At 40.4% G+C, this 46,076-nt stretch carries 40 protein-coding genes (1 of these 40 cut by a window edge); 18 read left to right on the plus strand and 22 right to left on the minus strand.

Going from position 1 to position 46,076, the window contains the following annotated elements; translation table 11 throughout:
* The 4 genes from ACXIUD_RS04870 to ACXIUD_RS04885 all read right to left on the minus strand — a co-directional run.
* A protein-coding gene (locus ACXIUD_RS04870; protein ID WP_458051492.1) for a DUF4249 domain-containing protein crosses the window boundary here: on the minus strand, positions 1 to 53 show its beginning. It extends 1,024 nt beyond the left edge of the window; 53 of the gene's 1,077 nt are visible here — the first part of the coding sequence; it begins with the start codon at positions 51 to 53; the stop codon falls past the left edge of the window.
* Between the two features lie 6 nt (positions 54 to 59).
* The gene (locus ACXIUD_RS04875; protein WP_458051493.1) at positions 60 to 2,456 is read right to left on the minus strand and encodes a TonB-dependent receptor; all 2,397 of its coding nucleotides are present in this window, start codon (positions 2,454 to 2,456) and stop codon (positions 60 to 62) included.
* 186 nt (positions 2,457 to 2,642) lie between these two features.
* Positions 2,643 to 2,951, minus strand: coding sequence for a type II toxin-antitoxin system RelE/ParE family toxin (locus tag ACXIUD_RS04880; RefSeq protein ID WP_458051494.1), 309 nt, complete (start codon positions 2,949 to 2,951; stop codon positions 2,643 to 2,645).
* Positions 2,941 to 3,180 carry an addiction module protein gene (locus ACXIUD_RS04885; RefSeq protein ID WP_458051495.1) on the minus strand — a complete coding sequence of 80 codons (240 nt, stop codon included), beginning with the start codon at positions 3,178 to 3,180 and terminating at the stop codon, positions 2,941 to 2,943. Before ACXIUD_RS04885 ends, ACXIUD_RS04880 begins: the two co-directional genes overlap by 11 nt.
* A 295-nt stretch (positions 3,181 to 3,475) precedes the next feature.
* Between ACXIUD_RS04885 and ACXIUD_RS04890 the strand changes: the two genes are divergently transcribed.
* Together ACXIUD_RS04890 and ACXIUD_RS04895 are read left to right on the plus strand one after the other, a co-directional pair.
* On the plus strand, positions 3,476 to 6,109 hold the full coding sequence (locus ACXIUD_RS04890; RefSeq protein ID WP_458051496.1) for a DUF5686 and carboxypeptidase regulatory-like domain-containing protein: 2,634 nt from the start codon (positions 3,476 to 3,478) through the stop codon (positions 6,107 to 6,109).
* Between the two features lie 98 nt (positions 6,110 to 6,207).
* Positions 6,208 to 7,548 carry a GntP family permease gene (locus ACXIUD_RS04895; RefSeq protein WP_458051497.1) on the plus strand — a complete coding sequence of 447 codons (1,341 nt, stop codon included), beginning with the start codon at positions 6,208 to 6,210 and terminating at the stop codon, positions 7,546 to 7,548.
* Between the two features lie 49 nt (positions 7,549 to 7,597).
* On the opposite strand, the gene ACXIUD_RS04900 is transcribed toward ACXIUD_RS04895, so the two are convergent.
* Positions 7,598 to 8,239: a hypothetical protein gene (locus ACXIUD_RS04900; RefSeq protein ID WP_458051498.1), complete on the minus strand. Its 642-nt coding sequence runs from the start codon at positions 8,237 to 8,239 to the stop codon at positions 7,598 to 7,600.
* Between the two features lie 42 nt (positions 8,240 to 8,281).
* Between ACXIUD_RS04900 and ACXIUD_RS04905 the strand changes: the two genes are divergently transcribed.
* Positions 8,282 to 9,298: a cyanophycinase gene (locus tag ACXIUD_RS04905; RefSeq protein ID WP_458051499.1), complete on the plus strand. Its 1,017-nt coding sequence runs from the start codon at positions 8,282 to 8,284 to the stop codon at positions 9,296 to 9,298.
* A 141-nt stretch (positions 9,299 to 9,439) separates the two neighbouring features.
* Here ACXIUD_RS04905 and ACXIUD_RS04910 read toward each other — a convergent pair whose 3' ends face one another.
* Positions 9,440 to 10,507, minus strand: a complete 1,068-nt coding sequence (locus ACXIUD_RS04910; RefSeq protein WP_458051500.1) for an App1 family protein — start codon at positions 10,505 to 10,507, stop codon at positions 9,440 to 9,442.
* Positions 10,508 to 10,684: 177 nt separating this feature from the next.
* Between ACXIUD_RS04910 and rlmN the strand changes: the two genes are divergently transcribed.
* Positions 10,685 to 11,767 carry a 23S rRNA (adenine(2503)-C(2))-methyltransferase RlmN gene (gene rlmN / locus ACXIUD_RS04915; protein WP_458051501.1) on the plus strand — a complete coding sequence of 361 codons (1,083 nt, stop codon included), beginning with the start codon at positions 10,685 to 10,687 and terminating at the stop codon, positions 11,765 to 11,767.
* Here the strand turns inward: rlmN and ACXIUD_RS04920 are convergent.
* The gene (locus ACXIUD_RS04920) at positions 11,764 to 14,280 is read right to left on the minus strand and encodes a M1 family aminopeptidase (protein WP_458051502.1); all 2,517 of its coding nucleotides are present in this window, start codon (positions 14,278 to 14,280) and stop codon (positions 11,764 to 11,766) included. The genes rlmN and ACXIUD_RS04920 overlap by 4 nt on opposite strands.
* Positions 14,281 to 14,396: 116 nt before the next feature.
* Here ACXIUD_RS04920 and ACXIUD_RS04925 point away from each other — a divergent pair, with 116 nt between their 5' ends.
* From ACXIUD_RS04925 to ACXIUD_RS04945, 5 genes are all read left to right on the plus strand, one after another.
* Positions 14,397 to 14,891 carry a biotin/lipoyl-containing protein gene (locus ACXIUD_RS04925; protein ID WP_458051503.1) on the plus strand — a complete coding sequence of 165 codons (495 nt, stop codon included), beginning with the start codon at positions 14,397 to 14,399 and terminating at the stop codon, positions 14,889 to 14,891.
* A 96-nt stretch (positions 14,892 to 14,987) separates the two neighbouring features.
* Complete coding sequence (pyrH, locus tag ACXIUD_RS04930; protein ID WP_189581232.1) at positions 14,988 to 15,698, plus strand: UMP kinase; 711 nt, start codon at positions 14,988 to 14,990, stop codon at positions 15,696 to 15,698.
* Between the two features lie 11 nt (positions 15,699 to 15,709).
* Positions 15,710 to 16,270, plus strand: coding sequence for a ribosome recycling factor (gene frr, locus ACXIUD_RS04935; RefSeq protein ID WP_458051504.1), 561 nt, complete (start codon positions 15,710 to 15,712; stop codon positions 16,268 to 16,270).
* A gap of 146 nt (positions 16,271 to 16,416) precedes the next feature.
* A complete protein-coding gene (locus tag ACXIUD_RS04940) occupies positions 16,417 to 17,148 on the plus strand; it encodes an SIMPL domain-containing protein (RefSeq protein WP_458051505.1) in 732 nt (243 codons plus the stop codon).
* Positions 17,149 to 17,154: 6 nt separating this feature from the next.
* Positions 17,155 to 18,093 (plus strand): metallophosphoesterase family protein, encoded by a 939-nt coding sequence (locus ACXIUD_RS04945; protein WP_458051506.1) that lies wholly within the window; start codon positions 17,155 to 17,157, stop codon positions 18,091 to 18,093.
* A gap of 203 nt (positions 18,094 to 18,296) precedes the next feature.
* Here the strand turns inward: ACXIUD_RS04945 and ACXIUD_RS04950 are convergent, their stop codons facing one another.
* The 6 genes from ACXIUD_RS04950 to ACXIUD_RS04975 all read right to left on the minus strand — a co-directional run bounded on the left by ACXIUD_RS04950 (position 18,297) and on the right by ACXIUD_RS04975 (position 23,744).
* The gene (locus ACXIUD_RS04950; RefSeq protein WP_458051507.1) at positions 18,297 to 19,364 is read right to left on the minus strand and encodes a hypothetical protein; all 1,068 of its coding nucleotides are present in this window, start codon (positions 19,362 to 19,364) and stop codon (positions 18,297 to 18,299) included.
* 397 nt (positions 19,365 to 19,761) lie between these two features.
* Positions 19,762 to 20,562: an anti-sigma factor gene (locus ACXIUD_RS04955; protein ID WP_458051508.1), complete on the minus strand. Its 801-nt coding sequence runs from the start codon at positions 20,560 to 20,562 to the stop codon at positions 19,762 to 19,764.
* Positions 20,562 to 21,095, minus strand: a complete 534-nt coding sequence (locus ACXIUD_RS04960; protein WP_458051509.1) for an RNA polymerase sigma factor — start codon at positions 21,093 to 21,095, stop codon at positions 20,562 to 20,564. Before ACXIUD_RS04960 ends, ACXIUD_RS04955 begins: the two co-directional genes overlap by 1 nt.
* Positions 21,096 to 21,189: 94 nt before the next feature.
* Positions 21,190 to 22,590 carry a dihydrolipoyl dehydrogenase gene (gene lpdA / locus ACXIUD_RS04965; protein ID WP_458051510.1) on the minus strand — a complete coding sequence of 467 codons (1,401 nt, stop codon included), beginning with the start codon at positions 22,588 to 22,590 and terminating at the stop codon, positions 21,190 to 21,192.
* A gap of 63 nt (positions 22,591 to 22,653) precedes the next feature.
* Positions 22,654 to 23,349: a YjjG family noncanonical pyrimidine nucleotidase gene (locus tag ACXIUD_RS04970; RefSeq protein ID WP_458051511.1), complete on the minus strand. Its 696-nt coding sequence runs from the start codon at positions 23,347 to 23,349 to the stop codon at positions 22,654 to 22,656.
* An 11-nt stretch (positions 23,350 to 23,360) separates the two neighbouring features.
* Positions 23,361 to 23,744, minus strand: a complete 384-nt coding sequence (locus ACXIUD_RS04975; protein WP_458051512.1) for an ArsR/SmtB family transcription factor — start codon at positions 23,742 to 23,744, stop codon at positions 23,361 to 23,363.
* 166 nt (positions 23,745 to 23,910) lie between these two features.
* Between ACXIUD_RS04975 and ACXIUD_RS04980 the strand changes: the two genes are divergently transcribed.
* Positions 23,911 to 24,519: a carboxypeptidase-like regulatory domain-containing protein gene (locus tag ACXIUD_RS04980; RefSeq protein WP_458051534.1), complete on the plus strand. Its 609-nt coding sequence runs from the start codon at positions 23,911 to 23,913 to the stop codon at positions 24,517 to 24,519.
* Between the two features lie 749 nt (positions 24,520 to 25,268).
* On the opposite strand, the gene ACXIUD_RS04985 is transcribed toward ACXIUD_RS04980, so the two are convergent.
* On the minus strand, positions 25,269 to 26,675 hold the full coding sequence (locus ACXIUD_RS04985) for an aminopeptidase P N-terminal domain-containing protein (RefSeq protein WP_458051513.1): 1,407 nt from the start codon (positions 26,673 to 26,675) through the stop codon (positions 25,269 to 25,271).
* Positions 26,676 to 26,779: 104 nt separating this feature from the next.
* On the opposite strand from ACXIUD_RS04985, the gene pafA reads away from it, so the two are divergent.
* Positions 26,780 to 28,405, plus strand: a complete 1,626-nt coding sequence (pafA, locus tag ACXIUD_RS04990; RefSeq protein ID WP_458051514.1) for an alkaline phosphatase PafA — start codon at positions 26,780 to 26,782, stop codon at positions 28,403 to 28,405.
* A 209-nt stretch (positions 28,406 to 28,614) separates the two neighbouring features.
* Here the strand turns inward: pafA and ACXIUD_RS04995 are convergent, their stop codons facing one another.
* The 3 genes from ACXIUD_RS04995 to ACXIUD_RS05005 all read right to left on the minus strand — a co-directional run bounded on the left by ACXIUD_RS04995 (position 28,615) and on the right by ACXIUD_RS05005 (position 33,521).
* On the minus strand, positions 28,615 to 29,100 hold the full coding sequence (locus ACXIUD_RS04995) for a methylated-DNA--[protein]-cysteine S-methyltransferase (protein WP_458051515.1): 486 nt from the start codon (positions 29,098 to 29,100) through the stop codon (positions 28,615 to 28,617).
* Between the two features lie 1,472 nt (positions 29,101 to 30,572).
* Positions 30,573 to 31,727 (minus strand): DUF4221 family protein, encoded by a 1,155-nt coding sequence (locus ACXIUD_RS05000; protein WP_458051516.1) that lies wholly within the window; start codon positions 31,725 to 31,727, stop codon positions 30,573 to 30,575.
* Between the two features lie 1,098 nt (positions 31,728 to 32,825).
* Positions 32,826 to 33,521, minus strand: a complete 696-nt coding sequence (locus tag ACXIUD_RS05005; protein WP_458051517.1) for an XRE family transcriptional regulator — start codon at positions 33,519 to 33,521, stop codon at positions 32,826 to 32,828.
* A gap of 97 nt (positions 33,522 to 33,618) precedes the next feature.
* On the opposite strand from ACXIUD_RS05005, the gene dinB reads away from it, so the two are divergent.
* Positions 33,619 to 34,848 (plus strand): DNA polymerase IV, encoded by a 1,230-nt coding sequence (gene dinB, locus ACXIUD_RS05010; protein ID WP_458051518.1) that lies wholly within the window; start codon positions 33,619 to 33,621, stop codon positions 34,846 to 34,848.
* A 303-nt stretch (positions 34,849 to 35,151) separates the two neighbouring features.
* Here the strand turns inward: dinB and ACXIUD_RS05015 are convergent, their stop codons facing one another.
* From ACXIUD_RS05015 to ACXIUD_RS05025, 3 genes are read right to left on the minus strand one after another with little or no spacing between them, the layout of a single operon-like run.
* Entirely contained in the window at positions 35,152 to 36,279 is a 1,128-nt protein-coding gene (locus ACXIUD_RS05015) for a carboxypeptidase-like regulatory domain-containing protein (RefSeq protein WP_458051519.1), read from the minus strand.
* Positions 36,276 to 37,367, minus strand: a complete 1,092-nt coding sequence (locus ACXIUD_RS05020; protein WP_458051520.1) for a 6-bladed beta-propeller — start codon at positions 37,365 to 37,367, stop codon at positions 36,276 to 36,278. Before ACXIUD_RS05020 ends, ACXIUD_RS05015 begins: the two co-directional genes overlap by 4 nt.
* Before the next feature lie 59 nt (positions 37,368 to 37,426).
* Complete coding sequence (locus ACXIUD_RS05025; protein WP_458051521.1) at positions 37,427 to 37,675, minus strand: hypothetical protein; 249 nt, start codon at positions 37,673 to 37,675, stop codon at positions 37,427 to 37,429.
* Positions 37,676 to 38,092: 417 nt separating this feature from the next.
* Here ACXIUD_RS05025 and ACXIUD_RS05030 point away from each other — a divergent pair, with 417 nt between their 5' ends.
* The 5 genes from ACXIUD_RS05030 to ACXIUD_RS05050 are packed head-to-tail and all read left to right on the plus strand — an operon-like array spanning position 38,093 to position 43,175.
* Positions 38,093 to 38,359, plus strand: a complete 267-nt coding sequence (locus ACXIUD_RS05030; RefSeq protein ID WP_458051522.1) for a DUF493 family protein — start codon at positions 38,093 to 38,095, stop codon at positions 38,357 to 38,359.
* A gap of 11 nt (positions 38,360 to 38,370) precedes the next feature.
* Positions 38,371 to 38,610 (plus strand): 4a-hydroxytetrahydrobiopterin dehydratase, encoded by a 240-nt coding sequence (locus ACXIUD_RS05035; RefSeq protein ID WP_458051523.1) that lies wholly within the window; start codon positions 38,371 to 38,373, stop codon positions 38,608 to 38,610.
* A complete protein-coding gene (rsmI, locus tag ACXIUD_RS05040) occupies positions 38,600 to 39,346 on the plus strand; it encodes a 16S rRNA (cytidine(1402)-2'-O)-methyltransferase (protein WP_458051524.1) in 747 nt (248 codons plus the stop codon). Before ACXIUD_RS05035 ends, rsmI begins: the two co-directional genes overlap by 11 nt.
* Positions 39,347 to 39,349: 3 nt before the next feature.
* On the plus strand, positions 39,350 to 40,147 hold the full coding sequence (locus ACXIUD_RS05045) for an inositol monophosphatase family protein (protein WP_458051525.1): 798 nt from the start codon (positions 39,350 to 39,352) through the stop codon (positions 40,145 to 40,147).
* Between the two features lie 49 nt (positions 40,148 to 40,196).
* On the plus strand, positions 40,197 to 43,175 hold the full coding sequence (locus ACXIUD_RS05050) for an AsmA-like C-terminal region-containing protein (RefSeq protein ID WP_458051526.1): 2,979 nt from the start codon (positions 40,197 to 40,199) through the stop codon (positions 43,173 to 43,175).
* 820 nt (positions 43,176 to 43,995) lie between these two features.
* Here the strand turns inward: ACXIUD_RS05050 and ACXIUD_RS05055 are convergent.
* On the minus strand, positions 43,996 to 44,910 hold the full coding sequence (locus ACXIUD_RS05055) for an AEC family transporter (RefSeq protein WP_458051527.1): 915 nt from the start codon (positions 44,908 to 44,910) through the stop codon (positions 43,996 to 43,998).
* Between the two features lie 92 nt (positions 44,911 to 45,002).
* Between ACXIUD_RS05055 and ACXIUD_RS05060 the strand changes: the two genes are divergently transcribed.
* On the plus strand, positions 45,003 to 45,233 hold the full coding sequence (locus ACXIUD_RS05060; RefSeq protein ID WP_458051528.1) for a hypothetical protein: 231 nt from the start codon (positions 45,003 to 45,005) through the stop codon (positions 45,231 to 45,233).
* Here ACXIUD_RS05060 and ACXIUD_RS05065 read toward each other — a convergent pair.
* The gene (locus ACXIUD_RS05065) at positions 45,230 to 45,604 is read right to left on the minus strand and encodes a UDP-glucuronosyltransferase (protein WP_458051529.1); all 375 of its coding nucleotides are present in this window, start codon (positions 45,602 to 45,604) and stop codon (positions 45,230 to 45,232) included. The two genes, ACXIUD_RS05060 and ACXIUD_RS05065, sit on opposite strands and share 4 nt — an antisense overlap.
* Positions 45,605 to 46,076: the final 472 nt, after the last annotated feature.

The following is a 46,076-nucleotide window of genomic DNA, read 5'->3' on the forward strand; positions in this document are numbered from 1 at the left end:
AGGCAATAAACCCAAATCCACCTGCTCAATAAATGTTGTTTAAAGGTTTTCATAGGCTTTTAGAAATTAACCGTGTAAGACATGGTTGGGAAAATAGACCCCAAAATAGATAACTGAAAAGGGCGAAGTCGTCGTGATTGATTTTCCCGCTCGAAAAATACCGAGTACGCATTTCTCCTACTCAGTAAATTATAGATGGAGAAGTTAAATGAATCTTCCCAACCCCGAACAATCCCATTGGTCAGGTAAGAAAAATCCAAGCGGATGTAATCTGGAATGCGGAACTGATTGCGATCTCCAAAATCTGGCACAAATATTCCTGCAATGATGTAATTGGTTGCTGGAGCTGTTACAGGCCTTCCGGTAGAATAGTTGAAAGAGGCATTGAAAAACCGCTTTTTACCCAAATGCACATTTCCAACAAGTGACAGTATGTGGGGTCTATCAAAGTTGGTTGGGAACCATTCTCCTCTATTGACTTGAATTTCTGAAAAAGGTGACGTTGTACGGATCAAGGAACGGCTATAGGTATAGGAAAGCCAACCGGTCACCCCTCCTCTATTGCGCTGAATCATCAATTCAGCACCATAAGCCTTCCCTTCTCCCTGAATCAACTCGGTTTCGATATGCGGATTTAAGAACAATTGGGCAAAATCACGGTACTCCAGCTGATTGTCTGTAGTTCGGTAAAATCCTTCCACCGAAGTAGACCAATCATTTTCTTTGAAATTACGGAAGTAGCCCAAGGATAGATTGACTGACCGCTGTGGCAAAATATAGGAGGTACTAACTTGCCATAAATCTATAGGTGTAGGACCTGTGGCATTGGAGATGGTCTGCAGGTATTGATTCATCACAGAGGCTCCCGCCTTGATGGACTGTGTTTCATCCAAGGCCCAACGGAAGGAAAACCGTGGTTCAAATCCCGAAAACTGTGCAATAGGACCTGCATCAAAAGCAACCCTATCCACAATAGTGAACCTAGATATCGGTAGGTTTTCTTGGTAAAGAAATACGGAGTCAGGGCCATTTTGCTGGTAAAAAGAATATCGGGCACCCACAGAAATGGAAAACTTTTCCGATACTGTCCAATCCAAGCCTACAAATGGAGCCCATTCCAATCCTTGCTGCTTACTTACAGCCGCAGGAGTTATGCCGGAGCGCTCATTGAAAGGAGCTCGCTCCTCAGGCTTCATTTGATAATTCACCGCCTCTATCCCAAAACTCAATTCCATAGACTCAGAAGTCCAAAGACCGGTGAGTTTGGCTTGCTGATACTCCAAACCATTGCTGATTTGAAAGGCATCGTTGACAGAAGGTTCAAAAAAGCGATTGGTAAAATTCCCATAAGCCAACATTCCCGTGATTGAAAAATTGTCTGTAATCAAGTTTCTACTCGTAAGTGAACTCACTAAATTGTTCCATCGGAAACCAAATTGATCAGAAAACTGAAAGCGGTCCCCTGTATTAAGCAGGTTCCATTCCAATGTATGGTTTTGGGAAAATTTATGATTGATGGCCGTGTAGATATCGTGGAAGTTAAGGCGGCTATTGCTCACATCCAATTGATCCACCGTCCCAAGCTTCCAATTGAGATTCGAGCGCCTCAAACCTGCAATTATGCTGGTCTTATCTGTTTTCAGTGGTCCTTCCAACATCAATTTGGTCACTGCCGTCCCAAGAGACACAGAGCCTCCCCAAGTTTCAAAATCTCCTTTACGCATTCCGATATTCAGGGCAGAAGCACTTCGACCTCCAAATTGTGCAGGTACATTTCCTTTGTATAGTGCAAAATTCTGTACCACATCCCCATTGAATGCTGACAAAAATCCCAAGGCGTGATTGTTGGAAAGTACGATTGCTTCATTCATCAAAATCAGGTTTTGATCCGCTTGCCCTCCACGGATATTCAAACCAGCAGATCCTTCCCCTACAGAAGTCACGCCCGGCATACTTTGCAAGACATTGAAGACATCCGGCTCTCCCATCAATGCGGGCACGAGCTTGATTTCCTCCATGGTCATTTTGGTCACGCCTGTGATGGGGCTCTTGACGTTTCGGTCCCGTTCTTCCGCCAAAACAGTAAACACATCCAATTGAAAGTCCAAATTACTCAAACTCACATCGAGGACAGCATCTCTAAATATCTGAATCAGGTAATAATCCGCTTGCTTCCCAAATCTCCGAAACACAATTCGATGTCTCCCAGAGTCCAACGGGAAAATGTACAACCCATTTTTATCCGTATTGACACCCGTAAAAAATCCATCAATATGCACTGAAACATTTTCCAAGGGGAGTCCTGTTTCTTGGTTGGTCACTTTTCCTGTTAAAAAATATTGCGCTTTTTTATCTCCCCCCTCGTGGTTGAAACGAATTTCTTTGAATTCATTTTGGGCGATGCCATCTGTTATGAAACAGAACATCAAGGTACAAGAGAGCAAGAGTCTCCTCATAGTAGTTGATTAAGAAAGTTTTCAACGAAATCTTTTCACAAAACTAACTTTTTATGGGAGGATTGCAAATTTTCAACGGAATTGGCATATTATTATAAAAACCAGCCGTCTTTTTTATTAAGGCGAACAGATTTAATATTACAATCGAAAAAATGAAGTGGCACTTGTCTATCAAAAAATTATAAATCAACTTCTACTTACTCGCTTTTTCCATTTTTTGGGGTTTTGACTTGTGTTGAAGACGGAAATGATATCCAAATCATTACCATTAATTATGTATAGAATCAGATAAGGAAATCTATCGACAACAAAAGCCCTAACTTTCTTTTTATAACGAATTTGAAAAATCATCGGATTGTCACTAATTGTTTGTAATCCAGCATCAATCACAACTAAAAAATCCTCACCTAAACCTTCCTTTTGCTCTTCATACCAACGATAAGAGTGTAACAAATCCGATTCAGCTTCATCAGAAATTCGGATATTATAGGCCATCTTTTGATTGAGTTCTAACGCGACTTTTCACCTCATCCCAAGAGGAAAACTGCATTTCTCCGTTTTCGTATTTTTGAAGCCTGAGTTCCAATTCTATTTGGTTCTCTTCACCTAATTCAAAGGAACTTTCCTGCTGCTCTTTTAGACTTTGGATTTTTTCAAGAACATATGTGTCCTCAAGAAGCGTAAGCCAGTGAATAAGGTCAATTTTAACTGATTGTATGTCCATATCCATTAAAATTTTAATCGCTAAAGATAACAATTATTTCTTCTTTTTTATTGAATTAAGACCCGTATTAAACCAATCATCCTAATAAACTAAAATCACTGGATAAAATTTGATGCATTTGAGATTTCTCCAAACAGGGATTCTTAGGGAAAGTATCCCTATCATTTAAGGCAATCACATTTATCCCTTCTAAATCTCAGATTTACCTCTAACCTTTTTTAACAACAAAGGTCAATAGCAATTGCTCAAAACTATGTAGTTTCGAACACGTTAATAACTCCAACGTCGTCTTCCAATGAAACACCTGTACCTCCTTACTTTTTTCCTGTTTGCGGTTCCTTTTTTTGGAGCTTCTCAAGGCATCCGTGGTAAAATCAGCAATAATCGAGGAGAAGAACTCCCCTTTGCATCAGTTTTTATCCGAAATCTAGGAGATGGAGTGCCCAGCAATCAAAATGGACTGTATGAGTTCAAGTTGAAACCTGGGTTCTACGATGTAGTCGCACAATACCTCGGCTATGCATCGGTCATCAAAACTGTAGAAATCAGGGATGCTTGGGTGCAACTGGATTTTGTACTGGAGGAACAAGTATATGCCCTGCAAGAAGTAACCGTCAAAACAGGTCAAGAAGACCCAGCTTTGACGATTATGCGAAAAGCAATCACCAAAGCCAAATACCACCGCTTACAACTTGATGAATACAGCATGATGGTGTATCTGAAGGGAACAGGTAAACTCACCAATGCGCCATTTTTTCTTAAAAAAGAGTTGGAAAAAGATGGCCTCAAACTCAATGAGGCCTACACCACAGAGTCTGTTTCCCAAATCACCTTCCGACAACCCAATACAGTTACAGAAAAAGTGATTAGCATTCGCTCTAGTGGTGACAACAATCAAACCTCTCCTGCCCCATACATCGCTACCAGCTTTTATAACCCCAAGATTAATGAGGCAGTCTCACCATTAGCACCCAATGCATTTGCCTATTATCGATTTAAGTACGAGGGCTCTTTTATAGACCAAGGCGTCATGGTCAACCGCATCAAAGTTACCCCACGCTCCAAAGGCGAAAGGGTATTTGAAGGAACAATTTACATCATCGAAAACTTATGGGCTATCCATAGTTTGGACTTGACAACCTCGCTACTAGGATTCCAAATTGGAGTCAAGCAATTGTATGCACCTGTGGCTGAAAATGTCTGGATGCCAGCTACCCATACCTACACCTTTGGCGGGAAATTTTTCGGCTTTGCAGGGGAATACACCTATCTAGCCTCCACCCGCGATTACAAAATCACCCTCAATCCCGACCTAATCGTAGAAACCAAAATCATCGATGAAAAAGTAGATGAAATCCCCAAGGAAATCACCACTTTCAATCGAAAAGAGTCTGCTTTGGAACAAATGGCGAATGCCGACCAGATGACCAAAAAAGATTTCCGAAAACTCATCAACCAATACGAAAAAGAGGCCGCTCAAGAGATGGAAGATTTGGCGGTGGTATCCGAACGGAATTACAGCATCGATTCCTTGGCAAGTAAGCGAGGGCTCAGCTATTGGGATAGTATTCGTCCCGTTAAATTGACCGAAGAAGAAATCAAAGGCTACATTCGGGACGATAGTTTGGCACTCATCGAAGCTGCAAAAGTATCTGATGTTGACAGCATTGCCCGTAAAGCCCGAAGGAAATTCAGCCCAGGAGATATCCTAACAGGAGGAAGATACAATTTTGGCAAAGGACGTACACTAGCTTTTGACCAAAACTTCACAAAATTCTCCTTCAACACCGTTGAAGGTTTTAAATTAGGAGTTTCGGGATATTACCGGATCCAAAAAATCGAACCCCAAGCCGACTCTGTCAACCGACTGATTAAGTCATGGAATTTCAGTCCTGAACTTCGCTACGGATTTGCCAGTCAGCGCTTCTACGGAACGATGGGTGTACGAAGGTCCATCACCTTGGGTAGGAATAGCACTACAATTGGCATCCAAGGTGGTCGCTACATCTACCAATTCAATACCGAAAATCCCATCCAAGAGCAGGTAAACATGCTGTATTCCTTGCTTTTCCGACTGAATTACATGAAGCTTTTCGAACAGGATTTCATCCGAGCCTACTATTACCGCAGGTTTACGGATGCTTTCACCTTTCGAACACAAGTTTCTTGGGCTGAACGCAGGATGCTGGAGAACAACTCAGACTTCAGCTTCTACAGAAGACCCGAACGTGCCTACACCTCTAATACCCCAGAAAACATCGAAGCGGGTGCAGATGCGTTTGAATCCCATCAAGCCTTTATTTGGTCCAGTAGTATCGAATGGAGACCGGGGATGAAGTATCGCATTCGAAATGGTCGCAAATCACCGATTTATGAATCTGCTCCACTTGTACAAATGAAGTATAGAAAAGCCCTGCCAGGATTGACTGGTTCTGGCATGAATGCTGCGGACTTTGACTGGGCGGAAGTCGGCATTGAGCATTTTTTCAATTTTGGCGTGAGTGGAAAACTGGACTATAACCTGACTGCCGGTACTTTCCTCAACAATAACCGAGTAGGATTTATGGACTTCAAACACTTTGGAGGCAATAGAACCATCTTTGCCAATATGGGCGTGGCCACTAACTATCGCTTTTTGGATTATTATCAATACAGCACGAGTTCCAATTATGTCAGTGCCATAGTCCACTACCAATTCCGGAAATTTCTATTCACCCAACTCCCTGTGCTGAGATTCTCAGGTATTCGGGAAAACTTATTTTTCAACTACCTCAAAACAGACAATAGCCCGCACTATTGGGAGGCAGGATATTCGGTAGACAATTTATTTAGATTATTCCGCTTAGAAATGGGGGTAGGTTTTGAAAACAGCAGCTATCAGCGAAGTGGAGTACGATTTGGGATCGCGAGTTTTATTAATATCAACTAGCTTTCAGGATTATTCTTAGCACCCAGTTTTGCTTAATTATTTGTGAAATAGTAGATTGGTGAGTTGTAATGTTATGGAAATCTTAAAAATACCAATTAGTGATACTAATCCATCTCCTACTTTCAATTCTCTGGATTATTCTAGCTACCGCACGGTGGAAAATCCATCCCTTGATTGCGTTGGCAGTGGCTTCCGTTTGGGTGGGTTTGGCTGCTGGGATGGAATTCACCCAAACATTGGAAGAATTTAGCAAGGGTTTCGGTGGCTTGATAGGACAGATTGGCTTGATCATCATACTGGGCTGTATTTTTGGGTATTTGTTGGAAAAGTCTGGTGCGGCCATGAGTTTGGCGCTCAAACTTTGGGCTAGTGTTGGCAAACGATTTCCAGCCTTGAGCACAGGTTTGATGGGCTCAGTGGTAGGCATTCCTGTATTTTGCGACTCAGGCTTTATCTTGCTAAACCCAGTAGGGAAAAACTTAGCCAAAACATCTGGAATTTCCCCACTCACTTTTAGTCTTTCATTAGCAGGAGGGCTGTACCTTTCTCATATTTTGATTCCTCCTACTCCAGGGCCTTTGGCAGTGGCGGGGATGATGGGATTAGAGCAAGAGTTAGGAATTGTATTAACCCTCGGCTTGCTGATCATGCTTCCCGTCTTGCTGGTGGTAGCCTGGTGGGCCATGCGGTTTGCTAAAAAATTTCCTTCAGGTTCCAGCACAGCACCAACAGAAAATTCACAACCCTTACCTCACCAACTCCCATCTTTTGCATGGTCGGCGATGGTCATTTCACTCCCCTTGCTATTGATCACGATGGGGAATTTGCATGCATTTATCCCAGTAGAAAGCTTGTCCGTTTTTATGAAAAATATGGGCAATCCTTTGGTAGCGATTAGTTGTGGCTTAATGGTGGGATTTTGGAAATTGAAAGACGCAAGCAATAGCAGTCTATTTCGCCCAGCTTTTGAAAAAGGAATTCTAACTGCTGGTCCAATCTTGATTTTGACGGGTGCTGGAGCAGGTTTTGGAGCTATTTTGAAGCAAATTGGCCTTCAGGAACTACTACAATCCTGGAACTTGCAGCCCTCCTCCCTGATTGGTTGGATTCTCTTGGCATTTGCCTTGGGTAGTTTTTTGAAAACAGCTCAAGGTTCCAGTACTTCTACGATGATCATTGCCGCGTCTCTACTCATCAGTCTATTGCCTGAGCCGAGCAGCTTTTCAACTCTAGAAATGAGTTTGCTGATGGCCTCAGTTGGCGCTGGAGCCATGACCATATCGCATGCCAATGATTCCTATTTTTGGATAGTGAAGGAATTTACAGGCCTGACTGTTTCAGAAGCGCTAAAAAGTTACACGCTGCTAACCTTTTTAATGGGTGTTACAGCGCTTGGGATGATCGTAGTTTTGGCGGGGCTACTAAACTTGATTAACTAGTACAAGAGACCTGGCAGGTTTTAAAAACCTGCCAGGTCTCCACCTCCATTTATAAACATTCCATCTTTTTCCCCAAATGCTTCGCACCTTTCCTTACGGATTTTTGCAGCACCATGGACATAGAAGATACATTCACTGAATACATATCCTCATCATTCCCACTGGGAATCGGTATGCCCGAAGTACGCGTTTGGGATTCAAATTCGTAGATTTTCACATCCTGCTGTGTATCCCAAATGACGAAACGAACCCGTGCAACATTGTCATTGGAAATAGAGGGACTGACATAATATGGGTCCGAGCCCTTACGTCCCAAGTCCTCTTGCTCGAATGCAAGTCCCCCCTCATTTTTCCATCCCTCAATGGTCACTTGAATAAACCACTGTCGATTCAATTCGGAAAAAAACCGATAAAACTGATCCGGATCGTCCACGTCTTTGATGCCAGCTGCCAGCATTTCATATTCCAAATCAGGAGCTGTTTCCACATTTGCAATCCCAGCTTTCTTCAGCTCCTCTTTGATAATCCCTTCCAGTTTGACAGCTTCATTGAAGCCAATATCCTGAAAAGGAGCCAAAACAATGCCGTCAGCTGGGTCAAAGCAAGCTCGAGATGGGCCTATGGGAAATATTTTGGATTGGACACAGGAAGAAAAAAGTAAGGTGAACAAGAAAACTGAGAAATATTTCATAGTTCAAATTTAATTGGCATCTTTGGATTAAAGCCATAACTCATGAAAAAACTAATAAAACCCATTGTTGGTTTCCTGATCTTTTGGATGGCCAACTCTTGTCAAGCACAAGAGAATGATCCTTCACCGAATCCTTTTTCTTTAGGTAGAATTGGAGATAGCAAAGATGCAGCTGTCTCAACAGAAGCTGGTTTGGTTTTAATGGGAGGAGGAACTGATGTAGATGCTGCGATGAAGTGGATGATCGAACGTTCGGGAGGCGGTGATTTTTTAATCATTCGAGCTTCAGGAGGAAATGCATACAATGCATACATCAACAGTTTAGGATCTGTAAATTCAGTAGAAACATTACTTATTAGAAATAAGAATGCTGCAAATGACCCGAGAGTTTATGAGACTATACGAAAAGCAGAAGCGCTTTTCATTGCAGGAGGTGACCAATCTGTATATCTAGATGCATGGGAAGGAACTGAAACAGAAAAAGCCATTCAATATTTGATTCATGAGAAGAAAGTCCCCATTGGTGGCACCAGTGCAGGTTGTGCAATTATGGGCACTTTCATATATACTGGGGAAAATGGAAGCATTGTAAGTACGGAGGCTTTAAGTAATCCCTTCGATAGTAGGTTAACTGTGAGAAAGTCTACTCTTATCAATCACCCCTTCCTTCAAAATTTGATTACAGATCAACACTTTACTGAAAGGGGTAGAGAGGGAAGGTTAGTTTCATTTTTGGCAAGGCTTAAAAATGAGAGTCAGACCATAGGACTTAGGGGTATTGCAGTAGACGAACGTACTGCTTTATGTGTAGATAGAAATGGTGATGCTATCGTACTAGGAACAGGAAGTGTTACGATCATCGAAGAACATCAGCCTCAAAGACTTCCCGAAAGACTCCAAGCAGGACAATCCCTGCACTGGAGATTTGACGAACAAGTACTTCGCTATCGACGCCTTACCCAAGCCACTAATCAGGAATTAGTGAATATTTTCTCATGGGATATCCCATGGACGAATCAGTTCTGGTTTGTAGACAATGGGCAGTTGCGCTTGAAATAATCTTTATTAGAACCTGTGATTTTTTACAAATCGCTAAATTATTAGCAGTATGGAAAAAAAACTGAATAAATAAATCAACTATTTTTTCAATAAAGGATAAATCAATACCGTAACCACATCGTCAGATAGATGATTGTATTTCTATTGAATGTAGCCTTTGAGGCGGGCGTGGGTGGTTGCTTCTTCGGTGTTGTGGATGAGGAGCATCTCTACGCCTAAGGCTTGCATTTCGTTAGCTATATGGACCATCAGCTCTTCCCGCTCCTCGGAGACGCTTCGGATATACACGGCCTTCACTCTTCCTGGATACTCCTTAATGACTTGTAGGTAAATCTCCGCATCGTGCTGCCCACTATCACCAATCAGGATAAAGGATAGATTGCGCTCTATTTCCACTATTTTTTCGATTTGCTTCAACTTATGTTCCCAGTGGCTGCCTGCGATAAACTGCTCCCTCGAAAGCCCTAAGTCCCGTAGCATCAAAGGGCCTTTGGGTATCTGATGTGCATCCAAAAACTCCATCAAGAAATCATACAAATTCCAAGGGGAACTCGATACATAAAAAAAAGGATTGGAATCTAGGCCGTCCATCCCTCGATGTAAGGCTTGATAAAACTCAGCTACCCCCTCAAAAGGCAAGCGTGTATGGGCATTGCCAAAAAAGGTGGTTTTGAGCATTTCCCATAGACGGGTGGCTCCTGTAGGAACAATGGTATCATCAATATCTGAAATCACTCCAAAGTCACAGTCTCCATAGGGTATAAACACTGGGTTATATGTCCTTACCAAAGGTGCATCTTTTATTGGATTATCTACCAAAGTCAGTTCCACCTGATTCCAATAATGTGTCAATTTCCAGCCTTCCTCCTTTTTCAATTGCACCTGAAAATATCCTTCTTCATCGGTGGTCACGAGTTGCTCTACCTCCTGAAAACGAGCCAATACCCGCAACCCAGGCATTTCCCAACTTGCAAATCGCTTGTACATGTTGACGAAGTTTCTCCAGCGGCTATCTTCAATAGTAGAGATACCGATGCCCCTATCACGCAGCACCCTGCCCACAAAGAAAATCTCCTGTTCATTCCCAAAACCTTTATAGGGCATGATATGAATCGACTGAATCAAGCCCAACTTCAACCCAGACCATACCTTCAAGGCAGAAAGCCTTTTTTTCAATGAGTAAAGCAGAGCTAGGAGGATTTTTTTCATGTGCTGTTGCCTTTGGAAAATCTATTCTACGGAATTCTAATCAAATCAACAATTAATTTTGAGTCATAAACAATACATAATTAGTTTTTCAGATCAGAGTTTAACAAAAAACAAAGAGTTGATTTTTTCTTTTTAAAGCACCCTGCTGCTCCCCCTGCTTTTTCTTACCTTTGCTGCATGGAGCAAAGTAAAAAAGATATCCGTCAATTTTCTCTTCAGGAATTAGAGGAGTTTTTTGTGGCACAGGGAGATAAAAAATTCCGTGCGAAGCAAGTCTATGACTGGTTATGGAATAAGTCTTTGAAAAACTTTGATGACATGAGCAATATCTCGAAAGAAACTCGGGAGATGCTCAAAAGTAATTTTTCCATCAACCATGTCAAAGTGGATTTGATGCAACATTCTACAGATGGTACCATCAAAAATGCCGTAAAGCTGCATGATGGCAAGATTGTAGAGTCGGTATTGATTCCCACTACCAAGCGTATCACCGCCTGTGTATCTTCACAAGTTGGCTGTAGTTTGGATTGCAACTTTTGTGCTACTGCCAGACTCAAGCGCATGCGAAATCTGAACCCAGATGAAATTTATGATCAGGTTGTTGCTATCAAAGAAGAGGCTGAAACTTATTTTAATCGCCCTTTGACGAACATTGTATTCATGGGAATGGGAGAACCACTCTTGAATTACAGCAATGTAGTGGATGCCATAGATAAAATCACGTCCCCAGAAGGACTTGGCATGGCTCCCCGAAGAATCACACTTTCCACCGTTGGCATCCCCAAGATGATCCGAAAGATGGCCGACGATGAGGTAAAATTCAATTTAGCCATATCCCTTCATTCAGCTATCAATGAAACGCGTAGTCGATTGATGCCTATCAACGATGTCAATCCTTTGGAAGATTTGGCGGATTCTCTGCGCTATTGGTATCAAAAAACCAAGCGCAAGGTAACCTATGAATATGTCATTTGGGATGGTATTAATGACGACGAAGCACATGCCAAAGCTTTGGCGAAATTTTGCAAAATCATCCCTTCCAAGGTCAATATCATCCAATACAACCCGATTGATGAGGGGGAATTCCGTCAGGCCAAACAGGAGGCAGTTGACATGTATATCCGCATTTTGGAAGGACAAGGCATCATCGCCAAGGTCCGCAAATCCAGAGGCCAAGACATCGACGCAGCCTGCGGTCAGCTTGCTAATAAAAACGAAGTAGCAGAATTGGAAGGCAGCATTACCTTGAAAAAATCTTAATCCAAGTACTGAATTAAAAAGTATTCCTGGTAACGCTTGACTGATTCGTCGGTTTCCACCTCATACATCTGCTTAAGGCTATCTAATACTCCCGGCTGATCTACAAATCCGAATAAGGCAGAGAAGGCAGCAATTTTGATATAAAAAGGCTCCTCGCTCTTGGCAATTGTAGTCAATCGTCCAATGGCTTTTTCCATACCCTCTTCGGGAAGTTTGGTGAAATACTCTCCGTAATATCCGATGAAATAGTATAAAGACCTGCGATTGTAAGTATCCAATCGCTCATGAAACCAATCCCCTTTTCCCAAGCTAGATTCCTGAATAAAATATTCTGCTAAGGCAACAGTCATACGAATATTAGGATCGGAGGTATACCGATCTGCAATTTCTTTTCTATTGGTATTGGTTTCTTCTGCCAGGTAAGTACCTAGAGCAGCGGCGGCGACGTAATAGGAAGGATCATTCATCCAGCGAAGCATAGCTGGAGCATATTTCTCCCCCTCTAACATCCCCAACAACTCTATCGCTGCCAAGCGAACTGTGTTTTGTGGATCTTGCTCTGCTAGTTCATAGATTTTTTCTTCCAGCCCTACTGGAACCAAATTCGGATCTTTAGCAAAAAACATGATTGCCAATTCTCTATTCGCCCAAAATGTATCGTCCAAGGTATTCGCTGCCAAGGAAGGCAATCTTAATTCATTGGGAAAATATGTCATCAAACTATCCAAGGCTTCATAACGGGCGATTGCAAACTGAGACTCCTGCAACTGTTTGATGAAAAACTCCCTGGGTCTACTGGTCACTGTTTTTTTCAACAAGACTTTTTCCTCATCCAAATAAAGCTGATTGACAGGCACTCCATTTTCAATGGCAAATTGCTGAAAAGCTTTATCCAATACAAAATCCTTTTCAAATCGCTTACCTTCATGATACCAGCTTACTTTAAAAGGAATTCGGTAAAGAGGTGTGGTTGTCAGGTCTTGGGTTTGTCGGACTGTTAATAATAAATTATCAGGAATAGAATAATCGACCTCATAGGCAAGTGTTGGATGTCCGGAGGCTAAAAACCAAGGATTAAAAAACCAATTCAAATCCATCCCTGTCACTTCTTCAAAGGCTAATCTCAAATCGTGCACCTCCACTGCGGAGTATGCATGTTTGGTCAAATAGTGTTTGAGTGAGGCAAAAAAGGCCCTATCTCCCAAATGTCTTCGCAACATGTGCAAAATGCGTCCTCCTTTGGCATAGGAGTGATTGTCAAACATATCCTCGGGATCATCATAATAAAAGCGGATTAAATCTTCCTGCTTTTCTTCTGCTTCTCCAAAATACTTCTCCATTTCGGCTACATGATGCATATTTGCCTCATCACGACCAAGTTTATACTCGTACCATAGGTACTCAGAATAATTAGCGAAAGCTTCATTCAAAGTCAGGTTAGCCCAAGATTCTGTAGTCACCAGATTTCCAAACCATTGATGAAAGAGTTCGTGGGCAATGATTCCATCCCACTCGCTATCAATTGCCTCCCGAGCCGTCAGATTCAAGTCTTCCATAAAAATGGATAAGGTCGTGTTTTCCATTGCTCCGGAGACAAAGTCCCGAACCACCACTTGATTGTATTGTTGCCAAGGGTAGTCCACCCCTAGCAGATTGGAGAAAAACCCAATCATTTCAGGTGTGTTTTTAAAGACTTCTTTAGCGCCTTCCTTAAAAGCAGGCTCCACATAATAGTTCACCGGAAGCCCTTTCCACTCATCCTGAATCTCCACAAATTCACCTACAGCAATAGCCGCTAAATATGGGGCATGTGGCTTATCCATCAACCAATGGTCTGTACGAGTACTATCCTGATGCAACTCCGAACTTAGCAACACTCCATTGCTTAGTGTTCTATATTTTTCCGGAACACGCAATTTGACTTCCTGGGTCATTCGCTGATTTGGGCTATCGAATGTTGGGAACCACTTGGAGTTATGCGCAGTCTCTCCCTGAGTCCAGATTTGTGTTGGTTTGTTTTCATTGCCCAATGGATTGATAAAATACAATCCTTTGGTATCCGTGATTGCCTTGCTACCGGCTTGATTATTTTCGTTGGGATTGGCAGTGTACTTTATTTTCAATCGTAGAGTATCTGTGTCTTGAAATATGCGAGGCAAATACACAGTCAATTTTTTTTCCTTATACAGGGTATTCAGGGGCAGTTCTTCTCCATCCTCGATTAAGTCTACCCTATAGATATGAAAGTCCTTAGCATCTAAGACCACTTCCTTTTGCTCATAAAAATAAGGTTTCATGACCAATTCGGCTGAACCCAATACCTGTTGTGTAGAAAAATCGAAACGCAAGTCCAAAGCTGTATGCAGGATATCAAAATACTTGGTATCTGTTGCGCGGTAATCTGCTATTTTAGATTCCCAGTCTCTTGCCAGCAAAGATGAGCTTCTTGGCACTAGTTGCTCATTTACTCCAAGTTGGATTACAGAATCCTCAGTTTGTAAATCAGTTTTCACAGATTTGCAGGAAGCTATAGAAAATAAGCAGAAGATTAGTAAAAGCTGGGAATATTGGGATTTCATGAAAATACTTTTTGAAGATAAATTGTATATTTAACGCAAAATAAAACAAAATGTACTCAGTAACTATCAAAAATAACGCCTATGACCTTGAGAAAGGTGCAAAAGGCATCAGTTTGGAAGGGGATTTAGTTGATTTTGATATCGAAAAGGTTGATGATCGATTTTTTAAGGTTTCCAACAATGGATCAACCCATACCTTGGAACTCGTAAGCATAGATGAAAGTACCAAAACAATTAAAGTTAAGCTCAATAATAAACCTGCTGAAATTTTGATTAAGGACAAATTTGACCGCTTGATTGAAAAATTGGGGATCAATATGAATCAGGGTTCTGCTGCCAAAGACATCAAAGCACCGATGCCAGGTTTGATCTTTGACATCAAGGTGGCAGAGGGAGATACAGTAAAAAAAGGGGATCCTGTATTGATTTTGGAAGCTATGAAAATGGAGAATATCTTGAAATCCCCTGGTGATGGAGTGATCAAGCAAATCAAAGTAAAGAAGGGGGACAGTGTTGAGAAAAATCAAATTCTCATTCAATTTTAAGGAATCCTTTTCCATATCTGTGGGCTAGCGTATATCTTTGTCAGATTTCAAACACAAAATGCAGCTTACCTGTACACGTACCAAAAAACCAAAACAATGAAATACAAACGAATATTACTGAAACTCAGCGGTGAAGCGCTGATGGGAGAGAAAAACTACGGTATCGACCCCAACAGACTTGACCAATACGCACAAGAAATCAAAAAAATCAAAGAACTAGGCGTAGAGGTTGCCATCGTGATTGGAGGAGGTAATATTTTTAGAGGTGTTCAGGCAGAAAATACAGGTATTGATAGAGTTCAGGGAGATTACATGGGCATGCTTGCAACATTGATCAATGCCATGGCATTGCAAAGCGCTTTGGAGCAAAACGGCATGTTTACACGCCTCATGTCAGGCATTAAAGTGGAAAGTGTCTGTGAGCCGTTCATTCGAAGAAGAGCCATCCGACACCTAGAAAAAGGAAGAATTGTAATTTTTGGAGCGGGGATAGGCAATCCTTATTTTACTACTGACTCCACGGCAAGTTTGAGAGCTATTGAAGTAGAAGCCGATGTAGTCTTAAAAGGCACCCGAGTAGATGGTGTGTATACCGCAGATCCAGAAAAAGATAAAACAGCAACCAAATACGACAACTTGTCTTTCCAAGAGGCCTACGAAAAGAACCTGAATATCATGGATATGACAGCTTTTACCCTCTGTCAGGAAAACAATTTGCCAATTGTAGTATTTGATATGAATAAACCCGGTAACCTGAAGAAGTTGATTGAAGGTGAAATTATCGGAACGCTAATCACAACCAATTAATCCATCATCTCATGGAAGAAATCAAATTATATTTAGACGAAGCTAAGGAACTGATGCAAAAAGCAGTAGATCATACTGCAAGTGAATTGCTGAAAATACGAGCAGGTAAGGCCATGCCAAACTTATTGGATGGAATTATGGTCTCCTACTATGGTGCACCTACTCCATTGTCTCAAGTAGCTTCTGTAAACACTCCTGATGCACGTACCTTGACCATCAAACCTTGGGAGAGAAATCTAATCTCTGAGATTGAAAAATCCATTATCAACTCTGATTTGGGTCTTGCACCTCAAAATAATGGAGAAATCATCATCTTGACAATTCCTCCATTAACGGAAGAGCGTAGAAGAAATCTTGTTAAACAAGCTAAACAAGAGTGCGAAACAGGTAAAATTTCAATCCGTTCCGTAAGAAAAGACATCAATGAGGGTTTGCGTAAACTTCAAAAAGACGGTGCATCCGAAGATGATGTAAAAAGAGCTGAGGACAATGTACAAAAGCTGACAGACCAATATTCTGCTAAAATCGACGAACTATTGGTGAAAAAAGAAGCTGATATCATGACTGTTTAAGTCAACATAAAATGATAAATCTACTTCAAATGGCTGGTTTAGGACAAATCAGCCATTTTTATTTTTCCATTTAACTGGTCCTGCGTGAACTAGCGATTTCTAGACTTTTTTCTTAACTTTCATCAAATTTACCAGCAAATAGTCCTATGAAAAAACATGTTTCCTCTGTCATTTTTGCGATAGCTATAATCGTAGCCGCAGCCCTATTGGGAAATGCGGTCATCAACCGAAATAAAAAATCCGGCACAGTAGATGTAACTGGACTTGGACAAAAAAACTTCACTTCTGATTTAGTGGTGTGGGAAGGTAATTTCAGTAGGGACAATGTAGACATCAAAGTAGCCTATGCGGATTTGGAAAGAGATCGAAAAGAAGTTTTGAATTATTTAGTTTCAAAAGGTATCCCTAAAGAAAATATCATTTTTCAAGCAGTGAGCACTATTCCACAATACAGACAAAACTACAGCAGTTCTGGAAACTATATGGGACAGACTTTTTTGGGCTATGAACTTAACCAAACCTTGCAAGTAGAATCCAGAGAAGTTGAAAAAGTAGAACAGATTAGCCGAGAAATCACCGAACTCTTACTTCAGGGAGTAAAATTTTATTCTCAGGCTCCACGTTTTTACTATACAGATTTGGAAAGTTTGAAGATTGAAATGATCTCCCGGGCAACAGAAGATGCCCGAATAAGGGCTGAAAAAATCGCTGAAAACTCCGGTGCTAAGCTCGGAAAACTCCTGTCAGCCAATATGGGTATTTTTCAGATTACAGGTTTGAATTCGACCGAAGATTATTCTTGGGGAGGAACATTCAATACTTCTTCCAAAGAAAAAACTGCATCGATTACGATGAGATTAAGTTATGCAGTCAAGTAATCTCTCATGAAAAAATCAGCTACCCGAAGAAGTGTTATTAAAAAACTTGGAATTGGAGCTTTGGGTTCTGTAATGCTTTCTCCAGCAGCCCAAGGAACCAGCAACAACAGCAAGGACAATGAGCCTATTTTGCGAATTGCACATCTCACGGACATGCATCTTCAACCTGGAGGAGTATCAGAATCTGGAGTTCGCCAATGCTTAGAGCAAATTTTAAAAGATGAAAAACCCATTGATTTTTTTATCAATGGAGGTGATTTGATCATGGATGCTTTAGGCGAAGAAAAAGCAGAAACAGAGGCCCAATGGGCCATTTGGAGAAACATCAGAAAAGATTATAGTCATTTGAAATTCTATCATTGCATAGGAAATCATGACGTTTGGGGAAAGAGTACTGACCTGGAGCCTTTTAGAGGTAAGGCATGGGCATTACGAGAACATGGTATGGACAAACCTTATTACACTTTTTCAGAAAAAGGATGGCACTTTATTGTGTTGGATAGTACCCACCAAAAACCTGATGGAAAATGGTACACTGCTAAACTTGATACGGCTCAGCGAGCTTGGTTGGAACAAACATTGCAGGAAATTCCATCAGAAAAACCGATTATGATTATATCCCATATCCCTATCTTGGGAGCAACTCCATTTTTGGATGGAGACAATGCTGAATCAGGAGATTGGATAGTTCCGGGTGCTTGGATGCATATTGACGCTAAGTCTTTAATAAACCTATTTTATCAACATAAAAATATCAAAACCTGCATCTCCGGACACATCCACCTAGTGGAAAGCCTAAAGTATCACGACATCATGTACCATTGCAGCGGGGCTGTCTGTGGCAACTGGTGGAAAGATGAACCCTATGAATTGACCGATAGAGGATATGCGATCATAGAGTTGTTTGAAGACGGAGAGCATGGATATAGGTATGAAAACTATTAAAAATTCTTAGAAAAACCCATTGCAATTAGGAAACATTGCTTAAAACTTCAAAAACAATTTCGATTCAAGTTACAATTTTTAAAACACAACATCATTTTAATCCATCAAAATAAATTAAAACGTCATTGATTAATTGGGGAGCGGATTTCAGCTTAATACAAAAACTATTGTGAGAAAATTGATAAGTCGTATAGATAAGACTTTCATTTTAAGTCATACACATAAATATTGTATTCCTTTTCGTGGGGTAAAAAGCAATACACTTTATTCCTTTCAAAATCTACAGCAAAGGATTCCACAAATTTATTATCTACAAGGATATATTTTTTGAGCGGATTCCCTTCCCAATCAAATTGTAATAAATTCAAATTCTGGTGATCATAGTTTTTATAAATAGCACTAGAAGAATTATTATAATTTAGCCCAAAAATATAATCATCGTTCGAATCTAACTCAACAATAAAATGCTTTGAATCAAATTTTCCTGACTTTTTATACTCAACTATGGCATCCTTTAAAAAATCTGTAGTGTCAAAAAATACAGACTCAAGTCTTTTTAAATTAAAATCCCAAAGGTCAATATTCGGAATAAGTAAAGTTGAACTTACAATTTTTTGTTTAGACTCATTCACAGCAATTACAGACCTATAAACAGGATAATACAATGATTTTTCTAGCTCAATTTCTAATCTTGGAAAGTAATCCACATTAAAAATAGTACCAGACTTTTGATCAAACATGGAAAATTTACTTTCTCCTTCTGTGACACCTAAGTAAAAATCACTTGAAAAATAATAAAAATGTAAGTAATAATTCGGATTATCGCCTAGCGTTTTTTGAACAAGAAAATTTTCATCATTGTTAAGAAGATTAAAAATGTTGATTTCACTCAAAACTCGCCTTTCATAATCATATATCTTAATAATTGGTGACTTATTATGTAAGTCGTAAGAATATTGTTTAAGAAGGTAAGGATCAGAAAATTCCAAAGAACCTTCTCCAATAGAACCATAACTCTTCAATAAACTGTAATCGTTTGTACTGTAAATGCTCAATAAATTATTCTCAATTTGTTGAATAACCAAAAATGTATCAACAACTAGCAAATTAATATTTTTATTAGTATGAACGATAATATCTTTTACTGCCTCACCTTGTATCAAAATTTCATTTTCAAAATCTATAATTTCCTCTTTTTTATTTGTACAAAAAACTACTATAAAAAAAAAGAAGATAAAAATTAACACCAAATTACTAACGTTTATTTTCATTTTTTGATTAAAGGTCTCTTGTACGCACATCCAAATATATATATATATATATGTACTTAAATTCAAAAATTAAAATAATAAATTTCATTTCAAACACCAAAATCACTCATTTTTATTCAAAAATTCAAGTATTTACCCTTGATTATTATATTTTCGATGAACCTTTAATTTAACTATCCAAATCAATTATTAAGAACTTGCCAAATAATTAAAATTTAATATTTGAAATGCAACTTATGACTAATCTCATTAAAAAAAAGAAAGTAAAACCATCCAAGACTTCTTTAAAAACATTAAAATACTTAATTTGGAATAAAAAAAGCTAGCAAAACTTTGCTAGCTCCCTTCAACTATAAAACTTTGATATTTTGCTTTAAATTAGCTCTATTATTTATCCTTACCCTACATTCCCAATTACCACCAATTTTTCTAGGGTGGGGCTTTCACTTCCTCCCTTGGGCTCAATAGTGATTGCAAAAGCTCCTGCTGCCAATACCGACTCCATTTGTTGCAAAGAGAAAGACTGTCCAGGATTGACCAGACCAATTCCTACAGGTCCACCATCTCCTATTGCCCACAACTGGTAGTCCAAATCTTCTGAAAGCGATGCTAACTGATTAACAGAAACAAATACTTTTGCAGCCGACTGATCCCACCACACATCTACCTTGGCCTCTTTTTGAATTTCAAAAGGCTCTCCTTTCATAGGTATTTTAGTGAAATTACCCGTTAGTAAAACATCGAGCTGCGTGTCCACTTGCTCATAGTTCACTTTATAGCGATTCAGATCTTCTGCTAAGACGGACTTTTCTTCCAACAAAGCCATGAAACGTTGATCCAAACTGAAATACTGACTTGCAAAATAAACTGCCACCGAAGAAGCAAATATGGCAGCGATACTCGCCGCAACAAAGTAGGTCTTCCAAGGTTGCAAAGCTATTTGTTTCACGGCAGCTTCCTCCGTACCCAAAACCTCATCCTCCCAGGTTGCCATCACTTTGGATTTCAATCCAGCGGATGGTCCCTTCCCGGTTTGGTTATCCAATTGGAAAAAGGCCTCTTCGATTTGGTTGAGCTCCTCCCTTACCTCAGGGTACCTGGCAGCCATTTCCAAAACCTCGGCTTCTTCCCGTTCACTCAACTCTCCTAAAACAAAGAGTTCAAGCTTTCCAGATGCTATGTATGATTGAATATCCACTATATTTTATCTAATTTCTTTTTTAATACGACTAAGGCTGCTCTTATACGGGATTTGACTGTACCCAAAGGTATATCAAATTCTTCTGAAATTTCTGAATGCGTATATCCCTTAAAATACATGCATTCTATCACAAACCGCTGTTCTAGATTTAATTGATCCATCAACTCTTTCACACCAATGCCATCCGTCACCTCCTCGGTTCCTCCACTGGCCTCCAATCCATATACGTAGTCATCTATGGTATTGGTCTTACTATCCTGAGAAAACTCTTTGGAGCGTGTTCGATCAATGGCAGAATTCCTACAGATATTAGCCATCCAGGTATATAACCGGCCTTTCGACTCATCGTAAGAATCAATTTTTTTAGTGATTTTGATAAATGCATCATGAAATACTTCTTCGGCTATTTCCTGATCAGTAATTATTCTACTGATGACAGTAAATAACGCCTTTGAGTAATGTTCATACAGGTAATCAACCGTCTTTCGGTCTTTCGCCCGTAACCCTGCTATTAGTTCTTTTTCTTCCAATGGTTAGAATATTTGGGAAATCCCCTATAAAATAAAAACACAAGGTCAATTGTTTAACCTTGTGTTTCGAATGTAAGAAATTTTATTCAAATTTTTATAAGTGTATCACTTCATCGTATGCAGCAGCCGCAGCTTCCATCACTGCCTCTGACATGGTTGGGTGTGGGTGAACCGTCTTGATCAGCTCATGACCGGTAGTCTCCAATTTACGCACAGCAACGATCTCAGCAATCATCTCTGTCACGTTTGCTCCAATCATGTGCGCACCTAACAACTCTCCATATTTTGCATCGAAGATTAATTTCACAAAACCGTCTTTCGCACCTGCAGCAGAAGCTTTACCCGAAGCAGAGAATGGAAACTTACCCACCTTCACTTCATAACCCGCTTCTTTTGCCTTTGCTTCAGTGTACCCAACAGAGGCAATTTCAGGAATACAATAGGTACAGCCTGGAATATTATTATAGTCTAAAGGCTCTGGATGGTGACCTGCAATTTTCTCAACACAGATGATTCCTTCGGCAGATGCCACGTGTGCCAATGCAGGACCCGTCGTCACATCACCAATGGCATAGTAACCAGGCATGTTGGTTTGGTAATACTCATCTACTTTGATTTTCCCTTTCTCTACCAAAATACCTACATCCTCCAAACCAACGTTTTCGACATTGGAAACAACACCTACTGCAGAGAGTACCACATCACACTCCAATACAGATTCGTTGCCCTTTTTATCCTTTACAGTCACTTTACAACCTTTGCCTGAGGTATCAACTGATGTTACTTCCGTAGAAGTCATGATTTTTACACCATTCTTCTTGTAGATTTTTTCCAAAGTCTTAGACACCTCTTCATCTTCATTTGGAACAATGCGGTCTAAAAACTCTACAATGGTTACCTCAGTACCGATAGAATTGTACACATAGGCAAACTCAACTCCAATGGCACCCGAGCCTACAACAATCATTTTGCTAGGTTTTTCTTCCAAGGTCATCGCCTTGCGGTAACCTACGATCTTTTTATCATCGATTTTCAATGCAGGCAATTCGCGCGCGCGACCTCCGGTAGCGATGATGATATGGTCTGCGGAATAAACCGTCTTTTTACCATCCTTATCAGCAACTTCTACTTTCTTACCCGGCTGTACCTTACCCCAACCCAGCAGTTGGTCAATTTTATTTTTCTTCATCAAGAACTGAATGCCTTTGGACATGCCAGCAGCTACATCACGGCTTCTTTTGATCATGCCTCCAAAATCTACCTCAGCACCGTTTACCTTGATCCCGTAGTCTTCTGAGTGATTGATATATTCAAACACCTGTGCACTTTTGATCAAAGCTTTGGTTGGGATACAACCCCAGTTCAAACAGATACCGCCCAATTCAGCAGCCTCTACAATCGCTGTTTTCAAACCCAATTGTGCTGCTCGGATTGCTGCTACATACCCCCCAGGACCAGACCCTACTACAATTACATCATATTTTGTTGAAGACATATTCTTAATGTTTGATTTTCTAATAAGCTACGCAAAAATAAGGCTTTTGGTCATACAAAAAAATTAAAGAATCCCTTCCAACTCCTTTAGATGATGAATGGTGTAGGTAGGATTATATTCGATTCCTTTCTCATGAGGATCAAAATATACGGAATCCACATTGGCCCTAATTGCTCCCAAAATATCAGAATTCGGGTTATCTCCTACCATAATGGTATCCGTGTGTTGAATACCCAATTGATCCAAGGCGTATTGAAAAATCCGTGGATCAGGCTTTTTATGACCAGTTGTTTCGGAAGTAATCACCAAATCAAAATAAGGACTGAGCCCTGACGCCTCCATTTTCTTGAATTGGCTTTCATTGAATCCATTGGAAATGATATGCAGACCATAGTTGGGCTTCAAGTAATCCAAAATTTCAAAAGTATAAGGTAGCAAGTGATTTTTACTGGAAGTGCGATGCATAAAATCCGCTTCCATATCAGGAGTCGCCCATATTTGATCCAAACCAGCATGTTGGAAGATTAATTTAAAGCGGGTTTCCCTCAAGCCTTTTTTGTCAATTTTACCTACGTCATACAAAGCCCACAACTTAAAATTGATGGCATAAAATGCTTGGATAAAATCCTGAGCAGAGGCAAAGCCTGACTCGATTAATTGGTAAACTTCATAAAGCTCGCTGAGAGATTCCTGAACATTTCGATCGTAGTCCCAAAGGGTGTGGTCCAGATCAAAGAGGATATGGGTGTATTTTTTCAAGAAAAGAACGGTTATCTTCTGTATGGATTATTTTGGATTTTGTTTTTGGCCAACTCCCGGTTGGAATCCAATATTTTGTAAACCTCTTGATCGCGGATGAGGTTCACGTCTTTTTGAATAAATGTAAAAATCTGACCAATGATCTCATATGCCTCATCCAAAATATAGTAAAAAATCCACTGATCCACTCTTCTGCTTCCGACCAAACCAGCATTTTTCAAATAACCGAGATGCCTGCTCGTCTTCGTTTGAGTAAAATCGAGGATATGCTCCAAATCAGAAATTGAAAGTTCCTTATTTTCCAGCAATAGATGCAAAATCCGTACCCTAGCTTCTTCAGAAAGGGCTTTAAAAACTCGCATTCCATAACTCAAACTGATGTTTTTGAGGCGCATTTGTAACTTTTAACCAATTTTTATGGTATGAAATTAAGGAATAGAATGTAAATTGAGCTAATATTATGGGAAATTTAGCTGAAAAGCCAAAACCGATTTTCAACGAAAGAATTAATATACATTGAGAGTACATATTTACCATATCATTGTCCTTGTATTTTTTGGACTGTTACTAAGCCAGTCACAGGAAGCACATGCACAAACAAAAGAAGAGCGAAAGGTTATTCAGCTTTCCGGGATCATCTTAAATTCTGATAGCACAGATGCTGTACCAGGCGTCAATGTGTATGTTCCGAAAAAAGGTCGTGGTACCAGTTCTGGTCGCTATGGTTATTTTTCTTTACCTGTATTGGAAGGTGACAGTGTAGTATTCTCCTTTATCGGTTTACAAAAACAAACATTCAAGGTTCCTGAGAAACTAGATGATGACAAAATATCCCTCATCTTAACCATGCAAGTAGACGAAATCTCTCTTGCTGAGATTGAAGTTATGCCTTTTCCTACGGAAGACGAGTTCAAACGTCAAATTCTGGCCATGAACTACGAAGCCCCTATGGCCATAGACACTCGAGGGAATATGAGTTCGGAGACACTCCTCCGATGGGCTGAAAACATGCCTGCCTCCGGTAATGAAAACATGCGCTACTTCCGCCAAAACCAAGTCATGCAAATTCAAGACCGCTATGGTCCTAGACCCTTTACTTTGCTAGATCCATTTGCCTGGAACAAATTTATCCAATCGATTAAGAGAGGGGATTTGAAGAAGAGAGACTAGCCCCTCGACAGGCTCAGGGACCGAGACAAGATACAAGACAGAATTGTCGCAGAGACAGGATGTTAGTCTTTTTGAAATAATTGGATATAATTTGAAATAAGGGTAGAAATAGTAAGCTAGATACCCGCATCTATAAGCTGAGTGTAGGTTTGGTGATATTTTTGAGAGCTTGTAGGAAAGGGTATTACCCTCTTAGGAAGAAAATTGCATGCAAACCTGCCTGTCGGCAGACAGGGGCGCAAAGCCGCAAAAGTAATCTGCAAATCTGTAGACAATTTCTTTTTTTTGGATCGTTGTGGTTAATCTTAGTTTGTCAACTGTTCATTGTTCAGTGTTAACTAGTCACCTCTCCTACAATGCCAAGAGTTAAAACCCACAGATTAATCTTATTCTCAAACTCCTCACTAACCCATACTCCATGTCTTGATTCTTGACTCTTGATTCTTGTTTCTTTCATCCTTCATCCCTCCTCCTTCATCCTTTTCAAATTCCTAATTCCCAACCAATGCCGGGGGTTAAAACCCACGGCTATTGATCAGCTTATCCCTCAGAACGTTAAATGAATTAAATCTATAACTTCAAATCCTTTTAGTGGGTTAAAACCCACAGATTAATCTTATTCTCAAACTCCTCACTAGCCCATACTCCATGTCTTGATTCTTGGCTCTTGATTCTTGTCTCTTTCATCCTTCATTCCTCCTCCTTCATCCTTTCATTCCTTACTTCGACTACGCTCAGTACAAGCATTCCTAATTTCCCAAACTGTTCACTGACAACTTCTGCAACACCCCTTCTTCTTTCATAATAGCTTCGATATCTTCCACAGTTTTTGGTACGAAATTCGAAAGATTTACATGTCCATTTTCGGTGATAAGGATATTGTCTTCAATACGCACACCTATTCTCCACCATTTTGGATCTGTATTACTACCTTCAGGAATGTAAATACCAGGCTCCACGGTTAAGACCATCCCAGGAGCAAATTTGACATTACCTCCACGATCATGCACATCCAAACCTAGGTGATGCCCAATGCCATGTGGAAAATATGGATGCCGTTCTCCTGGCTTAATAATACCCAGACGAACCAATCCATCATCAATTACTTTTCTGGAAGCCATTTGTACATCCCGCATATCTGCTCCAGGCCTACAAGCCGCAATACCCGCTTCCATGGACTCCAATACAATCTCATAAATAGCTTTCTCCTCAGGAGAGAAAAATCCTTTTATCGGTACTGTACGGGTAATATCGCCTGAATAGCCTCTATATTCTGCCCCTATATCCATCAGAATCAATCCTTCCTGCAAATTCACCTGATAATTGTCTACGTAGTGCAAAATTGTGGCATTATTGCCCGCTCCTGCTATAGAGTTGTAACCAAGACCTTCAGCACCCATCGCTTTATGAACAAACTCATGTACCCCTTGAATGGCTCTCTCGGAAACACCTGGCTTGATGGAACGCATGGCTTCTATATGCCCCTTGCCAGTGATCTCTATCGCTCTGCTTAGCAATACCAACTCCTCCTCCGTTTTCACAACTCTCAGGGTATTCATTAATTCATTTAGATTAGGCGAACGAGGAGCTTCTGTACGCAGATTCATCCCTTTAAAAGTAGCAACCATCTCTTTAAGTGGAGCATTGTAGGAGCCTCCTTCAAAATCTCCCATGGGTAACGAAAGAATCTGCTGCATAGCAGACCAGTTGATAGCGGGAGCCTTCATAAAATCTGCATAGGTATAAGCTACATCAAATCCCAACTTTGCCTTGATGCCCTCTACCCCCAAACGCTCACCATCCCACTGCTCTTTGCGCGGGTCTCGAGGTTGCACATAGATGATCTCCTTCACAGGTTTCCCGTCAATTACTTGTGGTTCTTTGAACACAACCAAGGCAGCATTGGGCTCACGGAAGCCTGTGAGGTAATAAAAGTCTGAGTTCGGTCGGTATAAAAATTCCGTATCGTTGGATCTATTTTTGACAGGATTACTGAAAAATACTGCCACGCTGTTCGTTGGCATTAAAGCACGCAACGCTTCTCTACGCTCTTGATGAAAAGCAGCCGATAAGCCATCAGCAAAATAGGATTGTGCATCTGTTAAACCCCAACTCATCACGAGTAGGCATACCATCAAAAGAAATTTGTTTTTCATTCGTCTTCAAATTTGTAGTTTTGAAATATACTACGACTTTTTAAAAAATCTAAGCGAAACTATACCTAAGGAAGGCACAACCCTTGAAAAATTAAAATCATGCGATGAAAAAAATTATCCTCAGTTTATCATTTGCCCTTTGTTCATGGTTTGGACATGCCCAAGAAACAGAAAAACCAGCCATCGTCATCGGACTAGTAGTCGATCAAATGCGCCAAGAATACTTCTACAAATTTGAAGAACGCTACACCGACGGTGGCTTCAAGCGCCTGATGCGGGATGGCTTTATGATGAAAAATGCCCACTACAACTACATTCCTACCTACACCGGACCTGGACATGCATCGGTTTACACGGGTACTACGCCTGCCACTCATGGAATCATTGCCAACGATTGGTATGTCAAAAATCTAGGACGAACCATCTATTGTGCCTCTGACAGCACGGTCCAAGCAGTTGGGGGCTCTGCATCCAACGGGAAAATTTCTCCAAGAAATCTACTCTCCACTACTATCACAGATGAGCTTCGATTTGCAACTAATAAGCGCTCCAAGGTGGTCGGAATTGCCATCAAAGATCGGGGAGCAGCTTTACCGGCAGGACATTTAGGTGATGCCTATTGGTTTGATAGTAAAACGGGAGAGTTTATGACTTCCGACTATTACTACGAAACCCTGCCTACTTGGGTGCAGCAATTCAATGAGCGAAAATTGGCTGAAAAATACCTTTCCCAAACTTGGGAGCCACTTTTCCCCTTAGAAACTTACGTACAGAGCATTGCGGATGACAACGATTTTGAGGGACCCTTTATCGGAATGGATAAGCCTGCTTTTCCTTATGACCTGAAAAGTTTAATGGAAAACAATGGTGAATATGGACTGATTTCAACTACTCCTTTTGGAAACACATTGACTTTGGATATGGCATATGCAGCCATTGAAGGGGAACAATTGGGTAAAAGAGGAGAAACAGACTTTTTAGCAGTTTCATTTTCCTCTCCAGATTACATCGGCCACAGATTTGGTCCAAGCTCCGTAGAATTGGAAGACAATTACCTTCGATTGGACCGTGAATTAGAACAGTTTTTCAACTTTCTGGACAAAACTTATGGAGAAGGCAATTACCTGCTTTTCTTGACAGCGGACCATGCCGTGGCTGATATCGTGGAATACATGAAAAGTGAACGAGTCCCTGCGGGAAATTTCAATACCCGTTTTATCCTGACGCAGATGAAAGGATTCACATCCGAAAAATTCGGAGAAGGAGACTGGGTTATGAATTTCTCCAATGAGCAGGTCTTTTTAAATGACAAGTTGGCTGCTGAACGTGGCATAGCCATCGAAACCATCCAACGGGAATTGGCTTCTTTCTTACTTCGATTTGAAGGAGTCAAAGAAGTGTATACGGCAACAGACTTGCGAAGAGAAGAATACCTCAACGGAAGAAAAGCATTGTTGCAAATGGGATACAATCACAAAGCTTCGGGAGATCTACTATTAATCTTGGAACCAGCATGGCTGAGCAGTTCTTGGAAAGGAACCACCCACGGCACCGGATACACCTATGATACGCATGTTCCGATCGCATTTATGGGTTGGAATATTCCTGCAGGCAGCAGCACTCGCTACGCCAGCATAACAGACATCGCTCCTACTCTATCCATGCTATTAAACATCCGTCTTCCCAACGGATCCGATGGCAACCCCATCCACGACATCTTTATGAAATAAGGATAATGAAAAAAAGTAACGAATCCTCCGAAGGCTATTCAAACACTTCAATCGAGGATTCGTTACTTTTTCAAAACGAATTGAAAAACCAAAAAAAGTTCACAAATACGTATATCTCAGTACAGTTAATTGCTTTCATAAGGAGATAACGTACCGTTGACGGTCGACAGTGGACCGTGGTCAATTATCTCAATATCAATAAATATCTCCTAGTAATTCAAAACCGCCTGAACTCCCACTTTATCCTTCCGTTCCAGTTCGAGTAATTTCTCTTTTCTCCAAATCCCGCCTGCGTAGCCCGTCAATTGTCCCGACTTTCCGACAATCCGATGGCAAGGCATCATGATTAAAATAGGATTGGCACCAACGGCCGTTCCAACTGCACGCACAGCTTGGGGTTTTCCCATGCGGGTTGCAATATCTTCATAGGTAATTGTCTTACCAAAAGGGGTGGTATTGATAATCTTCCAGACCTCGTGTTGAAAATCTGTACCTCCCAAAGCCACAGGGATATCAAACGTATCCTGTTTGCCTTGGAAATACAATCCCAACTGTATACGTATGTCCATTAAGATACCATCCAAAAATTTGTCAGTCAAAGGCTCGTCTGTAAACTGTAATCGAACCAAGTATCCGTCCCAGACCTCAACCTTGACATTCCCCAATGGCGTTTCCATCACTGCATCATCTTTCATCTTCGCTCTTGTTTAAGGGTATGGTAAGCGTATTCAGTATGCCAATTAACTCAACGTGGGTGTGTTGTCAAAGGTATAACGGATTTCTGGCATTTTTGTCTAAAAATAGGAGTTAATATTAGTGAATAGTAGATTAAGTGATTAGTTTTTAGTTAATTAAGTGATTGGTTGATTGAGTGAAGAGTGAACAATGAAAAGTGAGCAATTAGAAATGGGGTCTAAACTTCGTCTGTGGGTTTTAACCCACGACTTCAAATGGATTATTGAAACAGAATTTGTGCGAATTTCTAAGGAATCCACCATATCAATTGCCGTGGCTTTTAAGCCCCGGCATTGGAAGAGGAATGAAAAGTGAGCAGTGAACAATGAAAAGTGAGCAGTGAGCAATTAGGAATGCTTGTGCTGAGCGTAGTCGAAGCAAGGAATTAGAAATGGGGTCTAAACTTCGTCTGTGGGTTTTAACCCACGACTTCAAATGGATTATTGAAACAGAATTTGTGCGAATTTCTAAGGAATCCACCATATCAATTGCCGTGGCTTTTAAGCCCCGGTATTGGAAGAGGAATGAACAGTGAGCAGTGAACAGTGAAAAGTGAGGAATTAAGAGTGCTTGTACTGAGCGTAGTCGAAGTAAGGAATTGGAATGAAGAGTGATAAATTGCTCCGCTGTCCGAGATTTGCAATCTCGGTCAGCAGATAAAAGGGGATTTGCAATCCCCTAGGGGTATTTTATTTTTTTGGGAGGAAAGGTTTTAGAAGGTAGAGAGTTGAGTGGTTTATTATCGGAAAAATATGGAATCTGATTCCATATTTTTCCATGATCGAAACTTGTTGTCGGTCGTCCCTATGGGACTTTGGAACATGGCAACATCCATTACAACCGAAGGTTGAAACCCTCGGCTAGTATGTCAATCATGCCTATGGCACTAATAAACCCTAAATCCATTACAAACCTAATCAAAGCTCCATCGGAGCGATCCACATGCTAGCAACGGGTTTCAACCCGTTGTTCATAAATCCACCATATACAGGCGAAGTGTCGTAGGCACAATCGGCAATGAATAAATTCATCCATACGTACCCTAATGACAGAATTTTACACAATCAAGCCAAAACTGATTAAAAACTAAAAACTTCTACCGCCATTTAAAAATTGGGCTACAATGACGAGTTCACGCCAAAATGAAAAGCCACAAAAATAGGGATATACCATCGCATAAAAGACTTCCATGGGGACATCCTCCAAGATCTCAAGCCTAAAGGCCCTATTGATACCAGAAAATTATTTCAATTTATTTCCACTTTATTTCGCACACCTGTCTACCGACAGGTAGAGCATATTTCACTCTCTAACCCCCAAGTCTCCCCATCCAAATGTCCCATAGCTAGCCCCAATTATTTCTACCTTATATCCACTTTATTTCCCCTTATTTCAATTAGACTTAAATCGTATCTCTAAGACAAATCTGTCTTTAACTCTCAAAACTCAGCAAATAAAACCTAACCATATTTTCTACTGGGTCCTCTTTGCTGATGTATAAACCCTTTTTGCCAACAAAGAACATGGAAGATAACTCCACTTCGTCCATAGAGAAAATAATTTCACCCACCTTTTGATTTTTCTTTAAATCATAAATAACAAGTCCTTGTCTGGAACTATCTCTTAATTCTTTATAATTCGAGTATTGGTCCAAACTTACTGGAGGTACTGTAACTTCCCTAAATAGGAAATGATTAATTGGATCTATTAGCACCTGTCCATATTGCCCTTTTGAATAGAGTATAAAGTATCCATCATCAGAATTAACTTGAGACTCTTTTACTGGGCCTATTGGAGTTACATTGGTATGATTAGCCTTAATAGTGTTCACACCATTAAAATCCCTATCATAGACATAAATGTTTTCTTCAGAGGGAAACGATTGATAAATTTCTTTATTAAATATAGTTTGATAAATTACAATTGAATTGGAAAGATGGAAGAAGTTATCTCGGTACTTTTCTGGGAATCTAATACCATCCCGGACATTACCATTTTCTAAATTCAACCGTTGTGTTACCACCATATCATTATAGTAATCTTTTTGGTATGGATTTTTTTCTCCAATTCCTTTAATGAAAAGTTCTTCCCCAATCGCTCCGGTGAGGGGTTGATGGGTAGGGTGAGGCAAAATAGAAACGCTTCCATCTGAATTCTTCAAGTCATATCTCCGTATAATATCTCCTTTTGAATTAACCTGAAATACTTTATAAAGAAAGCTGTTGACTATAAATATGGAATCTCGATTTAAATAATAAAATCCGTTCATAGAACCTATCCCATTGGGGCCATCCAACTCAAACTTTATTCTATCGATCATATCACCAGTTGAGATATCAAAGAGAAATATTCTATCACGATTTTTAAAATCCGCAAATACCAGCAGCTCCTGTCCATCTTCTTCGATTACTTGAAGACTCGTGGTAAATGTAGACGTTTCTTCAAGGGCTAAAGAGAATGCCTCAGATAGTTCATAGTTCAAAATCTTATCTGACCCACCGTCACCAATTGGCTCGACAGCATCCTGAGCTCCTTTGGAACAAGCCACGGCAATAAGCGCAATAAATACTAATTTAAAAACTTTCATAAAAAACTAAATTAATATGGAAAACAAACATTGTATCGATGAATTTATTTGACAAAAACCTATTTCAATTCACTATTTTTTACTCAATAAATTCTTTAAAAACCCTTTACAGCTAGCCTGAAAAGAATTATTAGTTGAATTTAGAAAAAAAATATAGTCTCCCAAACTTTTTAATTAAATTTTTAGTCAAAATATTAAAACCTAACCATATTATCTACAGGATCCTCTTCGCTGATGTATAAACCCTTTTTGCCAACAAAGAACCTCCATGGGAACTCCCTCCCAGACCTCAGGCCTAAAGGCCCTCTCGCTGGGACGAGCTATTTGTTTTCTACAAAGATCACAGGCCTAGCGGCCCTATTGATACCAGAAAATTATTTCAATTTATTTCCGCTTTATTTCGCACACCTGTCTACCGTCAGGTAGAGCATATTTCACCCTCTACCCCAAAAAAAATCTCTCCATCCAAATGCCAACTATCCATTCCCAATTATTTCCACTTTATTTCTACCTTATTTCCCCTTATTTCCCTTATTTCAAGAAGACTTAAATCGTATCTCTACGACAAATTGTCAAGTCATAATTTTTCTTGACACTTTTTTTCCAATTCTCCTGTAGCTTGCTAGTAAGTTAAAAACCTAGTTTAACATCTTGAACATACCTTCGCGTTTTTATTTCATATGATCATTCTATAACCCAACTATTAGCTCTATCGGAGCGGCCGATATTTTAGCAACGGGTTTCAACCCGTTGATGTATATTCACACCCTAGGCGAAGTGTCGTAGACACGATTGACATTGGCTAAAGGTATTTATGTCGGCCGTCCCTATGGGACTTTTGGGAGAGAGCTTGATAACTTTTATCCGAGGGTTGAAACCCTCGGCTAGTATGTCGCACGTGCCTAAGGCACTAGTAACCTTCACCTACATTTTAACATCTAACAAAAATTACCCCCCCTCTCAAGTATTTTGTATCCAATCATTTATCATGTCCTGATTCTTGTCTCTTGATTCTTGTCTCTAATCTCCTACCTTACGGTAGGCAAGCTCGCCTCCTGCTTGCAGCAGGCAAGTCTCGTCTCTCGCTTCTCGCCTCTCCTACACCATCATCAACCGAAACTTCCACACTTCCCGCACATCCGAGATCGTCACATAAAAGGGCTTGTAAATCGGATTGGAGGAACAGAGCAATAGCTGTTCTTTTTCCCTGATCTGATTGTAAGCGAGTTTGAAGGTGACACCGTCCTGCTCGGTGACGATTACGTATTTTTCTCCATCCTTGATGGCAAACCAATCGTCCACGTACTCACAGACTAGCCAAGCCCCGTCAGGAATAGGCAACATGGAATCCCCATCCACCTGAAAAACCCGGTGCTTCTTATCCTGTGGCAAAAAGGGCAGAGAGAAGCGTGGCAAATCTTCAATAAAATCCGGATCGGAAAAACCTGCCAGATAAGAGGCCTTAGCTTTTTGAGAAACTACTTCGATCAATTCTCGCCCATCTCTATCCACCGTGGTACTCAGGATGCGGAGACTCCTGCCTCTGAGAAACTGATCCGTCTCCAACAACTGTCGCAACTTATACTCCGAAAGTGTCGCCAATTCCTTTCGTAGCAAAATATCCACCGATACCCCAAAATAGTCTGCAAACTCGATCAGCTTCTCCAATGGTGGAGAGATATTGAGTTCGTAACCCGCCAATTTGGATCGACTGATGCCTAAGGCTTGGGCCAAGGTCTCCTGAGTCAACCCCTTCTGTTTGCGTAGAAATTTAATATTCGCGTTCAAATGCATTTTTTCCGTCAATTGATGTCATGCGTGCAATTACACCTTTCAAATATAAAAAATGATGTTTAAATTATAAACACAAAAATGTTAAATTAATTGACAAATGGAGAACGGGAGAAGCATCGTGCACATGGATTTGGATTCATTCTTTGTGTCAGTAGAGCGATTGTATGACAATCGATTGGTGGGAAAACCCATCCTCATCGGAGGTTCGGGGGATCGAGGGGTGGTGGCTTCCTGCAGTTACGAGGCCCGAAAATTCGGGATTCACTCCGCCATGCCCATGCGAACAGCGCGGCAACTCTGTCCCGAGGCGCTGATTATTCGGGGGGATTTTGAAAAGTACAGCCAAAAATCCCATGAGATCACAGAAATCATTCGAGATGCTGTGCCGCTTTTCGAAAAGTCCTCCATCGACGAGTTTTACATAGACTATACAGGGATGGATCGCTTCTTTGGCTGCCTCAAGATGGCTAGGGAACTACGCGAGCGCATCCTCAAAGAAAGTGGACTCCCGATTTCTTTGGGGCTGTCCGAAAACAAAACCGTCTCCAAAGTGGCCACGGGAGAGGCCAAACCCAACAATTACCGGGAGATCCCACGGGGAGACGAGAAACCTTTCCTCGCCCCTCTATCCGTGCGGAAGATCCCCATGATAGGAGAGAAAACCTCCAATACCTTGTTCAACATGGGGGTCAAAACGGTCAAAACCCTGCAAGTGATGCCTTCGGAATTGCTGGAGGCTACATTTGGAAAAAATGGACTCAACATCTGGGAAAAGGCCAACGGAATCGATCGCAGTCCCGTGGTCCCTTACTCAGAGGCGAAGTCTATCTCTTCCGAAAACACCTTCGAGCAGGATACCATCGATGTGAAAATGCTGGAAGCTCATCTGATCGCCATGACCGAGCAGCTAGCAGGGAAGCTGCGGCAAAATCAGCAGCTCACCGCATGTGTGAGTGTCAAAATCCGCTACTCCGATTTCGATACCCACACCGTGCAGCAGCGCATCCCCTACACCTCTCAAGACCATACGCTCATACAGGTAGTCAAGGACTTATTCAAAAAACTCTACAGCCGCCGCATGCTGATCCGGCTTATCGGTGTACGCTTCAGCAACCTGGTCCATGGCAACTATCAGATCAACCTCTTTGAGGACACTGCCGAGCAAATCCGCCTCTACCAAGCCCTAGACCGCATCAACGGCAAGTTTGGAGACAAGACCGTCTGCAGGGCTGTGGGTATGCAAGTAGGTAGGAGGCGATTTAATCCTTTTAATGGGACAGTGGTGAAAAAAGAGGGTTTGAGTTTAAATCTATCTCAAAAGTCATGACATGTAATTGGTGATGATTTTTTGATGCTGAAGCATCAAAAAATTTAAAATGACAAAACAATAGCAGATAATGTAATCAAGAAACAAAAGTTTACCAGTCCCACTTTACTCGCTTGACTATTTTGATTACCAAAAAAATAACCAACAAAATCCCAGTAAAATTCAGAGTTTGCCAAGTTAAAATATTTAAATTTTCCAATATAGTAGGTATTGAAATAAATTAAATAACAGATTTTAAAAATGAGGCCCATAAAACCAAAAACGCTTCCCTAAATCCGCTTTCTTGCATGGAGGCTTAATGAATCAATAGTCAAATGTGATCAAATAGGTATGTGAATTTATTTTTGATGCAATACTTTTCCATAAACCTAACTCAAGCACTTCATTTTGCGAAAGAAACCCTGATGCATCTTTACTTAGCTTTGGTAAAGCATATAAATTCAATTTGATATTTGAAATAACTGAGAAATCATCTAATTCATTCTTTTGATAAAAGGATTCCACAACACAATTACTGGATTTCAAAATATATTTACCAACATCATTTCTTTCGTTCCAGACTTCATACATTTCTTTCTTAATTGATACTTTTTTGTATCCGGCAACTTTACCCATCAAATTCAACCTTAGATTCTCTGCCTTTAAAGTTTTTCGATTTTTCCAATAACTTAAATAGTGAATTCCAAAATCCTCTTTGTCTATCCACAGGACCCCGTCGAATTCCGACTTTACAGACTTTCCTGTGAAACTGATTTTGTAAATTTCAGAATTTTCATCTTCGATTTGAAAATTATATAACTTCAAATGATCTTGAGACAAAAAATAGGGAGAATGGGATACTTCAAAAAAGAATTTATTTATATTCCTGAAATGGTTCTTTTTGTAGAGGGTACTGTCTAAGGCAATTACTGTGTCATTACTTGTATTACTGGCATAATGCAAAAAATCATAATTGGGTAACCAGTTATAATTGTTAATCTGCCTGTCAAATAGCACAAACCTTTCCAGGTAATTCTCTTTCTGCTTTTCCAAATTTCGAAAAACAATTTTTTCTCCATACTCATAAGTACTTACAGATGGAAATACATTATAAATCTTGCCGATTTGAGCAGTGACGTTCATCATGATTAGCTTGGCATCTGAAGGAGTTACAACAACCTCTTCGAGTACATAAGTTTCTTCTTGCAGAACAATCGTAAGTCTGTTATTTGGCGTGACACGCATGTCCAAAGTTTTATATCCCAGACATCTGAACTTCAATTCCGGTAAATCGGAATCAACTTCAATTTTAAATTCTCCATATTGATTGGCAATAGCATTGAAATCCCCACTGCTTACCATAGCATAGGGAATAGGATTACCACTATTATCTACGATTTTACCAGAGACTACATCATTAAAAAACAGAATGATTAGCAAAAAAAGCATCATAGCGTCTTTTTAAGTTTAAATTTTACAATAGCAAAGAAGGCTTCCGAATCGAAAGCTCCCAAAATCTCGGCATCAATTTCCTCTTCAAAATGGGAGATTAACGCCCTGAAGTGATCCAGATCTATGACGGAAATAAACTCATCATTTCTAACGACATAATAATGCAACAATGCGAAGCTAATCAAGAATTCCTCAAAGCTTTTCCCCTCTTTCAATTTGAATACCTCTTTATTTCCTTCATTGATCAATCGATATTCTGGTCTACCAGAATTTTTGTAATTAAATATTATTTTATTATCAATAATGGCTAAGCCATCCATATTCGTGACTTTATCCTCGTATTCATCTTCGAATACATTTAATTTTTCTGGTGTTAAGAATTGATTCTCAAAATCCAGTGTGTGCAAAACTTCCACATCATCAGGACCAATACTATATAAGTTATTGTCAAAAGGAAGGCAAAACAAATTCCGCTCCTCAAATGTGGCAAATTGATTGGTTAATCCAAGACTAAGCAAAGGTTCTTCCTGAAATGGTAATAACTTATTTTTTACAGCTAATGTGTTTTTATCCAGGACTACAAGATTATATTTCTCACTGTCCGAAATGGGCTCATAACCCAAATAGCATAGCAGGTTATCCCCATGAATTCCAAGCAGCTTTTCTATAATTATATTCAACCTGACCGTTTTGAGGTACGACCCATCGCTTGTAAATTTTTCAATTCTTTTTCCCTGAGTATAAAAAATAAGCTCATCAGCATCTGAATCTATTACAAAATCATAGATATTTTGAGATTCAAAAGATTGGATTTTTTTCAAGAACTCTCCCTGCATGGAAAATACTTGCAAACTTTTGGAAAATTCAGTATCCAAAACATAAACCTTATCTTTATAAATCTCTATTTTGTCTACAAAACCAAATCCGCTTTGAGCATTGAATAATATCGGAGTAAGTACCAAACCTTCGAAAACCTCACTTATCTTCAGTTCAACATGAGGTTGAATAACTTCGATGCTATTTGATTTCTTTGTGCAAGATAGAAATGCAACAAATAGAATGAGAAAAGGTATATTGAGTTTTTTCATATTTCAATAAAAATAGAACCTATTAGAAAATAGGTTCTATCTAGATTTAGATTAGCTCCCTATTTATTACAATTACCTGAATTACACCCACCTGTCCCATCCACACATTTTATCCTATTCCCAATATAAGCATAAGGCTGTCCGTTTTCATAACCAGCTCTTATACAAGTGACATCTTTCTCTTTGTATTGACAATCATCACAAGGAGGAGGGGCGACACTCTCTTGAGCATTTGAACGATTAATCCCAACTAATCCTGCAAAACACAAAATCAGAATGAGTGAAAGTTTTAATTTCAAGTTTTTCATAAAATTATTGTTTGGTTTATTCAAAGAAAAAAAAAAAAATAGATAGATACCGAAAAAAAGTCAACTTTTTTCCATAAAAAATCTTTATATTACCCTTTGAATTAATTTATTAACGATCAAATTCAAAATGAATTTTTACTGTTAAGTCATATGGATTGCCAATCCCACCATAGCATTACATGTTTTTTTACCTAAAATAGTGTGTGTGTGTTGCAAATAGTTAGCATACTTTTTTTTGAAAAAAATAGTTGAATTTATTGATTTTGTAAACAAAGTAGTCTTTAAAACAGATGTATTCGTAGTTTTGGAATTGAGTTTTTTTTGAATACCTAATCATCCATTACTGCTGCTGAGAACAAGTATTCTAATTCTCACACACTACTACCATTTCCCCACTTAAATCCTTAAATTTGCAACATGAAAGGACAATTCGATACCCAAGCTTTCAAAGAAAAACTGGAAGCACAAACGACCTTCCCCTCACTCTACATGTTTAAATTTATCGTTCCGGTGGCACAGCAGGATGAACTGGCAGCTTTACTACCCAACAATGCGATTCAGTTTAAACAATCTTCCAAGGGAACCTATGTCAGTGCTACCATCGAAGCCATGATGCCCAACAGTGATGCCATTATTGCCGTTTATGAAAAGGCAGCCAAAATCACTGGCGTCATCGCACTTTAAACAATAATATTATGTGGACCGAACAAGACAATAAACTTCGCAGAGAATTTAAATTCTCCGATTTTCAAGAGGCCTTCGCCTTTATGACACGTGTAGCATTTTTGGCGGAAGCCCATAATCATCATCCTAACTGGAGTAATGTCTACAACACCGTCATCATCGAATTGACTACGCATGATGCAGGTAATGTGGTGACAGAAAAGGACAGAAAACTCGCTGCTGCCATCGATAAGATTGGATATGCAGGCTGATCAACATATTCATTTATTCCTCGTACCAACCCCCGTAGGCAACTTGGGGGACATGACGTTTCGTGCCATCGAAGTACTCAAGTCCGTGGATGTCATCTTAGCCGAAGACACACGCACTTCTGGCAAACTTCTGAAGCATTTTGACATCCAACGTCCATTACAATCCTATCACATTTTCAATGAACACAAGACCATTGAAAAGCTGATCCAGCGCATGCAAAAAGGAGAAGTATTGGCACTGATATCGGATGCCGGTACTCCCGCAGTATCTGACCCTGGTTTCTTATTGGTACGCGCAGCGCGGGAAGCCGGACTCAACGTTTCCTGTCTTCCGGGAGCAACAGCCTTTGTACCGGCCTTGGTCAATTCTGGGTTTCCAACGGACCGCTTTGTTTTTGAAGGTTTTTTACCGCATAAAAAAGGAAAAAAGACCAAGGTGGAAAGTTTGGCAACCGAAACTCGAACCATGATTTTCTATGAATCTCCTCACAGATTGGAAAAGACCTTGGAACTGTTTGTAGAAGTTTTTGGTCCAGACCGAATGGTAGCGGTATCCCGTGAAATCAGCAAACTTTACGAAGAAAACTTACGAGGAACCTTACAAGAATTGCTGACCCATTTTTCCGAAAATCCTCCCAAAGGAGAAATCGTATTGTTGCTCCAAGGAGCAGAAGAAATCAAAGAAAGTAAATCCGAGGCCAAACGTAAAAAATGGCAATCATCTGAAGAAGACTAATCCATGCAAGAGCTTACCCATATTGTAGCAGAAGTAAAAAGTATCGCCAAAGAAGCAGGCGCATTTATCCGCCAAGAGCGACTGAATTTCAACTTGGACAAGGTGGAACATAAAGGCTTGAATGACTTGGTTTCCTATGTGGACAAGCAAGCTGAAATGATTATCATCTCCCGCTTGCAACAAGTACTCCCAGAAGCGGATTTTATTGCAGAAGAGGGCAGCGCAGGCACAAGTGGCAAAGACTGGACCTGGATCATTGACCCTTTAGACGGCACCACAAACTTCATTCATGGAGTTCCTGTTTTTTCTGTCAGCATAGGCTTGCGCCATCTAGATGAAATTATTTTAGGGGTGGTCTATGAAATCAATCAGGACGAATGTTTCTCTGCTGTCAAAGGACAGGGGGCTTTTTGCAATGAAAAACCAATCAAGGTAAGTCCTTCCAAATCCTTGTCAGAAGGCTTAATGGCAACGGGATTCCCTTACAGTGCGTTTAAACAGTTGGATCAGTACCTCGCAGTATTGAAAGCTTTGATGGAGACTTGTCATGGAGTACGGAGAATGGGGAGCGCAGCCGTGGACTTATGTTATGTAGCTGCTGGAAGATTTGATGCATTTTATGAGTATGATCTCAAACCTTACGACGTTGCGGCAGGGTCTTTGATTGTACAAGAGGCAGGAGGAACTGTGACAGACTTCAAAGGAGGAAAAGATTTCCTCTTTGGTAGAGAAATTTTGGCCAGCAACCCTCTAGTATATACCGAAATTCAAGAAATTCTAACAACCCACTGGAAAGGCTAAGGCATTAACAGTCTTTTACGTGGAAGAAATTCATAAACTTATTATTGACATGAAGAAGACATCGATAATCGTCGCCTCAATTTTTGTATTCCTTTTGATCGTTGCTTTCGTGTTACCTTCCTTTTTGAAAGGAAAAATCATCGAAAAGGTCGATCAGGCATTGGAAGAAAACGTCAATGCGGATGTTTACTACAATCCTCAAAAGGTAAGCGCCAGTATTTTCCGAAGATTTCCCAATGTTTCAGTTTCGATTGGAGACTTTGGAATTGTAGGTCGGGAAGTTTTTGCCCAAGATACGCTGATCCATGTGGACCGTGTGCAGGTTGACTTCAACTTACGCTCCCTGCTTTTTGGGGACTACCCTACCCTCACGGGGGTACATTTGGACGGAGCTGACATTTTGGTCAAAGTTTTGGAAGATGGAAGTGCCAATTATGACATCACCTTCCCCTCGGAAGATGCCTCCACGGAAAGTGATTTGCAGATTGGAATTGATTTAATTGAAGTCAATGACGTCAATTTGGTGTATGATGATCGCTCACTGAATTTTTTAATGGCACTTGGCAACTTAGCTGCCGTGGGTTCGGGAGATTTTACCTTGGATGTTTATGAAATGCCTTTGAAAGCAAGTGCGGACATTCTCACCATGAATTATGAAGGTGTCAGTTATTTAAGCAATAAAAAATTCAAAGGGGAAACTTTATTAGGCATTGATCTGAATGAAATGAAATTCACCTTGGGTGATGGTTCTTTTGCTTTGAATGATTTTTTGTTTGATTTGAAAGGCCTCATAGCCTTACCTGAAGAAAGTATTGATTTTGACTTGGTCTTTTTCTCCAAAGAAAGCTCCTTCAAAACCTTGCTATCATTAGTTCCCGGCATGTATACCGAGAGCTTCGAAGGCTTAAAAGCCAGCGGTACTGTGGACTTTCGTGGTATGTTTAAGGGTTCCTACAGTGAAGAAAGCTTCCCTTCATTTGACATAGGCCTCAATGTGATGGACGGGATGTTCCAATATCCAGACCTCCCACTTCCTGTATCTGATGTACAGCTGGAGATGCATTTGAAAAATGCAACCAGCGACCTTTCAAATACGACAATCAACATACCAATTTTTAACCTCCGAATGGGGAATAATCCCATTGAAAGTAGATTTTTCATAGCCAATCTCCGGAGTTATGATATGGATGCCAGTGTGAGAGGCAAATTGAATTTACAAGAACTCACCTCTATTTTCCCGGTAGATGGCATGCAGGTTCGAGGATTGCTCGATGTTAAGGCAATTGCCAAAGGCCGGTATGATGAGGCGAAAAAAGAACTACCTAACCTAGATATTCAGTTGGCTTTCCAAGATGGTTTTGTAAAAAACAGCGATATCCCGACTGCCTTAGAGCAAATAAACGTGCAAGCTAGCATCCTCAATCCTAGCGGCAAAATGAATGATTTCCGAGTGAATTTAGAGCCATTTAGCTTTTTGTTAGAAAATGAAAAAGTAGAAGGAAAAATGCGCATCTCAGATTTTGAGCAGCTCAATTGGGATGGAGCCATTAAAGGCGCCTTGGATATCGGTAAAATGATGGCGATTTTCCCTCAAGAGGGAATGGAACTAGCGGGTAAAATCCAGGCGGATATCACCACCAAGGGAAGCTACGATGCAGTCAAAAAAGAGCAGTACAATCGATTAGACACCAGAGGTTTTGCCAATCTTTCCGATTTCTCCTTCAGCAGCACGGATATTCCACAGGGAGTCCTGATCACAAGCGCCAAGGCAGAATTCAACCCCGATCGAATTACCTTAACCGAATTTGCTTCCCAACTCGGACAAAGCCCTCTATTCGCTACCGGATCTCTTTCCAATTACATGAATTACCTATTCGAGAAAGATGCTACGCTTAGAGGACAATTAAACCTTCAATCCGACAAATTCAATGTCAATGAATGGATGACGGATAGCAGCACTTCGGATGAGGCATTGGAAGTCATAGCTCTTCCTACTAATATTGATTTCAATATGAATGTCTTGGCCAAAGAGGTGCTGTACGACAACCTGAATTTGCGGGACGTCAGGGGAAATATGACCTTGCGCAATGGAGTGCTTTCTTTCAAAGATACCGGTATGCGTTTGCTTGGCGGGCAAGTCACCATGAATGGTTCCTATGACCCTACGGATTTGACCAAACCTACCTTCGACTTTGGCTTAGCTATCAACAGTCTTTCGATTCCGGAATCATTTAAGGCTTTTAATACTGTTCAAATACTCGCTCCTATTGCTCAGCATTTGACAGGTGTAGTGAATTCAACCCTTAATTTTTCTGGAACATTAGGGGCGGATATGATGCCGATTTTATCAAGTCTGGATGGGAAGGGTATCCTTCGGGTAGCTGAAGCCTCCTACCAAAACAGCGCCATCGTTCAAGGCGTTACCAGTTTAACTCGGTTAAATGAAACCAACACACTGGTCTTTAGAAATGTAGCTATTCCTATTCAAATCAGCCAAGGCGTTTTGAATGTTCAACCTTTCGATGTTCGCTTATGGGATTATCAAGCCAATATACAAGGAAGCACCGGCTTTGACGGCAGCATCAATTACCTCATCAATATGCAAGTCCCAGCAGGTAAATTCGGTAGCACTGCCAACAATTTATTGGCTACCATCTCGGGCACCCAAGCCACAAGCAATACAATCATCCCTTTGGCCATCAATTTGGGAGGATCCTATGGTAGTCCACGGTTTTCTTTAGCTGGTGGCAATAGCATAGAAAACTTACTGACCTCCGCCCTGCAAAGCAGAGTGCAGACCGAGCGACAAAACATCACCGAGCAAGCTACCCAACAATTCCGAGCAGCTGAAGACAGCATCCGCAGAGAACTCCAAGTACGCTCTGAACAATTGCAAGACAGCGCTCGACGGGAAGCCGAGAAAAAGGTCAACGAAGTCAAAGGAAAAGCCACCGATGAAGCGACTAAGGTCATCCGTAATTTGATTAGACCTAGGAATACCAAGCCGGATACTACGGGAAAGAACTAGGGAGAGGGATTGTACCAAGTACGAAGTACAAAGTACCAAGTACCAAGTAGGGATTTGGATAGGAGAAGCGAGCTCTTCGACAGGCTAAGGGACTGAGGCAAGAAACGAGAGGCGAGAGACGAGAAGCGAGAGGTGAGAATCGAGAGACGTGACCTACACTGCTCACTGTTCATTGCACTTCCAATGCCGGGGCTTAAAAGCCACGGCAATTGATTAGGTGTATTCCTTAGAAATTCACACAACTTCTGTCTCAAAAATTCAATCAAAGTCGTGGGTTAAAACCCACAGACGAAGGTTACACCCCATTTCTCAATCCTCATTCTTCATTCCTTGCTTCGACTATGCTCAGCACAAGCATTCCTAATTGCTCACTGCTCACTTTTCATTGTTCACTGCTCACTTTCAACTGTTAATTCCTCTTCCAATGCCGGGGCTTAAAAGCCACGGCAATTGATGGGTGTATTCTTTAGAAGTTCGTCCAAATTTTGTTTTAAAAATTCAATCAAAGTCGTGGGTTAAAACCCACAGAAGACAGTTGTACGCCATTTCTAATTCTTCATTCCTTGCTTCGACTATGCTCAGCACAAGCATTCCTAATTTCCTCACTGTTCACTATTCATTGTTCACTGCCAACTGCTAACTGTTCATCCCTCTTCCAATGCCGAGGCTTAAAAGCCACGGCAATTGATTGGAAGTATGCTTTAGAAATTCACACAACTTCTGTCTCAAAAATTCAATCAAAGTCGTGGGTTAAAACCCACAGACGACAGTTGTACGCCATTTCTAATTCTTCATTCCTAATTCCTAATTTGTTTCACTGTTACCAGCCAAGCTCTAAGAAGTAGTACCACCCTCCTAAAGTCAAAAACGACAATGGAATTCCGATTCCCACTAACAGGGATGCTAGCTTGGGTTCTAGATCGTGTGAGATGGCTATGATGGAACCTGTGATCATTGGTGCCATGGCCATTTCCATGACGGAAACTTTCAGCAACAATCCCTCGACACCCAAAATAGGACCAAATACTATCCAAATAATCAAAGGAATCAATACCAACTTGTAACCTAATCCACACCAAAGGAACTTATTTGAGATGGCTTCCAAGTTAATCTTTATTTGCAAGCCCACGGCAGTGAGCGCCACGGGGGTTAAAGCCAAAGCAATCCAACCAAACAAGTCATCTACCCAACCTGTCGCACTCCAGCCAACCAAATTCAAGACAAGCGCTAGGTTGAAAAATATGAACGGAGGAAAACGAAGGATTTTTCCAGCTATGTCTCGTTTGCGTTTTTTACCTGATGAATATATGGAGGCTACAATGATAGCCAAGGTGCTTACCAGTATAAAAGAACCCGCTTGGTCAATTAACAAGGCTATTTTCACCGCATCTGATCCATATAGCGCCTGCAACACAGGTATTCCTACAAAGGATGTATTGGCTAATCCGCTGGTGATAATCAAACTTCCTGTCACCGAACGCGACCACCCCCTCCACTTTCCCACTTGTGAAAACAACAACCAAGAGAGGAAGAAACTGATGTAGGCTACAGAAACTGGCAGTAGCAATTGCAGGGAAAGTTCCACACGCGGTAAGTAGCGCAAGGCTAAGGCAGGAAGAATCACTGAAATCAACAATTGGTTCAGCCATGCAGCGAGCTTATCCGGTGAATTTAAAAGTCGTTGCAAGGATAAACCTAAGACCAGAAAAATCAGAATTTGAAGGAGGTTAAGCATGTAAGTTTCTAAAATTTAACATTCTCATAATTCATTCTTAACCAGATTCTTTGGAAAATAAACTTGATTTGTGGAGTAAATTACGATAAGCTATGAACAAAATAATACCACTTGAAGTAAAAGGCCAAAAAATCGTACAGCTTTCTATGTTAAGCATAGACGAATCCAATGATATCCGCAGCTGGTTGCCGCAAAATAGCATCCAACAAATAGAGTTTCAAGGGATGGAACTCAGTGACTGCATTGCTTACGAGACCTATGAATGCTGGTTCCGTACCAATCATAGTTTAAACTTCCGCTTTTCCAGTATCTTGGATTTTTAATCTAAACCGTAGAGTTTTCTTTTTTCAGCGAAGTACTCGCTTACCTGTGGGTACAGTAGACTTTCTACCACAGGAACTCCTCCAATGGTCAAGGCCGCATTGCCTTGGGCCGTTTCCAAATCCACATCCATGGTCTCAATTAGGAAAATCAGTTCTTGAAGGGTCAGTGGTTGATCTGTTTGTTCAGGGTTGAGCTTAAACTCATTTCCATAAAAATCCACTGCCTCAAAATAATACAGCCCATCCAAGGCATTGGCAAAGATGCTGATTTCATCTCCCCAGGTACTTTCGGGATAACTTAGCTTGCATATCAAGGTGTTGGGACCAGTGCCATTGAAATAGGTTTCAGGCCGAAAATTGAAGTCAATCATGGGGTAAAGTTAGGGAATTTGAAGTCAATAATGATTTAGGAATTAGTTTCAAGCTAATGACTATTTTTTCCTAAAAATATCAAAATAGAGCTCGAAAAAGAAGTCATGGAGAAGCTTTATCTACTCCACCTAAATCACCCTTATTGAATCGGAAAAATCTCCTACCTGTCAATAAAAAAATAATATACTTGATAATCAGGTATTTAACAAAATCAAAAAAAAAAAAAAAATAGTTGATTTTTTTTTACAATAACCAACTATTTATTATCATTGATAATCAGTTACATATAAAACACTACACATGTTTTATATACTTAGTAACATAATATTTATTTACTGTCATCCGACTAAATTAAGATTTTCTTCATAATTGGTCTAGTTTTACAATTTAGGGGGGTGTTTTTGAATTTTGAAAAACACCCCCCTTGCCAATTTCAAACAGGTCAAGTTGTACTATTTCTAGATCCCTGTC

The organism is Mongoliitalea sp. (assembly GCF_054166905.1).

Coding starts and splice junctions, on each gene's coding strand:
- pafA (WP_458051514.1), top strand. CDS start 26,780: ATGAAAAAAATTATCCTCAGTTTATCATTTGCCCTTTGTTCATGGTTT.
- ACXIUD_RS04945 (WP_458051506.1), top strand. CDS start 17,155: ATGAAAAAATCAGCTACCCGAAGAAGTGTTATTAAAAAACTTGGAATT.
- ACXIUD_RS05045 (WP_458051525.1), top strand. CDS start 39,350: ATGCAAGAGCTTACCCATATTGTAGCAGAAGTAAAAAGTATCGCCAAA.
- ACXIUD_RS05035 (WP_458051523.1), top strand. CDS start 38,371: ATGTGGACCGAACAAGACAATAAACTTCGCAGAGAATTTAAATTCTCC.
- ACXIUD_RS05020 (WP_458051520.1), bottom strand. CDS start 37,367: ATGAAAAAACTCAATATACCTTTTCTCATTCTATTTGTTGCATTTCTA.
- ACXIUD_RS05065 (WP_458051529.1), bottom strand. CDS start 45,604: ATGATTGACTTCAATTTTCGGCCTGAAACCTATTTCAATGGCACTGGT.
- ACXIUD_RS05025 (WP_458051521.1), bottom strand. CDS start 37,675: ATGAAAAACTTGAAATTAAAACTTTCACTCATTCTGATTTTGTGTTTT.
- ACXIUD_RS04985 (WP_458051513.1), bottom strand. CDS start 26,675: ATGAAAAACAAATTTCTTTTGATGGTATGCCTACTCGTGATGAGTTGG.
- ACXIUD_RS04900 (WP_458051498.1), bottom strand. CDS start 8,239: ATGAAATATTTCTCAGTTTTCTTGTTCACCTTACTTTTTTCTTCCTGT.
- ACXIUD_RS04950 (WP_458051507.1), bottom strand. CDS start 19,364: ATGAAAATAAACGTTAGTAATTTGGTGTTAATTTTTATCTTCTTTTTT.
- ACXIUD_RS05055 (WP_458051527.1), bottom strand. CDS start 44,910: ATGCTTAACCTCCTTCAAATTCTGATTTTTCTGGTCTTAGGTTTATCC.
- ACXIUD_RS04975 (WP_458051512.1), bottom strand. CDS start 23,744: ATGCGCCTCAAAAACATCAGTTTGAGTTATGGAATGCGAGTTTTTAAA.
- ACXIUD_RS04885 (WP_458051495.1), bottom strand. CDS start 3,180: ATGGACATACAATCAGTTAAAATTGACCTTATTCACTGGCTTACGCTT.
- pyrH (WP_189581232.1), top strand. CDS start 14,988: ATGAAATACAAACGAATATTACTGAAACTCAGCGGTGAAGCGCTGATG.
- ACXIUD_RS05000 (WP_458051516.1), bottom strand. CDS start 31,727: ATGAAAGTTTTTAAATTAGTATTTATTGCGCTTATTGCCGTGGCTTGT.
- ACXIUD_RS04880 (WP_458051494.1), bottom strand. CDS start 2,951: ATGGCCTATAATATCCGAATTTCTGATGAAGCTGAATCGGATTTGTTA.
- ACXIUD_RS04995 (WP_458051515.1), bottom strand. CDS start 29,100: ATGAAAGATGATGCAGTGATGGAAACGCCATTGGGGAATGTCAAGGTT.
- lpdA (WP_458051510.1), bottom strand. CDS start 22,590: ATGTCTTCAACAAAATATGATGTAATTGTAGTAGGGTCTGGTCCTGGG.
- ACXIUD_RS04910 (WP_458051500.1), bottom strand. CDS start 10,507: ATGAAAAAAATCCTCCTAGCTCTGCTTTACTCATTGAAAAAAAGGCTT.
- dinB (WP_458051518.1), top strand. CDS start 33,619: ATGGAGAACGGGAGAAGCATCGTGCACATGGATTTGGATTCATTCTTT.
- ACXIUD_RS05060 (WP_458051528.1), top strand. CDS start 45,003: ATGAACAAAATAATACCACTTGAAGTAAAAGGCCAAAAAATCGTACAG.
- ACXIUD_RS05005 (WP_458051517.1), bottom strand. CDS start 33,521: ATGCATTTGAACGCGAATATTAAATTTCTACGCAAACAGAAGGGGTTG.
- ACXIUD_RS04940 (WP_458051505.1), top strand. CDS start 16,417: ATGAAAAAACATGTTTCCTCTGTCATTTTTGCGATAGCTATAATCGTA.
- ACXIUD_RS05015 (WP_458051519.1), bottom strand. CDS start 36,279: ATGATGCTTTTTTTGCTAATCATTCTGTTTTTTAATGATGTAGTCTCT.
- ACXIUD_RS04905 (WP_458051499.1), top strand. CDS start 8,282: ATGAAAAAACTAATAAAACCCATTGTTGGTTTCCTGATCTTTTGGATG.
- rlmN (WP_458051501.1), top strand. CDS start 10,685: ATGGAGCAAAGTAAAAAAGATATCCGTCAATTTTCTCTTCAGGAATTA.
- rsmI (WP_458051524.1), top strand. CDS start 38,600: ATGCAGGCTGATCAACATATTCATTTATTCCTCGTACCAACCCCCGTA.
- ACXIUD_RS04890 (WP_458051496.1), top strand. CDS start 3,476: ATGAAACACCTGTACCTCCTTACTTTTTTCCTGTTTGCGGTTCCTTTT.
- ACXIUD_RS05030 (WP_458051522.1), top strand. CDS start 38,093: ATGAAAGGACAATTCGATACCCAAGCTTTCAAAGAAAAACTGGAAGCA.
- ACXIUD_RS05050 (WP_458051526.1), top strand. CDS start 40,197: ATGAAGAAGACATCGATAATCGTCGCCTCAATTTTTGTATTCCTTTTG.
- ACXIUD_RS04875 (WP_458051493.1), bottom strand. CDS start 2,456: ATGAGGAGACTCTTGCTCTCTTGTACCTTGATGTTCTGTTTCATAACA.
- ACXIUD_RS04925 (WP_458051503.1), top strand. CDS start 14,397: ATGTACTCAGTAACTATCAAAAATAACGCCTATGACCTTGAGAAAGGT.
- frr (WP_458051504.1), top strand. CDS start 15,710: ATGGAAGAAATCAAATTATATTTAGACGAAGCTAAGGAACTGATGCAA.